The 56833-nt window shown below is 67.9% G+C and carries 52 protein-coding genes, 1 tRNA gene and 1 other RNA gene (1 of these 54 cut by a window edge); 29 read left to right on the top strand and 25 right to left on the bottom strand.

Features of this window, described 5'->3' with window-relative positions; genetic code table 11:
• From HFP89_RS05825 to HFP89_RS05795, 7 genes are all read right to left on the bottom strand, one after another.
• Positions 1 to 132, bottom strand: partial view of a serine/threonine-protein kinase gene (locus tag HFP89_RS05825; protein ID WP_168716705.1) — the beginning only. It extends 2430 nt beyond the left edge of the window; the window shows 132 of its 2562 coding nt (coding positions 1-132); it begins with the start codon at positions 130 to 132; the stop codon falls past the left edge of the window.
• Between the two features lie 104 nt (positions 133 to 236).
• On the bottom strand, positions 237 to 1865 hold the full coding sequence (locus HFP89_RS05820; protein WP_168716704.1) for a mucoidy inhibitor MuiA family protein: 1629 nt from the start codon (positions 1863 to 1865) through the stop codon (positions 237 to 239).
• Between the two features lie 66 nt (positions 1866 to 1931).
• The gene (gene cgtA, locus HFP89_RS05815; protein ID WP_168716703.1) at positions 1932 to 2960 is read right to left on the bottom strand and encodes an Obg family GTPase CgtA; all 1029 of its coding nucleotides are present in this window, start codon (positions 2958 to 2960) and stop codon (positions 1932 to 1934) included.
• A gap of 98 nt (positions 2961 to 3058) precedes the next feature.
• Positions 3059 to 3331 carry a 50S ribosomal protein L27 gene (gene rpmA / locus HFP89_RS05810; RefSeq protein WP_168716702.1) on the bottom strand — a complete coding sequence of 91 codons (273 nt, stop codon included), beginning with the start codon at positions 3329 to 3331 and terminating at the stop codon, positions 3059 to 3061.
• Positions 3332 to 3335: 4 nt separating this feature from the next.
• Positions 3336 to 3647: a 50S ribosomal protein L21 gene (gene rplU, locus HFP89_RS05805; protein WP_168716701.1), complete on the bottom strand. Its 312-nt coding sequence runs from the start codon at positions 3645 to 3647 to the stop codon at positions 3336 to 3338.
• Between the two features lie 98 nt (positions 3648 to 3745).
• Positions 3746 to 4639 carry an endonuclease/exonuclease/phosphatase family protein gene (locus HFP89_RS05800; RefSeq protein ID WP_168716700.1) on the bottom strand — a complete coding sequence of 298 codons (894 nt, stop codon included), beginning with the start codon at positions 4637 to 4639 and terminating at the stop codon, positions 3746 to 3748.
• A complete protein-coding gene (locus tag HFP89_RS05795; protein WP_168716699.1) occupies positions 4636 to 5316 on the bottom strand; it encodes a hypothetical protein in 681 nt (226 codons plus the stop codon). The genes HFP89_RS05800 and HFP89_RS05795 overlap by 4 nt, the downstream gene beginning before the upstream one ends.
• Before the next feature lie 155 nt (positions 5317 to 5471).
• Here HFP89_RS05795 and uvrA point away from each other — a divergent pair, with 155 nt between their 5' ends.
• The 3 genes from uvrA to HFP89_RS05780 all read left to right on the top strand — a co-directional run bounded on the left by uvrA (position 5472) and on the right by HFP89_RS05780 (position 9965).
• Positions 5472 to 8321 (top strand): excinuclease ABC subunit UvrA, encoded by a 2850-nt coding sequence (gene uvrA / locus HFP89_RS05790; protein WP_168716698.1) that lies wholly within the window; start codon positions 5472 to 5474, stop codon positions 8319 to 8321.
• A gap of 88 nt (positions 8322 to 8409) precedes the next feature.
• Complete coding sequence (locus HFP89_RS05785; protein WP_168716697.1) at positions 8410 to 8811, top strand: thioesterase family protein; 402 nt, start codon at positions 8410 to 8412, stop codon at positions 8809 to 8811.
• A 17-nt stretch (positions 8812 to 8828) separates the two neighbouring features.
• On the top strand, positions 8829 to 9965 hold the full coding sequence (locus HFP89_RS05780; protein WP_168716696.1) for a GGDEF domain-containing protein: 1137 nt from the start codon (positions 8829 to 8831) through the stop codon (positions 9963 to 9965).
• Here the strand turns inward: HFP89_RS05780 and HFP89_RS05775 are convergent, their stop codons facing one another.
• Entirely contained in the window at positions 9966 to 12071 is a 2106-nt protein-coding gene (locus HFP89_RS05775; protein WP_168716695.1) for a TonB-dependent receptor, read from the bottom strand.
• 200 nt (positions 12072 to 12271) lie between these two features.
• On the opposite strand from HFP89_RS05775, the gene HFP89_RS05770 reads away from it, so the two are divergent.
• Positions 12272 to 12706 carry a hypothetical protein gene (locus HFP89_RS05770; protein WP_168716694.1) on the top strand — a complete coding sequence of 145 codons (435 nt, stop codon included), beginning with the start codon at positions 12272 to 12274 and terminating at the stop codon, positions 12704 to 12706.
• Between the two features lie 23 nt (positions 12707 to 12729).
• Positions 12730 to 13104, top strand: coding sequence for an RNA-binding S4 domain-containing protein (locus HFP89_RS05765; protein WP_168716693.1), 375 nt, complete (start codon positions 12730 to 12732; stop codon positions 13102 to 13104).
• Positions 13105 to 13218: 114 nt separating this feature from the next.
• Here the strand turns inward: HFP89_RS05765 and HFP89_RS05760 are convergent, their stop codons facing one another.
• Positions 13219 to 13683 carry a peptidylprolyl isomerase gene (locus HFP89_RS05760; RefSeq protein ID WP_168716692.1) on the bottom strand — a complete coding sequence of 155 codons (465 nt, stop codon included), beginning with the start codon at positions 13681 to 13683 and terminating at the stop codon, positions 13219 to 13221.
• Positions 13684 to 13808: 125 nt separating this feature from the next.
• Here HFP89_RS05760 and HFP89_RS05755 point away from each other — a divergent pair, with 125 nt between their 5' ends.
• On the top strand, positions 13809 to 14306 hold the full coding sequence (locus tag HFP89_RS05755; protein ID WP_168716691.1) for a Slp family lipoprotein: 498 nt from the start codon (positions 13809 to 13811) through the stop codon (positions 14304 to 14306).
• A gap of 101 nt (positions 14307 to 14407) precedes the next feature.
• Here HFP89_RS05755 and queG read toward each other — a convergent pair whose 3' ends face one another.
• Positions 14408 to 15511: a tRNA epoxyqueuosine(34) reductase QueG gene (gene queG / locus HFP89_RS05750; RefSeq protein ID WP_168716690.1), complete on the bottom strand. Its 1104-nt coding sequence runs from the start codon at positions 15509 to 15511 to the stop codon at positions 14408 to 14410.
• On the opposite strand from queG, the gene HFP89_RS05745 reads away from it, so the two are divergent.
• Together HFP89_RS05745 and tsaE are read left to right on the top strand one after the other, a co-directional pair.
• Complete coding sequence (locus tag HFP89_RS05745) at positions 15503 to 16981, top strand: NAD(P)H-hydrate dehydratase (RefSeq protein ID WP_168716689.1); 1479 nt, start codon at positions 15503 to 15505, stop codon at positions 16979 to 16981. The genes queG and HFP89_RS05745 overlap by 9 nt on opposite strands.
• Positions 16978 to 17409 carry a tRNA (adenosine(37)-N6)-threonylcarbamoyltransferase complex ATPase subunit type 1 TsaE gene (tsaE, locus tag HFP89_RS05740; RefSeq protein ID WP_346775197.1) on the top strand — a complete coding sequence of 144 codons (432 nt, stop codon included), beginning with the start codon at positions 16978 to 16980 and terminating at the stop codon, positions 17407 to 17409. The genes HFP89_RS05745 and tsaE overlap by 4 nt, the downstream gene beginning before the upstream one ends.
• 3 nt (positions 17410 to 17412) lie before the next feature.
• On the opposite strand, the gene HFP89_RS05735 is transcribed toward tsaE, so the two are convergent.
• Positions 17413 to 18288 (bottom strand): acyl-CoA thioesterase II, encoded by an 876-nt coding sequence (locus HFP89_RS05735; protein WP_168716688.1) that lies wholly within the window; start codon positions 18286 to 18288, stop codon positions 17413 to 17415.
• Positions 18289 to 18388: 100 nt separating this feature from the next.
• Here HFP89_RS05735 and HFP89_RS05730 point away from each other — a divergent pair, with 100 nt between their 5' ends.
• Positions 18389 to 19285 carry a diacylglycerol kinase family protein gene (locus tag HFP89_RS05730; protein WP_168716687.1) on the top strand — a complete coding sequence of 299 codons (897 nt, stop codon included), beginning with the start codon at positions 18389 to 18391 and terminating at the stop codon, positions 19283 to 19285.
• Positions 19282 to 19707: a hypothetical protein gene (locus tag HFP89_RS05725; RefSeq protein ID WP_168716686.1), complete on the top strand. Its 426-nt coding sequence runs from the start codon at positions 19282 to 19284 to the stop codon at positions 19705 to 19707. The genes HFP89_RS05730 and HFP89_RS05725 overlap by 4 nt, the downstream gene beginning before the upstream one ends.
• A 186-nt stretch (positions 19708 to 19893) precedes the next feature.
• Here HFP89_RS05725 and murU read toward each other — a convergent pair whose 3' ends face one another.
• Entirely contained in the window at positions 19894 to 20568 is a 675-nt protein-coding gene (gene murU, locus HFP89_RS05720; protein ID WP_168716685.1) for an N-acetylmuramate alpha-1-phosphate uridylyltransferase MurU, read from the bottom strand.
• Between the two features lie 106 nt (positions 20569 to 20674).
• Here murU and HFP89_RS05715 point away from each other — a divergent pair, with 106 nt between their 5' ends.
• Complete coding sequence (locus tag HFP89_RS05715; RefSeq protein ID WP_168716684.1) at positions 20675 to 21961, top strand: serine protease; 1287 nt, start codon at positions 20675 to 20677, stop codon at positions 21959 to 21961.
• On the top strand, positions 21949 to 23130 hold the full coding sequence (locus HFP89_RS05710; RefSeq protein WP_168716683.1) for an FHA domain-containing protein: 1182 nt from the start codon (positions 21949 to 21951) through the stop codon (positions 23128 to 23130). Before HFP89_RS05715 ends, HFP89_RS05710 begins: the two co-directional genes overlap by 13 nt.
• Here HFP89_RS05710 and HFP89_RS05705 read toward each other — a convergent pair.
• On the bottom strand, positions 23092 to 24105 hold the full coding sequence (locus HFP89_RS05705) for a phosphotransferase (protein ID WP_168716682.1): 1014 nt from the start codon (positions 24103 to 24105) through the stop codon (positions 23092 to 23094). The genes HFP89_RS05710 and HFP89_RS05705 overlap by 39 nt on opposite strands.
• A gap of 152 nt (positions 24106 to 24257) precedes the next feature.
• Here HFP89_RS05705 and HFP89_RS05700 point away from each other — a divergent pair, with 152 nt between their 5' ends.
• The 10 genes from HFP89_RS05700 to HFP89_RS15955 all read left to right on the top strand — a co-directional run bounded on the left by HFP89_RS05700 (position 24258) and on the right by HFP89_RS15955 (position 33154).
• A complete protein-coding gene (locus tag HFP89_RS05700; protein ID WP_168716681.1) occupies positions 24258 to 24707 on the top strand; it encodes an SUF system Fe-S cluster assembly regulator in 450 nt (149 codons plus the stop codon).
• 55 nt (positions 24708 to 24762) lie between these two features.
• Positions 24763 to 26226: a Fe-S cluster assembly protein SufB gene (gene sufB / locus HFP89_RS05695; RefSeq protein WP_168716680.1), complete on the top strand. Its 1464-nt coding sequence runs from the start codon at positions 24763 to 24765 to the stop codon at positions 26224 to 26226.
• Positions 26227 to 26231: 5 nt separating this feature from the next.
• Positions 26232 to 26654 carry a GxxExxY protein gene (locus HFP89_RS05690; protein ID WP_206212242.1) on the top strand — a complete coding sequence of 141 codons (423 nt, stop codon included), beginning with the start codon at positions 26232 to 26234 and terminating at the stop codon, positions 26652 to 26654.
• Between the two features lie 42 nt (positions 26655 to 26696).
• A complete protein-coding gene (gene sufC, locus HFP89_RS05685) occupies positions 26697 to 27461 on the top strand; it encodes a Fe-S cluster assembly ATPase SufC (protein ID WP_168716679.1) in 765 nt (254 codons plus the stop codon).
• A 4-nt stretch (positions 27462 to 27465) separates the two neighbouring features.
• Positions 27466 to 28680, top strand: coding sequence for a SufD family Fe-S cluster assembly protein (locus tag HFP89_RS05680; protein WP_168716678.1), 1215 nt, complete (start codon positions 27466 to 27468; stop codon positions 28678 to 28680).
• Between the two features lie 234 nt (positions 28681 to 28914).
• Complete coding sequence (locus HFP89_RS05675) at positions 28915 to 30165, top strand: cysteine desulfurase (RefSeq protein ID WP_277347479.1); 1251 nt, start codon at positions 28915 to 28917, stop codon at positions 30163 to 30165.
• 242 nt (positions 30166 to 30407) lie between these two features.
• Entirely contained in the window at positions 30408 to 31805 is a 1398-nt protein-coding gene (locus HFP89_RS05670; protein ID WP_206212241.1) for a class II fumarate hydratase, read from the top strand.
• 4 nt (positions 31806 to 31809) lie between these two features.
• Entirely contained in the window at positions 31810 to 32301 is a 492-nt protein-coding gene (locus HFP89_RS05665; protein WP_168716677.1) for a PaaI family thioesterase, read from the top strand.
• Entirely contained in the window at positions 32298 to 32762 is a 465-nt protein-coding gene (locus tag HFP89_RS15780) for a ribonuclease domain-containing protein (RefSeq protein WP_346775196.1), read from the top strand. The genes HFP89_RS05665 and HFP89_RS15780 overlap by 4 nt, the downstream gene beginning before the upstream one ends.
• The gene (locus tag HFP89_RS15955; RefSeq protein ID WP_168716676.1) at positions 32759 to 33154 is read left to right on the top strand and encodes a barstar family protein; all 396 of its coding nucleotides are present in this window, start codon (positions 32759 to 32761) and stop codon (positions 33152 to 33154) included. Before HFP89_RS15780 ends, HFP89_RS15955 begins: the two co-directional genes overlap by 4 nt.
• 652 nt (positions 33155 to 33806) lie before the next feature.
• Here HFP89_RS15955 and HFP89_RS05650 read toward each other — a convergent pair.
• Positions 33807 to 34409: a GNAT family N-acetyltransferase gene (locus HFP89_RS05650; protein ID WP_168716675.1), complete on the bottom strand. Its 603-nt coding sequence runs from the start codon at positions 34407 to 34409 to the stop codon at positions 33807 to 33809.
• Between the two features lie 64 nt (positions 34410 to 34473).
• Here HFP89_RS05650 and HFP89_RS05645 point away from each other — a divergent pair, with 64 nt between their 5' ends.
• Entirely contained in the window at positions 34474 to 34818 is a 345-nt protein-coding gene (locus HFP89_RS05645; RefSeq protein WP_168716674.1) for a TraR/DksA C4-type zinc finger protein, read from the top strand.
• Positions 34819 to 35223: 405 nt separating this feature from the next.
• Here the strand turns inward: HFP89_RS05645 and HFP89_RS05640 are convergent, their stop codons facing one another.
• Genes HFP89_RS05640 through HFP89_RS05620 form a run of 5 tightly spaced genes read right to left on the bottom strand, consistent with a single transcriptional unit; the run spans position 35224 to position 39500 of the window.
• A complete protein-coding gene (locus HFP89_RS05640; RefSeq protein ID WP_168716673.1) occupies positions 35224 to 36069 on the bottom strand; it encodes a peroxiredoxin family protein in 846 nt (281 codons plus the stop codon).
• 41 nt (positions 36070 to 36110) lie between these two features.
• Positions 36111 to 37022: a non-homologous end-joining DNA ligase gene (gene ligD / locus HFP89_RS05635; protein WP_168716672.1), complete on the bottom strand. Its 912-nt coding sequence runs from the start codon at positions 37020 to 37022 to the stop codon at positions 36111 to 36113.
• Positions 37015 to 38019, bottom strand: coding sequence for a non-homologous end-joining DNA ligase (ligD, locus tag HFP89_RS05630; protein WP_168716671.1), 1005 nt, complete (start codon positions 38017 to 38019; stop codon positions 37015 to 37017). Before ligD (HFP89_RS05630) ends, ligD (HFP89_RS05635) begins: the two co-directional genes overlap by 8 nt.
• Positions 38016 to 38609, bottom strand: a complete 594-nt coding sequence (locus tag HFP89_RS05625; protein ID WP_168716670.1) for a DNA polymerase ligase N-terminal domain-containing protein — start codon at positions 38607 to 38609, stop codon at positions 38016 to 38018. The genes ligD (HFP89_RS05630) and HFP89_RS05625 overlap by 4 nt, the downstream gene beginning before the upstream one ends.
• 60 nt (positions 38610 to 38669) lie before the next feature.
• Entirely contained in the window at positions 38670 to 39500 is an 831-nt protein-coding gene (locus tag HFP89_RS05620) for a M90 family metallopeptidase (RefSeq protein ID WP_168716669.1), read from the bottom strand.
• A gap of 195 nt (positions 39501 to 39695) precedes the next feature.
• Here HFP89_RS05620 and HFP89_RS05615 point away from each other — a divergent pair, with 195 nt between their 5' ends.
• Complete coding sequence (locus HFP89_RS05615; RefSeq protein ID WP_168716668.1) at positions 39696 to 40241, top strand: hypothetical protein; 546 nt, start codon at positions 39696 to 39698, stop codon at positions 40239 to 40241.
• Between the two features lie 439 nt (positions 40242 to 40680).
• Here HFP89_RS05615 and HFP89_RS05610 read toward each other — a convergent pair whose 3' ends face one another.
• The 4 genes from HFP89_RS05610 to ffs all read right to left on the bottom strand — a co-directional run bounded on the left by HFP89_RS05610 (position 40681) and on the right by ffs (position 43734).
• Positions 40681 to 42123 carry a DNA polymerase Y family protein gene (locus HFP89_RS05610; protein ID WP_168716667.1) on the bottom strand — a complete coding sequence of 481 codons (1443 nt, stop codon included), beginning with the start codon at positions 42121 to 42123 and terminating at the stop codon, positions 40681 to 40683.
• 13 nt (positions 42124 to 42136) lie between these two features.
• A complete protein-coding gene (gene imuA, locus HFP89_RS05605; protein ID WP_168716666.1) occupies positions 42137 to 42823 on the bottom strand; it encodes a translesion DNA synthesis-associated protein ImuA in 687 nt (228 codons plus the stop codon).
• 238 nt (positions 42824 to 43061) lie between these two features.
• Complete coding sequence (locus HFP89_RS05600) at positions 43062 to 43352, bottom strand: ComEA family DNA-binding protein (RefSeq protein WP_168716665.1); 291 nt, start codon at positions 43350 to 43352, stop codon at positions 43062 to 43064.
• A 285-nt stretch (positions 43353 to 43637) separates the two neighbouring features.
• An RNA gene (gene ffs / locus HFP89_RS05595) (signal recognition particle sRNA small type) lies at positions 43638 to 43734 on the bottom strand.
• A gap of 200 nt (positions 43735 to 43934) precedes the next feature.
• Between ffs and HFP89_RS05590 the strand changes: the two genes are divergently transcribed.
• From HFP89_RS05590 to HFP89_RS05580, 3 genes are all read left to right on the top strand, one after another.
• Positions 43935 to 44027: transfer RNA gene (locus HFP89_RS05590), tRNA-Ser, on the top strand.
• A 482-nt stretch (positions 44028 to 44509) separates the two neighbouring features.
• Positions 44510 to 46072: an RHS repeat-associated core domain-containing protein gene (locus HFP89_RS05585; protein WP_168716664.1), complete on the top strand. Its 1563-nt coding sequence runs from the start codon at positions 44510 to 44512 to the stop codon at positions 46070 to 46072.
• Entirely contained in the window at positions 46069 to 46512 is a 444-nt protein-coding gene (locus HFP89_RS05580; protein WP_168716663.1) for a hypothetical protein, read from the top strand. The genes HFP89_RS05585 and HFP89_RS05580 overlap by 4 nt, the downstream gene beginning before the upstream one ends.
• A 745-nt stretch (positions 46513 to 47257) precedes the next feature.
• Here HFP89_RS05580 and HFP89_RS05575 read toward each other — a convergent pair.
• The gene (locus HFP89_RS05575; protein ID WP_168716662.1) at positions 47258 to 47512 is read right to left on the bottom strand and encodes a hypothetical protein; all 255 of its coding nucleotides are present in this window, start codon (positions 47510 to 47512) and stop codon (positions 47258 to 47260) included.
• 357 nt (positions 47513 to 47869) lie between these two features.
• Between HFP89_RS05575 and HFP89_RS05570 the strand changes: the two genes are divergently transcribed.
• Complete coding sequence (locus HFP89_RS05570; RefSeq protein ID WP_206212240.1) at positions 47870 to 49867, top strand: TonB-dependent receptor; 1998 nt, start codon at positions 47870 to 47872, stop codon at positions 49865 to 49867.
• 320 nt (positions 49868 to 50187) lie between these two features.
• Positions 50188 to 54390 (top strand): PKD domain-containing protein, encoded by a 4203-nt coding sequence (locus HFP89_RS05565; protein ID WP_168716660.1) that lies wholly within the window; start codon positions 50188 to 50190, stop codon positions 54388 to 54390.
• Between the two features lie 393 nt (positions 54391 to 54783).
• Here HFP89_RS05565 and HFP89_RS05560 read toward each other — a convergent pair whose 3' ends face one another.
• Positions 54784 to 56298, bottom strand: a complete 1515-nt coding sequence (locus HFP89_RS05560) for a BCCT family transporter (RefSeq protein ID WP_206212239.1) — start codon at positions 56296 to 56298, stop codon at positions 54784 to 54786.
• Positions 56299 to 56833 lie beyond the last annotated feature (535 nt).

Below are 56833 nucleotides of genomic sequence, written 5' to 3'. Positions count from 1 at the left end.
ACAACGTTCGGCCAATGCGGCCAGTTCGCGGTCGCAGGTCGGACCATCGAGGTCCAGCAGGTGGTCGAGCAGCGCATCGATGCGCTGGCGGCGGGCCGGCGTAAGCCGTCCCGGTCGCGTGGTTCGCGGCATGTGGTCGGGTCCGGTTCGGGTCGCCGACGGCCCCGTCGGGCCGTTGCGCCGGAGTATAGCAGCGGCGCTCGCGTGGCCGCTGCGGTCCGCCGACTCCCCGTCGACTACCAGCCGGTCACGCCGTCCAGGTCCTCGGGCCAGGCCACGGACAGGCCGAACACGATCTCGCGCGTCTGGCCGGGTGCCAGTTCGAGGTCCCAGGCCACCAGGCCGGGGCGGTCGTCGACCTCGGTCCGATCGGGCGGCGTGCTGCGATCGGTCCACTCGATTTCGATGCGCTCGTCGCGGGCGACGGGGCGCTGGCCGAGCACGCTTACCCGGATCGGTCGCTGGTGACGGTTGCTCACCGTCCAGCGGTGCTCGCGGACCTCGCGCACGGTCTTGTTCAGCAGTCCCTCGGTCCGGCGATCCTGGCGGACCAGCTCGACGTCGATTTCGATCCGGTCGTCGATGCCGAAGCTGGCTTCGATCCGTCCACCCGGCGCGACCCCGGCGAAGTTCGCACGACCCATCGCGGCGCCGTCCTGGATCAGCTGCACCGGTCCCGGCGGCAGCGCCGCCTCGCCGGTCCATTCGGCAGCGACGAAGGTCCAGGCCGCGTCGCGCCGCTGCGGAACGGTGCGCGCGGTCAGCGCGGCCTCGAGGCGATGTTCATCGAGCCGGAAGCGTCGCGGGCGGTTGTCCGACGGCACGTCGATCCGACCGGGCAGGGCATAGCGCTGGGTCAGTCCGGTAGCCCGCAGTTCCGCGCCGATCATCTCGGCCTGCCCGGCCCGGCTGCCGACGACGTCCATTGTCTCCAGCGCCTGCGGTGCCTCGGCGAACTGCCTGGTTGTGATCTGCGGCTTCTCGGCGATCACGTCGATCCACCAGGGCTGCAGCTGCGGCAGCTGGCCCCCGCTCGACGGCCGGGCCAGCGAGACCGCGATCGCGGCGTTGCCCCAGTCCTCGCCGGTGGCCTGGCGGAGTTCGGCCGACTGGACCAGGCGCAGTTCCGCCTCGACGGTATCCAGCCGCCACTCGTAGACCGGCCGCCAGGACGCATTGCCGACGGTGTACTCGATCGTGAACCGCCCGCGGCCTCCGTTGGGGGCCTCGACGGCGACGGACACGCTCAGGGTGTCGCGCTGCTGGCTGCCGAGGTCGGCCAGCTCGCGCTCCAGCCGGGCCAGCGTCTCGTTGAGTTCGGCCTGTTGCGCCAGCAGCTCGCGGCGCTCGGCGTAGACCCGGTCGGCCAGCTCGCCGAGCCGCTCCAGCTCGGCCAGCAGTTCGCCCGGCGCCGGCAGCGTCTCGCCGGTCGGTGCGGCGACGCGCTGCAGCAGGCTCAACTGGAGGTCGCGCCCCGCGATCCGGTCGGCCACCCCGCTGCGTTCGGCGTTCAGGTCTTCGATCCGCTCGGCCAGGGCCCGCGCTTCCGGGACGACCCGCTCGTCGCCGCGGACGATTTCGAAATCCAGGGCGCCGACCCGCAGCCCGGCCGGACCCTCGGCCCGGACCCGGAGGCTGTCGCGATCGAGCCCGACCGGCAGGCCGGTGACCCGGATGCGGTCGACCTCGGGGCCGACCTCGTGGTCAGCGACCCGGGTGACGGTGGCGCGATCGGGGTAGACGGTGACGTCAGTGACGCGGGCCCAGCCCGGCACTGCGCTCAGCAGCAGGGCGAGCAGGGTCGATACGGTCGGGATGCGGACGGCCGGGCGGGGCCGGAGAGAACTCGGTGTACGGTGCGGCATCGGCGGCTCCAGTTGCGAATCCGGGCCCGTTGGGGCGGCGGTTGCGGCTTGGAGTCCGTGCTCGGCTCAAGGTTCCCCGTCGTCGTCGGGCCCGTCGAGCAGGTAGCGCGCCATCGCGGTGGTCAGGGCGTCCAGCCCGACTCCGCTCAGCGACGAGATGCCGAAGGCCGGTCCGGTCCAGCCCAGCCGATCGACCAGGTCGGCGACCGCGGCCTCCTGCTCCTCGCTCGGGCGCTGATCGAGCTTGGTGACGACCAGCCAGCGCGGCTTGTGCATCAGTCCGGGATCGAAGCGGCCGAGCTCGGCTTCCAGGGCGCGGACCTGGTCGAGCGGGTCGCTGCCGTCCAGCGGCTCGATCTCGACGAGGTGCAGCAGAAGCCCGGTTCGCTGCAGGTGCTTCAGGAAGCGGTGGCCGAGCCCGGCGCCCTCGGCGGCGCCCTCGATCAGGCCCGGAATGTCGGCGATGACGAAGCTGCGGCCCGGTTCCAGCGAGACCACGCCGAGATTCGGGTGCAGCGTGGTGAACGGATAATCGGCCACCTTGGGCCGGGCCTTGGAGACCGCACGGATCAGCGTCGACTTGCCGGCGTTCGGGAAGCCGAGCAGGCCGACATCGGCCAGGACCTTGAGCTCGAGCTTCAGTTCGCGTTCCTCGCCCGGCGTGCCCTCGGTGAACTGCCGCGGCGTGCGATTGACCGAGGACTTGAAGTGGACATTGCCCTTGCCGCCGATTCCGCCGCGCGCCACGCACAGCCGTTGACCGGGTTCGGTGAGGTCGCCGATCCGCTCGCCGGTTTCCACGGCGATCACCTGGGTGCCCAGCGGCACCCGGATGACGATGTCTTCGGCCGACTTGCCGGTCTTCTGCTGGCCGCCGCCGGGCTGGCCGTTGCGGGCCTTGAACAGCCGGGCATGGCGAAAATCGACCAGCGTGTTCAGGCCGGTGTCGGTTTCCAGCCAGATGCTGCCGCCGTTGCCGCCGTCGCCGCCGTCGGGGCCGCCTTTCGGGATGTACTTTTCGCGCCGGAAGCTCACGCTGCCGTGTCCGCCGCGGCCGGCGCGGACTTCGATGTTGGCTTCGTCGACGAATTTCATGGTGGTTCCGACCGGCTCAGGGCAATGGGGACGGCACGAAAAAGCCGGCACGCGGCCGGCTCCTTCGGGCTCGATGATCGGACGGGAATCCCGTCAGATCACTCGGCCGCCTCGCTGGCCGCGACCACCGAGACGAACTTGCGCGCCGGCTTGCCGCGCTCGCGGAACACGACCTTGCCGTCGACCAGCGCGAACAGCGTGTGGTCGCGTCCGACGCCGACGCCGTCGCCGGCATGGAAGCGCGTGCCGCGCTGTCGAACCAGGATGTTGCCTGCGTCCACGCGTTCGCCGCCGTAGCGCTTCACGCCGAGGTACTTCGGATTCGAGTCGCGGCCGTTGCGTGTCGAGCCGCCTGCCTTTTTATGTGCCATGGGTTCAGCCCTCGATGCCGGTGATCTTGAGTTCGGTGTAGTACTGGCGGTGGCCCATCTGCTTCATGTGGTGCTTGCGGCGGCGGAACTTGATGATCCGCACCTTGTCGCCGCGACCGTGCGCGACCACTTCGGCCTTGACCTTGCCACCTTCCAGGGTCGGAGCGCCGACGCGGATGTCGTCGCCGTCGGCGACCATCAGGACTTCATCGATCTCGATCGAGGCCCCCTTGTCGGCCGGCAGTTTCTCGACCCGGACGATGTCGCCGGCCGATGCCTTGTACTGTTTGCCACCGGTCTTGAATACCGCGTACATGGTGTTCGCTCCAGAAAATGCATGACTAAAGAGCGGGAATGTTAGCGGAAAGCGGGGCGCGGGTCAATACAGACCGCCGGTTCTCGCGCGGCCCGGGATCACCCGGCGGGAGCGCCTTCGGTCGATCCATCCCGGTCGCCGGTCAGCCGGAATTCGGCCAGCACCAGGCGATGATCGGACAGCGGTGCGCCGGCCGGGTCGACGGCCTCGGTGATGGTGACGCGGGAAACGGCGGGCGCGGCTGTGGCGTGCACGAAGACATGATCGATCCGCTGCGGCGGCGAACTGGAGTGCGGGCCGGACTGCGTGAGGCTGTTTTCCGGCGTCCAGGTCGTGCGCAGCGGGCTGCCGTGATGCTCGGCCCGATCGAAGGCGTCGACGAAGCCGGCGGCGGCGAAGCGGCGGTAGTTGTCGATCGATGCCTCGGGGCCGGCGTTGAAGTCCCCGGTCAGCACCACCCGGGGGGCACGCGGGCCGGCCGCCTCCAGCAGTTGCCGGATCTGGCGATCGCGCATCCGCTCGACGCGCGCGCGCTCCGGGTCGCCGAACGGGCCGGCGGTCAGGTGCGTGTTGAACAGCTCCAGCGGCCGATCGCCCGGCAGCCGGATTCGGGTTCGAAGCAGGCCGAAGGTGGCGAACGGGCGGACCAGCAGGAAGTCGTGGTCGAAGCGTTGGAAGGCCGAGTCCTCGATCGGATGGCGCGACAGCGTCAGCAGGCCGTTGCCGACCCAGCTGGGCGAGTCGGCGAAGGCCGCGTGCGGGAAGGCCGCGCACAGCTCCTCGACCAGCCGGCGCCGAGCGCCGCGGACGAACACTTCCTGCATCGCGAGCACGTCGGCGTCCAGCGCGCCGAGGAACCGCGCGAATCCGGCGATGCGCTCGCTGACCTGCGGGACCGGTTCGAACAGCGTCCAGCGGCCCAGCTGCAGCCGCAGCAGGCCGGTGTTCAAGGTGGCGATCCGGACCGGGCGGCTTCCTTCGGGTCCGCTCACAACAGCTCGGCCAGGATGTCCCAGGCGGCGAGCACGTAGAACACGATGCCGATGAACAGGCTGGCCCCTGCGATGCCGCCCATCACGTAGCTCATCGTGCCCCAGAGCTTCAGGTGCAGCTTGCCGCCGTAGCGCACGAATTCGCTTGCCATGGTGCCGTCCATGTACGGGTCGTCGTCGTGGACGTGCCCTTCCTGCAGCGACTCCGGCAGGTCGCGGGGCAGCGCGCCGCCGTTGTCGATGACGGCCTGCAGCCGCCGCACCGACGGGTGGGCCACCCACGCGGCATGCCGGATCGACATGACCAGCCAGTTGTAGGTGATCACCAGGGTCAGCAGCACCGAGATCATGCTCAGGCCGAGAAAACCGAACGACCAGGTGAAGCGGCCCAGGTTGTGCTCGACGGCCTCGAACCGGATGTTTCCGGCCAGCGCGTCGCCCATCAGGATCGAAACGGTGAAGGTGAGCATCCCGGCGGCGATCGTGCCGATCCAGCGCATCACGTTCTGGAACGACTGGTACCAGAGGTGGATCTGGGCGATCGGGTACTTCAGGTCGAACGAGGTGCCGTGCGCTTCTTCCAGCGCCTCGCGCAGCTCGAGCGCCCTGCGGCGTCGCTCGTCGCAGCGCTTCTGCACTTCGTCCGGCGTGATGTCGCCGTCTTCCTCGATCTGCATGCCGATGCTCCTGGATCGTGGGGTCGATGACCTCGGACCCGAGGCCGGGTCCGGGGGGCTGAATCCGGCGCCGGCGACCGCGAAACGGAATCGTCCTTGCCCGGGTTTCACCGCAAACCTTATACTATCCGGTTCGCTCCAATGCTGGATTCGTCTTGGACAAGATCACCCTTCGCGGCGCACGCACCCACAATCTCGCCAACGTCGACCTGGAGCTTCCTCGCGACCGGCTGATCGTGTTCACCGGCCTGTCGGGTTCCGGCAAGTCGTCGCTTGCGTTCGACACGATCTATGCCGAGGGCCAGCGGCGATACGTCGAGTCGCTGTCGGCCTACGCCCGCCAGTTCCTGTCGATGATGCAGAAGCCGGACCTCGACCACATCGAGGGCCTGAGTCCGGCGATCTCGATCGAGCAGAAAGCGGCCAGCCACAACCCGCGTTCGACCGTGGGCACGGTCACCGAGATCCACGACTACCTGCGCCTGATGTTCGCTCGGGTCGGCACGCCGCGCTGTCCGGAGCACGGTGAGACGCTGGACGCGCAGACCGTCAGCCAGATGGTCGACACGGTGCTGAACCTGCCGGAAGGCACGAAGATGATGCTGCTGGCCCCGGTGGTCCGCAACCGCAAGGGCGAGCACGCCAACCTGCTGCATGAACTGCGCGCGCAGGGCTTCATCCGCGCGCGGGTCGACGGCCGGGTGGTGGATCTCGACGACGGTGTGCCCGCGCTGGAGTTGCGCAAGAAGCACACCATCGAAGCCGTGGTCGACCGGTTCAAGGTGCGGGACGACCTGGCCCAGCGGCTGGCCGAGAGCATGGAAACCGCGCTGGCGCTGGCCGACGGCATTGCCGTGGCCGCGCCGATGGACGCCGACAGCGAGCTCGGCGAGCTGCTGTTCTCGGCCCGCTTCGCCTGCCCGGTCTGCGACTACAGCCTGCCGGAGCTGGAGCCGCGGATGTTCTCGTTCAACAATCCCAACGGCGCCTGTCCGGCCTGCGACGGACTCGGCCACCGCCAGTTCTTCGACCCCGGGCGCGTGGTCGGCAACCCGGAGCTGAGCCTGGCCGGCGGTGCGGTGCGCGGCTGGGACCGGCGCAACGCGTATTACTTCCAGATGATCCAGTCGCTGGGCCGGCACTACGACTTCGACCCCGAGACCCCGTTCGGTGAGCTTCCGGCCGCCGTTCAGGACGTGATCCTGCACGGCAGCGGCGAGGACAGGATCAGTTTCCGCTATTTCGCCGACGGCGGCAGCCAGACCCGCAAGCACCCGTTCGTCGGCATCATCCCGAACCTCGAGCGGCGGTACCGCGAGACCGACTCGCGCGTCGTCCGTGAAGAGCTGTCGCGCTACATCTCCGAGCAGCCGTGTCCGGAATGCGGTGGCCAGCGCCTGAACGCCGCGGCGCGCAACGTGTTCATCGCCGATCGTTCGCTGCCCGACGTGGCTGCCTGGTCGATCGAGCAGTGCCTGGCGTTCTTCGATCAACTGAAGCTGGACGGCTGGCGCGGCGAGATCGCCGGGCGGATCCTGAAGGAAGTGCGCGAGCGCCTGCTGTTCCTGGTCAACGTCGGGCTGGACTACCTGACCCTGGATCGCCAGGCCGACACGCTGTCCGGTGGCGAAGCCCAGCGGATCCGGCTGGCCAGCCAGATCGGCGCCGGCCTGGTCGGCGTGATGTACGTCCTCGACGAGCCCTCGATCGGCCTCCACCAGCGCGACAACACGCGCCTGCTCGAGACGCTGACCCGGCTGCGCGACCTCGGCAACACCGTGATCGTCGTCGAGCACGACGAGGACGCGATCCGCTCGGCCGACCACATCGTCGACATCGGTCCCGGACCGGGCGTGCACGGCGGTCGGATCGTCTATTCCGGCCCGCCGGACGGGATCGAGGCCTGCGAGGCGTCGCTGACCGGCGACTACCTGAGCGGCCGCAAGCGTATCGAGGTGCCGAACAAGCGCAGCAAGCCGAACCGCAAGCGCATGTTCCGGCTCGAAGGCGCGACCGGCAACAACCTCAAGGGCGTCGACCTCGAACTGCCGGCCGGGCTGCTGGTCTGCGTCACCGGGGTGTCCGGCTCGGGCAAGTCCACCTTGATCAACGACACGCTGTACAAGCTGATGGCCCGCGAACTCAACGGTGCCTCGGAAAACCCGGCGCCGTTCGAACGATTCTCCGGACTCGACCTGTTCGACAAGGTCGTCGACATCGACCAGAGCCCGATCGGCCGCACGCCGCGCTCGAATCCGGCCACCTACACCGGCCTGTTCACGCCGATCCGCGAGCTGTTCGCCGGCACCTCCGAGGCGCGCTCGCGCGGCTACAAGCCCGGGCGCTTCTCGTTCAACGTCAAGGGCGGTCGCTGCGAGGCCTGCCAGGGCGACGGTGTGGTCCGCGTCGAGATGCACTTCCTGCCCGACATCTTCGTGCCCTGCGACGTCTGTCACGGCAAGCGCTACAACCGCGAGACGCTGACGGTCACCTACAAGGGCAGGAACATCCACGAGGTGCTGGAGATGACGGTCGAGGACGCGCTGCCGTTCTTCGAGCCGGTGCCGGCCGTGGCGCGCAAGCTGCAGACGCTGATGGACGTCGGCCTGTCCTACATCACGCTGGGCCAGTCGGCGGTCACGCTGTCCGGCGGCGAGGCCCAGCGGATCAAGCTGGCGCGCGAGCTGTCCAAGCGCGATACGGGCAATACCCTCTACATCCTCGACGAGCCGACCACCGGGCTGCATTTCCACGACATCCAGCAGTTGCTGAACGTGCTGCATCGGCTGCGCGACGAAGGCAACACCGTGGTCGTCATCGAGCACAACCTCGACGTGGTCAAGACCGCCGACTGGATCATCGACCTCGGCCCGGAGGGCGGGGTGCGCGGCGGGCAGATCATCGCCAACGGCACGCCGGAACAGATCGCCGCCGACGAGGATTCCTGGACCGGCCGCTACCTGGCCGAGATGCCGGGCATCAAGCGACGACGGAAGTCGGCCTGACGAACAACAGGCCGGAGTACACTGGTCAGGCCGTGAGGGGCACGGGGCCGCGGCACGGCAAGCGATGCAGCGAGGGGAACACCACAGGATGGCGGAATTCAGCATCGAACTCGACGTGCGCTGGGGCGACCTCGACGGCTTCGGCCACGTCAACAACGCGGTCTACCTGGCTTACCTCGAGCAGTGTCGCTCGGCCTGGATGAGTTCGGTGCCGAGCCACTGGCAGGACGGCGAGGCCGGTCCGGTCGTGGCCAACATCAACATCAACTACCGTCGTCCGGCCCACTGGCCCGCGCGCTTGGTCGTGACCCTGAAGCCGGAGTCCCCGGGGCGGTCCAGCATCAAGCTGCACTCCGAAATCCGCTCGAAGACCGACGACAAGGACGTGCAGCCGGTTCGCTATGCCGACGCGACGGTCACGCTGGTCTGGATCGACAGGAAATCCGGCGAATCGGTCCCGTTGCCGGCCGCCATCCGCGAACTGGCCTGAGTCGCGGGGCCTCGAACGTGCCCGGACGGCTCCGTGGCCTGCTGCAGGCGCCCGACGACCTGATGCTCGAAGCCGGCGCGGTCGGCGAGGTGCTGGTTGCCCGGATCCGCCTGGTTGCCGTGCTGCTGATCGTGCCGATGCCGCTGATCGCGCGGGTCACCGGCGCCCCGGACGAAGAGGTGCGCACCGGCGCGCTGGTTGCACTGATCGCGCTGGTGTTCAGCATCGCCCTGTTGCGCCGGGTCCGTCGTCGCGGCGCAGACGTGCGCTGGCGTTTCGTGTCCGCCGCGTTCGACATCACCGCCATTTCGGTGGTGCTGGGCCTGTTCCTGCTTCAGCAGCTGCCGCACATCGCGATCAACAGCCGGGTGGTCTGGGAGCTGTACCTGATCTCGATCGCCGCCACTGCACTGCGCGGCGATGCGCGGGTGTGCCTGTTCGCCGGCCTGCTGGCGCTGCTCCAGTACGCCGCGATCCTGGCCGCGGCGACCACCCTGTTCGGCGATCTGTCGGATCCGAAATGGGCGCCGTTCCTCTACGGCCACCTGAGCTGGGGCGATCAGATTTCCCGTCTGATCCTGATCGTGGTGGCCACCCTGCTGGCGCTGGCCGCGGTCTACCAGACCCGCAAGCTGCTGGTCCTGTCCAGTCAGGACAAGCTGACCGGCATCCGCAATCGAGCCTGGCTCGACAGCCGCCTGGAGCGCGAGTTGACCGAGGCCCGGCTGCGCCGCCGGCCGCTGTGCCTGGCGATGGTCGACGTCGACGGCTTCAAGCCCTTCAACGATCGGTACGGCCACCTGTGCGGCGATGCTGCGCTGCGCGCGATCGGCCAGCGGCTGGCCGCCCGGGTCGGCGAGGGCGGCTTTGTCGCGCGCTACGGCGGCGAGGAGTTCACGGTGGTGCTGCCGGGCGTCGTGCTCGACGACGCGCATGCCCACTGCGATCGGATCCGGGCGCAGTTCGGGGCCGATCTCATCGAGCGACCGGGCAACGCCGGCACGGTGGCCTCGCCGACCCTGAGTTTCGGCCTGGCGCAGTGGCAGGCCGGTGAATCGGACGAAGCCTTGATCGACCGCGCCGATCGGGCCCTGATCCGGGCCAAGCAGGCCGGCCGCGACCGGGTGGTGCGCGCCGAACCGGCGGTGCTGTGATCAGAAGGTGCCGCTGACCGAAAGCAGGATCGAACGGTCGCGGCGCAGCTCGCGCTGTTCGCGCACCGTCGGCGACGCACCGGGCGCGCGGTTGCCGTCGAACAGCAGTCGTTCGCGTTCGAACGGACGGTCGATCAGGTTCTGGGCCATCAGCCGGACCTTGACCCCGGCAAAGCGGGTGGTTTCGATGAAGGCCTCGACGTCGAGGCCGTCCTGGTGGCGGTTGATTTCGTCGGCACCGAAGCTGCGGGCCTGGTCGGCATAGTCGGTTTCGATGCCCCAGGCCCAGCCGTCCTCGACCAGGTCCTGGCGCAGTTCGGTCCGGACCGCGTAGCGGCGCTGCCACGAGAACGGCCGGTCGATTCCGGTGACCGGATCGGTGATCGAGGAGTCTTCCCAGCGCGCCGTCATGTCGACCCGCCCGGCCTGCAGCCCGACGCGGTCCAGCGGCAGCGTGGTCTGCAGCCGCAGTCCCCAGCGCTGGCCGTCGCCGATGTTGCCCGCCACGTCCAGCCCGCCACCGATCGGCAGCCGGTCCTGGAGGTCCTCGACCCAGTGGTGATAGGCGGTCAGCGTGGCCACGGCAATCTCGCCGAAGCGGCGTTCGTGCTCCAGTTCGGCGATCCAGGTCTGCTGCGGGCCGAGGCTCGGGTTGCCGAAGTCGACCTCGTCGTCATCGAAGTCGGCGGCGCTGACGAAGTCGCCGAAGTCCAGCTGGGCCACGCTGCGTTCGAGCCGCAGCCGGCTGCGAGCGGTCGCCGACGGCGCGTGGATCAGCGACAGCGCCGGCTTCAGGAAGGTGAACGTCTGGTCGCGCCCGGTCTCGCCGGACTGGCGGATCCGGGAGAATTCCGCGCCCAGCGCCGGCTCGACGATCAGTCCGGCCAGGTCGAAGCGATCGCTGAGCCGGCCGTCCAGCCGCCACTCCTCGACCCGGGTGTCGCTGCCCGGCAGCGGCACGGCAACCAGCTGCCCGGACTCGGGATCGGCGGCCTGCAGCACCAGCTCGCTGTCCAGCGCGTTCCAGGCGCTTTCCAGGTCGAACTGCATCCGGTGACCGGCCCAGCCGGTCCAGACCCACTCGCTGCGCAGGATCGATTCGGTGGCCACCGCGTCGGTGTCGGAACGCCGGACCGGCGCGAGCGTGTCGTCGTCGGCTGTCTCCAGCGGGCCGAGGTCCAGGCCGTCGAAATCCAGCGTCTCGTTGCGGCGGGTCAGGCCGATCAGGCGGGCCTGCCAGTGCTCGCCGAGCGCCCGTCCGAAGGTCGCGCTCAGCTCGTGGCGGGTCCGCCGGGTGTCGCCGGCCAGCACGCGCAGGAGCGCGTCCTCGGCGTTCGGTCCGGCCGGTCGGCGGCGCGAGCGCAGCCGATCGTCGGCGTCCGAACGCTGGAATTCGGCGCTGGTGCGCAGCGTGGCGCCGTTGTCGAGCGAGGTCACGGTATTGAGGTTGATCCGGGCCCAGCGGTTGTCGAAGCGTTCGGACTCCAGGCGATCCTCGAGCGGCCCGTCGACGCCGACGATGCGCTCTCCGGCCCGGTTGCCGACATGGGAGGTGCCAGCGGTGATCCCGGCGCGCAGCTCGGTTGCGCCGAAGCGATCGATCATCGACAGCCGCGCCGACGGCGTCGGGCCGCCGCTGTCGGTGTCCTGTTCGATCGTCGCCGACCAGGTCCAGGCGCGGGCGCTGCCGGGTTTCAGCCGGACGTCCAGCAGCGTGCGTCGGCCGTCGACTTCGGTGCCGGCGGCGGTCGTGCCGGGCTGCAGCAGCACCAGCCGCTCGACCCGGCTGGCCGGGATGCGCTGCAGCTGGGCCGACACGCTGTCCTGTTTCGCGCCCGGTCGACGGCCGTCGATCAGCACGTTGCCCTGGGCGCCGCCCAGGCCGCGACCGCCGCCGCCGTTGTCGATCCGGAAGCCCGGCACCAGCCGGACCATGTCCAGCGCGGTCTGCGGTCGATACTCGTCGAAGAACCCGGCCGCATAGACCGTGGCCGGCCCGTCGACCGCCGGCCGCGCATCGACCGTGGCCAAGGCCGGGGCAACGGCAAGCACGAACAGCAGCGTCAGCAGGGCCGGGCCGACGCGGGGACAGACGGGAGAGGTCAACGGTGGCATCGATCGGGTCGGGCGCAGGAGACAGCCGAACACACTAGCGGGCTCGCGGCGGGAGCGCACGGGTCGATGGTCATGGGCGCGTCATCGGTCGTGCCGATCGCATCGCCGGACGGGTCGAAGAATGCGCGCTGTGTCACGCTTGCCGAATCAGGGGAGAATGACACCGGCAAATCACACCGGGAGGATCTTCAATGAGCCGATCCATTGCGCGTGCGCCGACCCACCTCCGGGCGGTCGGCAGCGTCTCGCTGCTGTGGAATGCGGTGGGTGCGTTCGGCTACCTGGCCACCCGGCTGGGTCTAGAGTCCTGGATGGACAAGTACAGCGACGCGCAGCAGGCCTTCTTCGATGGCTATCCGGCCTGGGCGGTCTCGTGCTGGGCGCTGGGCGTCTGGGGTGCGGCGTTCGGCTCGATCGCGCTGCTGCTGCGCAGCCGCCTGGCGGTGGTGCTGTTCGCGGTTTCGCTGATCGGGCTGATCGGCAGCAGCGTCCATTCGTTCCTGCTCAGCGACGGTGTGGCGCTGATGGGGTCGAGTGGCGCGGTGTTCTCGGCGGTGATCGTCATCGTCGCCGTGGGGCTGCTGGTCTACGCGCGCCGGATGAGCGCCGCGGGCGTGTTGCGCTGAGCGCGCGGCGCTACCCTTCGATCATGGATTCGGTTCGGATCGACAAGTGGCTGTGGGCCGCACGCTTCTTCAAGACCCGCTCGCTGGCCCAGGCCGCGCTGCGCGGCGGCCACGTGTCGATCAACGGCCAGGGCTGCAAGCCGGCCCGCAGCGTCGCGGTCGGCGACCGGCTCAGGATCACCCGCGGCGAGGTCCAGTTCGAGGTCGTGGTCGACGGCCTGAGCGATCGCCGCGGTCCGGCGCCGGCGGCGCAGGCGCTGTACACCGAGACCGAAAACAGTCGCGAACAGCGCGAACAGCGCGCCGAACTGCGCCGCATGGGCGCGCAGGTCGGGCCGGGTCGGCGTCCCGACAAGCGCAACCGCCGGCGTATCCGGCGCTTCAGCGGCAAGGACTGACGCCCGGAGCCGAACGCCCGGATGCGAAAACGCCGGGCGGGGCCCGGCGTGGTGGATTCCTGCGAGGTCGAACGAGCCCGGCGTCGCGCCGGGATCGACCGGCGCGACCGATCGTCAGTCGGCGACCTGGCCGGATTCCTTCTCCGCGTCGCTGGCTTCGCGAATATCGCGAATCGTGACGTCGAAGTTCAGTTCCTTGCCGGCCAGATCGTGGTTGGCGTCGATCGTGACCTGCTCGCCTTCGATCCTGGTGACCGTCACCACCAGCGGACCCTGCGCCGACTCGGCGTTGAACTTCATGCCCGGCTCGACCTTGTCCATGCCCGCGAAGGCTTCCATCGAAACCTGCTGGACCAACTCCTGGCGATGCGGACCATACCCTTCCTCGGGCTGGACCTTGACCTGCAGCTCGTCGCCTTCGGCCTTGCCCTCGAGGGCTTTCTCGAGCCCGGGAATGATGTTGCCATGGCCGTGCAGGTAGGCCAGCGGTTCGCGTCCTTCCGATGTGTCGATGACCTGACCGTCGTTGTCGGTCAGGGTGTAGTCGATCGAAACCACGGTATCGGCGGTTGCTTGCATGAAAAAACCTGTCTGTTGAGAATGACCGTACAGGATAACACCCCTCGCTCGAACGGCTTTTCCACCCGGCACCGCTGATCTGGCACGATGGGCGTTCCAGTCTTCTTTCCGACCCGGACGGCCGCATGACGATGTCGATTTCCATCAGAAGTCTCCGCGCCGCCATGCTGCTTGCGGCATGGCTCCTGGCCGGCTGTGCCAGCAGCCCGTTTTCCGACGCCGGTTACGTGCCTGCGCTCGGCCCGGCCGATGCCCTGCGCGGCGACGTCGCGCTGGGTCAACGCATGCTGTGGGGCGGCCGGATCGTCGGCATCGCCAACAGCGCCGAGGCCACCGAGATCGAGGTCCTGGCGCTGCCGCTGGATCGGTCCGACCGGCCGCGGGCCTCGGCCGAAGGCGGGGTCCGCTTCGTGGTCCGCCGGGCCGGTTTCCTCGAGCCGGTCAATTACGCACCGGGTCGCCTGGTGACGGTGCTGGGCCGCTTCGACGGCATCGTCGAGCGACCGGTCGGTGAGTTCCTGATCGACCAGCCGGTGCTCGACGCCCGCCGGATCGAGCTGTGGCCGGTCAACGACAACCGCCCGCGCACATCGGTCGGCATCGGGATCGGGGTCAGGCTCTGAAAAGCAGGGACCAGGGGAGAGGGGAACGGGGCGAGTCCATTCGGACCCGGGCGCATCGACCTGTCCACTAGCCCGCGTTATCCATGAATGAATAATGCCGGCTAGTCCCTGGCCGGGCCCCGGGTCCCGTGCCGGGCCAGCGCCCAGGCCACGTGCTCGCGGACCAGCGCCGACGGGTGATCGGCCCGGGCCTGCAGCGCGCCGATGACGTCATCGGAGGTCGGCGCGTTGCCGAGCCCGACGGCCAGGTTGCGCAGCCAGCGTTCGTGGCCGATGCGCCGGATCGCGCTGCCGGCGGTGCGCTCGAGGAAGGTCGCCTCGTCCCAGCCGAACAACTCGACCAGGCTCGGTGCGTCCAGTCCGTTGCGCGGGCGGAAGTCGTCCTCGGCCGAGAACTGCGCGTAGCGGTTCCACGGGCACACGGCCTGGCAGTCGTCGCAGCCGTAGACGCGGTTGCCCAGGGCCTCGCGGAACTCCACCGGGATGGCGCCTTTCAGTTCGATCGTCAGGTAGGAAATGCAGCGTCGCGCGTCGAGCTGGTAGGGCGCGGTGATCGCCCGGGTCGGGCAGACATCGATGCAGCGCGTGCAGGACCCGCAGTGATCGGTCACCGGCGCGTCCGGCGGCAGCGCGAGGTCGACGTAGATCTCGCCGAGAAAGAACCAGCTGCCGGCGTGCCGGTTCAACAGGTTGGTGTGCTTGCCGATCCAGCCCAGGCCGGATCTGGCCGCCAGCGGTTTTTCCAGCACCGGCGCCGAATCGGTGAACACCCGGTAGCCGAACGGCCCGATCTCGTCCTCGATGCGCCGGGCCAGCCGCTTCAGTCGCGACCGCAGCACCTTGTGGTAGTCGCGGCCCAGCGCGTAGCGCGAGATGCAGGCCCGGTCGCGGCGCCGGGCAAGTTCGAGCGGATCGGTCGCCGACGCCGGCAGATAGTCCATCCGCACGGTGATCACCGTGCGCGTGCCGGGCACCAGTTCGGCCGGTCGGCTGCGCTTGCGGCCATGGCGGGCCATCCATTCCATTTCGCCGTGGCGGCCTTCGTCCAGCCACCGATCGAGGTCGGCTTCGGCCGCGTCGAGACGGGTGTCGGCCACGCCGACCTGCTGGAAGCCCAGCTCGGCGCCCCAGGTGCGGATCTTCGCCTTCAGCGCGTGGCCGTCGAGCGGGGTGTCCGCGTTGGTATGATCCGCCTCATGCGACATGCACACGGAGTATATCGGGCCGAGCAGAGCCGGGCGATCGACGCTCGCGCCATCGACGATCTCGGCATTCCCGGCATCGAGCTGATGCGGCGGGCCGGACGGGCGGCCTTCGCGGTGCTTCGCGAACGCTTTCCGGAGGCCCGGCGGCTGCTCGTGGTCTGCGGCGGCGGCAACAACGGCGGCGACGGCTATGTGGTTGCCTGGGAAGCGCGCGCCGCCGGCCTGGCGGTCGAACTGGTCGCGCTGTCCGACCCCGACGGCCTGAGCGGCGAGGCGGCCGAGGCCTGTGCGGCCTGGGTCCGATCCGGCGCTGCGATCCACGACGATGAAGGCTTCGAGGCGCGTCTTGCCGAGGCCGACCTGGTCGTCGATGCAGTCCTCGGCACCGGCCTGGACCAGGACGTTCGCGAGGACATCGCGCAGCGGCTCGATGCGATCAACGCCGGCCCGGCCCCGGTGCTGGCGCTGGACGTGCCGTCGGGCCTGAATGCCGACACCGGCCAGCCGATGGGCTGCGCGGTTCGGGCCGACGCCACCGTCACCTTCATCGTGATGAAGCGCGGCTTGCTGACCGGAACGGCCGGCGACTGGACCGGCCCGGTCGTGCTGGCCGATCTCGACCTGCCCGACGCGGCCTTCGACGATGTCGAGGCGGATGCCGAGCAGCTGTCGTCCGACTGCGTATCGCGGTGGTTGCCGACCCGCCGCCCGAGCACTCACAAGGGCGATCTGGGGCATCTGCTGGTCGTCGGCGGCGATCACGGCATGCCGGGCGCGCCGCTGCTGGCCGCGCGGGCCGCGCTGGAGACCGGCAGCGGGCTGGTCTCGGTGGCCACGCGCCGCGAGCACGCCCGATCGATGGCCGTCGGGCTGCCCGAAGTGATGTGGCAGGACGGCGAGGACGGCGAGCGACTGGCGGCGCTGGAGGGCCGGGCCGACGTGGTGGCGCTCGGGCCGGGCCTCGGCCGCTCGGACTGGTCCAACGCGGTCTGGGACCGGCTGATTCGCGGCGAGCGGCCGCTGGTGCTCGACGCCGACGGCCTGAACCGGCTCGCCGACGCCCGGCTGGAACGGGACGACTGGATCCTGACGCCGCATCCGGGCGAAGCGGCGCGCCTGCTCGGCGTATCCCCGGCGGAAATCCAGCGCGATCGCTTCGCCGCCGTGCGCGAGCTGGCCGGACGCTATCGGGCGGTGGTCGTGCTGAAGGGATTCGGCACGCTGGTCGGTGCGCCCGACGGCCGGATCGCGGTCTGTCCGTTCGGCACCCCGGCGATGGCCACGGCCGGCATGGGCGATGCGCTGACCGGCATCGTCGCCAGCCTGCGCGGCCAGGGCCTTGCGCCGTTCGATGCCGCGCGCGCCGCGGTCGTGCTGCACGCGCGGGCCGCCGAAGCCGCCGCCGAGGGTCGCCGCCAGGTGCTGGCCGGTCGCGTGATCGACCACCTGCACGTCGTCCTGCCGCAGTGAACGACCGGGTCGAGGTCCATCGGCCGGTCGGCGAGCCGGCCATGCTGGCGCTGGGTGCGGACCTGGCGCGCGATCTGCGCGGCGGTCAGCTGGTCGCACTGTCGGGCGACCTCGGCGCCGGCAAGACCACGCTGGTTCGCGGCATGCTGCGCGGGCTCGGGTTCGAGGGACGCGTCAAGAGCCCGAGCTACGGCCTGGTCGAAAGCTACGAACTGGCCGATCTGACCGTTCATCACCTCGATCTCTACCGGCTCGGTGATCCGGGCGAACTGGACTTTCTCGGCCTCGGCGACCTGCTGGCCGACGACAGCGTGGTGCTGGTGGAGTGGCCGGAGCGCGCCGGCGGACGGCTGCCGGCGGTCAGCCGCCGCATCGAGATCGAACACGCCGACGAGGCGCGGACGCTCCGCGTGGTCGACCTCGGCTGATGTTCAGTCGCGTCGCTGGGTGGGATCCCAGACCCGGATCACGCCTTCCTGTGCGGTGCTGGCCACCAGGGTGCCGTCGGCGGTGAACACCTGGCCGCGCGAGAAGCCCCGGCCGCCGGTGGCGATCGGGCTGTCCAGCGCGTAGAGCAGCCACTGGTCGACGCGGGCGTCGCGGTGGAACCACATGGCGTGGTCCAGGCTGGCCATCATCAGCGGCTTGCGCTCGAAGTCCAGCGCGTGCGGCAGCGTGGCCGCGCCCAGCAGTTCGTAGTCCGAGACATAGGCCAGCAGGTTGCGATGCAGCTCGGGGTCGTCCGGAAGTTTGCCCCAGGCGCGCATCCAGAGGTGCTTGCGGGGCGGGCGCGCGGCCGGATCGATGACCTTGGGCGGTTCCACGGGACGGAACTCGAACGGCGGCTCGTGGGCCAGGAACCGCCGCATCTTCTCCGGCACCCGGTCGAGCATCGAGGCATTGATCTCGACCAGGCCGGCCAGGCCGTCGGGGCCGGGGACGTCGGGCAGGTCGACCTGGTGGTCGAGGCCGGCTTCGGGCGCCTTGAACGAGGCGGCCAGGTTCAGGATCGGCCGGCCGTGCTGGATGGCGACCACGCGGCGGTTGGAGTAGCTGCCGCCGTCGCGCGAGACTTCCACCTGGTAGACCACCGGTCGGTTGAAGTCGCCGGGGCGCAGGAAATAGGCGTGCAGCGAGTGCGGCGCGCGACCCTCGACCGTGCGGTGGGCCGCCGACAGGGCCTGGCCGAGGATCTGGCCGCCGAACACCTGCGGCGAGCCGATGTCGTGGCTCTGGCCGCGGAACAGGTTGTCTTCCAGCCGCTCGAGTTCGAGCAGTTCGACGACGCGGGCCAGCACGGGGTTCATGGGCGGACATCCTGTTCGACCGGTGGGGCGCACAGGGTACCCCGAGTGGCCGTCGCTTCGGGTAGTGTGGGGGTTCATCCCGAGCATTCGCGAGGGCACGATGACGACCTGGCTGATCGGCAATCCCGACGCCGGCGACGATGGACGGGGCACGTCGTTCTGGCGCGAGGCCCTGGCAGCGGTGGACGTGACCGTCGATCGCGTGCTCGAGCCGGCCGATCTCGACGAGACGTCCTTTGCGGCCGGCGATCGCGTGCTGGCCGCCGGCGGCGACGGCACGGTCCAGCGCGCGGCGATCGTGTCTGCCGATGCCGGCGCGGTGCTGGCGGTGCTCCCGTCGGGTACCGCCAACGACTTCGCGCGCAGCCTGGGCCTCGACGACGACCCTGCAACGGCCTGTCGCGCAGTGGCCGACGACCGCCGGGTGGCGGTGGACCTGGCCCGGGTCGGCGAGCGAGCCTTCATCAACGTGGCCCATGCCGGTCTCGGTGCCGAGGCCAGCCGCGCGGTCGATGACGCCGACAAGCAGTGGCTCGGCCAGTTCAGCTACGCCGGGCGCCTGTTCGATCGCTGGCGGGCCGCCCGCGGCGTCCGCGGCGTGCTGGTCTGTGACGACCGGGAATACCGCGGCCGGTGGCTGGAAATCGGGCTGGCCAACGGGGCCTTCTACGGCGGCGGTCACCGGATTCCGGAGGCCGCGCCGGACGACGGCCGGCTGGAGGTCTATGCCGTTCGTGCCGCCCATCCGGCCCGACTGGCCTGGATCTTCGCCCGCGTCCGGCTGTTCGGGCCCGCGTCGATCGACGCCCCGGAGCTGGTGCATCGCCGCTGCCGAAGGCTCCGGCTGGACACCGCCGTGCCGATGCCGGTGACCGCCGACGGCGAGGACTTCGGCGAAACGCCGCTGGACATCGAGCTCGACGCCGGCGCGCTCCAGGTCGTGCGCGGGCCCGGCCCGGGCGCGCTGTCCGTTCCCGAACCCGAGGAAGCCGCATGAGCCTGATCCGAGACGACGACGAAGCCTGCCTGGTCGAACTGCACGCCCAGGGCAGCGAACTGCTGGAGCGCTATCGAGAGCTGCTGGACGACGAGGCGGCACCGCCGGCCCTGGCCGGACCGCTGCGCGATGTGGCCGAGGCGCGCGGGCCGCAGCTCGCCGCGCTGGCCGAGCGGCTCCGCGCGCGCGACGTGTTGCCGAGCGCCGGCGACCCGGACCGGGCCTTCGTCCAGGTGCTCGGCGACCTGGTCGGTGCCGAGGCCGGCACGCTGGCCGACCGCCTCGTCGAGGCCGAATCGCGCTGGGCCGACACGCTGGCCGACGCGCGCGCCATCGACTGGAGCGCCGATGACCGGGCCGCGCTCGAAGCGCTGGCCCGGCACATCGAGTCGAGCCGGCAGCGCTTCGCCGACGCCCGCTAGCCCGCATTGTTCATGAACGAGCTCGCGCCCTTGCCTGGTCCTTGTCCGCACAGCGAATCTTCCTCGCTCGGAAATACAGCATGGTATTCCGCTCGGTCGGAAAATCCCCTGTGCGAACAATTCCCGGCGCAATCATCGCGGCGATTCATGAACAATGCGGGCTAGTGGACCCCACGGAAGATCGGCTCAGGCTCCGTCGGCGCGGAGCGCCGCGTCCAGCGCTGCCAGGCGGTCCGGCGAGCCGATGTCCATCCACCGCCCGCCGTGGTGCTCACCGCTGACCGCCCCGGCCTCGATCGCCGCTTCGAGCACCGGTCGCAGCGGCCGTTCGCCGTCGGCCAGCGGCTCGAACATCGCCGGCCGGAACACGCCGATGCCGCTGTAGGTGAAGCGCGGACGGGCCTGGCGGTCCAGCCGACCGTCGATCAGGCCGAAATCGCCGCTGGCATGGTGCGGCGGGTTGTCGACCAGCACCAGGTGGGCATGGCCTTCCGGGTCGAGACCGCGGAGGCGGGCCAGGTCGTAGTCGCACCACAGGTCCGCGTTGACGACCAGGAACGGATCGGAGCCCAGCAGCGGCAGCGCGCGACGAATGCCGCCGGCGGTTTCCAGCGCCGGCCAGCCTTCGTCGGAGTAGCGGACCGTGACCCCCAGCCGCTCGCCGTTGCCCAGCGCCTCGCGCAGCCGTTTGCCGTGCCAGCCGGTGTTGACGACCAGGTCGTGGAAGCCGGCCTCGGCCAGCCGCTGGATCTGCCACTCGATCAGCGGCTTGCCGCCGGCCTGCAGCAGCGGCTTGGGGCGGTCCTCGGTCAGCTCGCGCATCCGCGCGCCGCGACCGGCGGCCAGGATCATCGCGCGCATCTTGGAACTCGGCGGCAGGGCATGCCGGGATTCTAGCGCTGCCCGGTCCACCGGGGTCACGCCCGGTCGGGTAGGCTTCGGGTTCCTTCACCTGACTCGGGCGTTCATGTCGATATCGATTGCACGAGGACTGACCGCGCTGGTGGCGTGGATCGTCCTGACCCTGCCGGCCGCCGCGCAGAACGGCGAATACAGCGCGCTGTTCGAGGTCCTCGAGCCGGGGCTGTTCACGGTCGAAGTCGTCGATCGGGTCAGCAACAACAAGAACGCCATCGGCAGCGCGTTCGCCGTCGACGGCGCCGGGCGGCTCGCGACCAACTACCACGTCGTGTCGGAATACCTGCTCGATCCCGACCGCTACACCCTGCGCTATCGCGACGTCGTCGGCGAGACCGGGCCGCTCGAGTTGCTCGACGTCGACGTGCTGCACGACCTGGCCCTGGTGCGGATCGACGACCCGGCGGTGCGCCCGGGCGCCGTCTTCGAACTGGCGAAGACCGCACCGTCCGACGGGTCGACGCTGCTGGCGCTCGGCAACCCTTACGACATCGGCATCAGCATCGTGCCGGGCACCTACAACGGCCTGTTGCAGAACCAGTACCGCAAGAACATCCATTTCACCGGCGCGCTGAACCCCGGCATGTCGGGCGGTCCGGCGGTCAACCTGGCCGGCGAAGTCGTCGGCATCAACGTGGCCGGGGCCGGCAACTCGGTCAGTTTCCTGGTGCCGGTGGACAACCTGCGCCGGCTGATCGAGCGCGCGCCGTCGGCGGCGCCGCCGCTGGACGAACTGCGAGAACGCATCCCGGCCCGGATCCTCGCCCACCAGGACGCGATGCTCGACGACCTGCTGGCCGGCGACTGGACGCCGGAGCCGTTCGGGCCGCTGGACATCCCGCGCGAAATCCGGCCCTGGATCTCGTGCACCGGCGGCAGCCGCGACGCCGATCCGGACCAGCCCTGGCAGCAGAGCACGTCGAACTGCACGCTCAACGACCGGATCTACCTGTCCCGCTCGCTGGATACCGGCCCGCTGGAGATCCTGTTCGGCTGGTTCCGCAGCGATTCGCTGAACGGCTTCCAGCTGGCCCGGGCGTTCAGCCAGAACACCTTCCTGGCCTTCAACCGCGCCGGCGAGGACGACGTCACCGCGTTCGAGTGCAGCGAGGACTGGACCGCGCCTCCCTCGCTGGCGCCGGTGGCGTTCAAGACGAGCTACTGCGTCCGCGCCTACGCCGACTATCCCGGCCTCTACGACGTGCTGTTCGTCGCCCGCGCCCAGCGCGACGGACCGGAGGCGGTGTTCATCCACTACACCCTGGCCGGGGTCGGCCTGGAGCAGGCCCGGCGCTTCCACGAACGACTTCTGGAGGCCGTGTCATGGACGTCGTGATCGAGCAGCTCGGGACCACCAACAACGTGCTCGAGCGCCAGAAGTTCGATGCCCACCAGGTCTGGATCGGGCGCGGTTACGACAACGACGTGATCCTGACCGACGAGCATGTCGACGCCCGGCACGCCCGACTGGTGTTCGACGACGAGGGCCGGCTGTGGATCGAGGACCGCGGCAGCGTCAACGGCATCCGCCGGCCGCGCCATCGTTCGCACCTGAAGCGCGAGCAGGTCCGAAGCGGCGACGTGTTCCTGATCGGACGTTCGCGAGTGCGCATCCTGCTCGGCGACCATCCGGTGCCGGCGGCGGTGAAGATCCGGTTTTCCGAAGTCCTGCTGCTGTGGCTGGGCAAGCCGCTGGTGCTGGTCGCGCTGGTGCTGGCCTACCTGGGCGCAAAGGTCGGCGGTACGGCGCTGACGACCATCGGTGAGTTCCGCTGGGCAAGCGTGGTCAAGGACAACCTCTGGGAGGTCATCGGCTTCGTCACGCTGGCCGTGGTGGTCTATTTCCTGTCGGTGCTGTTCCGGCGCGGCGGCAACTTCGTGGCTCACCTGAGCCTGCTGGTGGTGCTGTTCTTCGTGGCCGGCAGCCTCGATTTCCTGATCGACCTGGCGGTCTTCAACGCGTCCGACGACAGCTATCCCTGGTGGATGGCGCTGTCGGAGGCGCGCGGCTACCTGGTGCTGTTCCTGTACCTCTGGAGCATCCTGTACCTGGCCTTCCATCTGTCCCTGTGGCGGCGCAGTGCGATCGCGCTGGTCGCGGTGGCCGTCTCGCTGGCGCTGGAGCATCTGCCCGACGACCCGACCTTTGCCTTCCTCGACAACGAGACCATCCCGCTCCAGCCGATCTTCCTGCCGCCGGTGCTGCAGCTGGCCGAGCCGAAGGCCGCCGAGGCGGCCGACGCCGCGCAGCGCGAGGTGTTCGAGGCCGCCGACGCGGCGCGGCAGCGGCTGCTGGACGAGCGTGAGGCCGACGAGGCTGCGCAGGAGAAGGCGCGTGAGGCCAATGGCGGTGACGCCGACGTCGAGCCGCCGGGCGACGACAGCACCCGGCCGCCGCCGATCGATCCCGGTCCGTCGGAGCCCGAGGAGCCGTCGGAGCCCGACGAGCCGCCGGGCGACGAGGGTTCAGGCGACGACGGCGCGGGCCCGCCAGGCCTGGAGTAGGCGGTCGAGCACGGCCAGCTCCGGGTTTCGCGCGATGGCGTGGGCCAGGTAGCCGAAGAAGCGCGGCGCGTCGTCGAGGTAGTGCGGCTTGCCGTCGCGGTAGCGGATCCGGGCGAAGATGCCGAGCACCTTCAGGTGGCGCTGCACGCCCATCAGGTCGCAGGTCCGGCGCCACAATTCGGCATCGGCCGGCACCGGCAGCCCGGCGTCCGCGGCGTCGCGCCGGTACTGCTCCAGCCAGCCGAGCACGCGCTGTTCGGGCCAGCTCAGGAAGGCGTCGCGGAACAGGCAGACCGGGTCGTAGCTGATCGGTCCGACCACGGCGTCCTGGAAATCGAGAATGCCGGGGTTGTCGCCCGGCGGGTCGACGACCATCAGGTTGCGCGGCATGAAATCGCGGTGGCAGAAGACCTGCGGCTGATCCAGCGCCCAGCGGATCAGGGTCATGCAGACCAGCTCCCAGTCGTCGAGCTCGGCGTCGCTCGCCTCGACCTGCCAGTGGCGGGCCAGGAACCAGTCCGGGAACAGGGCGAGCTCGCGCAGCAGCAGCGCGGCGTCGTACTCCGGCAGGCCGTCGATGGCCGCCCGGCACTGCATCCGGATCAGCGCGTTCAGCGCGTCGGCGAACAGCGCGTCGGCGTTGTCGGCGTCGAGTCGGTGGTGATAGGGCAGGCGGCCGAGATCGCCCAGCAGCAGGTAGCCGTGCTCGCGGTCCTGGGCCTCGATGGCCGGCACCTCGAGGCCGGCAGCGGCCAGTCGAGCGGCGATGTCGACGAATGGCGCCAGTGCCTCGCGCTCGGGGGGCGCGTCCATCACGACGAAGCTGTGGCCGTCGGCGATGATGCGGAAATAGCGCCGGAAGCTGGCATCGGCCGAGGCCGGCGCCCAGCTCGCGGCGGGGCGGCCGAGCGCGGCCTCCGCGAAGGCGCGCGCGGCGCGCTCGCGGGCGTCGGGGTCAGTGGGTTGCTTGGTCATCGGTGCATTCTGCCTTGCCCGCCGCGATCCGGTGCGTCGGCCTGCGGTGTCTCGCGGGTTCGCCACCGTTCATCGGCTTCGGTTAAAATAATACCAATCTGGTCTTGTTTCACCGGGATCCGGTCACCAGGTCCCTGACAGCGGAGCCGCCGATGTTGAGAATCAGCAAATTGACCGACTACGCCACCGTGGTGCTGGCCGAAATGGCCGCAGCGCCCGGCGAGTGCCGGTCGGCGGCTCAGCTGGCCGAAGCCACGCGCCTGGAGCCGCCGACCGTGGCCAAGGTCCTCAAGACCCTGGCCCGGGCCGGCCTGATCGAATCGGTGCGCGGCGTCAACGGCGGCTATCGCCTGGTGACCGCGCCGGCCGAGGTGTCGGTGGCGGCCATCATCCGGGCCATGGAAGGGCCCATCGCGCTGACCGAGTGCGGACTGGAGCCGGGCCTGTGTGCGCGCGAGCACGACTGCAGCCTGCGCGGCAACTGGCGCCGGATCGGCGAGACCGTCGAGCGGGCGCTCGACGCGATGAGCCTGGCCGACCTGGCCGCGCCGCGGGCGCCGGCCATCGAACTGGTCGCCCGCGTCGAGAGGGCGTCGTCGTGATTCGACGAACGCCGAGCGAACGAACCCACAACGCAGCAGCCATCAGGAATCGGGCATGAATCAACCGCAGACACAGACCCAGACCCAGCAACAGGTCGATCAACTGATCCAGAGCCGGTACAAGGCCGGGTTCTATACCGACATCGAGTCGGAAACGGTCGGTGCGGGCCTGAACGAAGAGATCATCGCGATGATTTCGGCCAAGAAGAACGAGCCGGAGTGGATGCTGGAGTGGCGGCTGGAAGCCTTCCACCACTGGCAGACCATGGTCGGTCCGGACTGGGCGAAGCTCAACCTGCCGGCGATCGACTTCCAGAAGATCCACTACTATGCCGCGCCGAAGCAGAAGGACCGGCCGAAGAGTCTCGATGACGTCGATCCGAAGCTGCTCGAGACCTTCGACAAGCTCGGCGTGCCGCTGCACGAGCGCGCGCGCCTGGCCGGCGTGGCCGTCGATGCCGTGTTCGACTCGGTGTCGGTCGGGACCACCTTCCAGAAGGAGCTGAAGGAGGCCGGGGTGATCTTCTGCTCGTTCTCCGAGGCGGTGCAGGAGTACCCGGACCTGGTCCGCGAATACCTGGGCTCGGTGGTGCCGTATCGCGACAACTACTTCGCCTGCCTGAACTCGGCGGTGTTTTCCGACGGCTCGTTCGTCTACATCCCGAAGGACACGAAGTGCCCGATGGAGCTGTCGACGTACTTCCGGATCAACGCCCGCGACACCGGCCAGTTCGAGCGCACGCTGATCATCGCCGAGCCGGGTTCGGAGGTCAGCTACCTCGAGGGCTGCACCGCACCGATGCGCGACGAGAACCAGCTGCACGCGGCGGTCGTCGAGCTGGTGGCGCAGGAAAAAGCGAAGATCAAGTACTCGACCGTCCAGAACTGGTACCCGGGCGACGAGAACGGAAAGGGCGGCATCTACAATTTCGTGACCAAGCGCGGCGACTGCCGCGGCGACGACTCGCGGATCAGCTGGACCCAGGTCGAGACCGGCTCGGCGATCACGTGGAAGTATCCGTCCTGCGTGCTCAGAGGCGATCGGTCGGCCGGCGAGTTCTACTCCGTGGCGCTGACCCACAACCACCAGCAGGCCGACACCGGCACCAAGATGATCCACCTCGGCAAGAACACCACGAGCAAGATCATCTCCAAGGGCATCTCGGCCGGCAAGAGCTCCAACAGCTACCGCGGCCTGGTCCGCGTGGCGAAGAAGGCCGAGGGCGCGCGCAATTACACCCAGTGCGATTCCCTGCTGATCGGCAAGACCTGCGGCGCGCACACGTTCCCGTACATCGAGTCGGCCAACCCGACGGCCAGGATCGAACACGAGGCCACCACCTCGCGGATCGGCGAGGACCAGCTGTTCTACTGCCAGTCGCGCGGTCTGGACGAAGAAGAGGCCGTCGCCCTGATCGTCGACGGCTTCTGCAAGGAGGTCTTCAAGGAACTGCCGATGGAATTCGCCGTCGAGGCCAAGGCCTTGCTCGAAATCTCCCTCGAGGGAGCGGTCGGGTAAACGACATGGAACCGCAGATTTCGCAGATTCGCGCAGATTATGACGTCGGAAAGGGAGATCCCCAGACCTTTTCGATCATCGGCGCGGCGATGGAAGTGCACAAGGAATTGGGTCCGGGCTTTCTTGAAGCGGTCTATCAGGACGCACTGGCTTTGGAGTTCGATGCCCGGGGGATTCCTTACCGACGAGAGCAAGCCCTGTATGTTCGATACAAGGGCGAGGTTCTTCCTTCGTCGTATCGAGTCGATTTCGTCTGCTTTGGCGACGTGATCGTAGAACTGAAAGCGGTGCGTGAGATCGGTCCGGTCGATCGCGCGCAAATCCTGAACTATCTGCGGGTGTCCGAAAGCAGTCGTGGCCTGCTGCTCAACTTTGCGGGGCGTTCACTCGAGCACAAGCGCTTCGTTTCGAATTTCAAATCTGCGTGAATCCGCGAAATCTGCGGTTCCGATTTTTTTGTGAGTGAGTCAATGTTGAAGATTGAAAATCTGCACGTCGAAGTCGACGGCAAGGAAATCCTCAAAGGCCTGGACCTCGAGATCGGGGCCGGGGAGATGCACGCCATCATGGGTCCGAACGGGTCCGGCAAGTCGACGCTGGGCTACACGCTGGCCGGGCGCGACGGCTACGAGATCACCGAGGGCCGGATCCTGTTCGAAGGGCAGGACCTGGCCGCGCTGGCACCCGAGGAGCGGGCCGCCGCCGGGTTGTTTCTCGCGCTGCAGTACCCGGTCGAGATTCCCGGCGTGAACAACGCCTACTTCCTGCGCGCAGCGCTCAACGCGCAGCGCAAGGCACGCGGCGAGGAGGAAGTCGATTCGATGGCCTTCCTGAAGGCCGTGCGCGAGCAGCTCAAGGCCCTGAAGATGGACGAAGCGCTGCTCAAGCGCGCCGTCAACGAAGGCTTTTCCGGCGGCGAGAAGAAGCGCAACGAGATCGTCCAGATGGCCGTGCTGCAGCCGAAGCTGGCGGTGCTCGACGAGACCGACTCCGGCCTCGACATCGACGCGCTGAAGCTGGTTGCCGAAGGCGTCAACCGGCTTCGCGACGAGCAGCGATCGTTCGTCGTCATCACCCACTACCAGCGCCTGCTCGGCTACCTCGAGCCGGACCACGTCCACGTGCTGTCCGACGGTCGGATCGTCGAAAGCGGCGATCGCTCGCTGGCCGAGCGGCTGGAACGCGAAGGCTATGCGTTCCTCGACGACGAACCCGCCGAAGCGGCCGGAGCCTGACACGATGAGCGCCCTGCTCGAACGCCTGGCCCCGGCCGCCGAACTGCCTCGCGACGGCTTCACCGAACTGCGCAGCCAGGCACAGAAGGTGCTGATGCAGCACGGGTTTCCGCACCGCAAGACCGAGAACTGGAAGTACACGCCGCTGACCCTGATCGAGCAGCGCGCCTTCGCCGGCTCGCTCGATGTCGGCACGCCGCCGGCACCGCCGGCGCTGCCGTTCGACTGCGCGGTCGTCCACATGCACAACGGCGAGATCGATCCGTCGGCAACCCGGCTGCCGCGCGGCGCGTCGCTGACCGGGCTGGTCGCCGACGACGTCGATGTCGATGCGCTGGTCGCCGACGGCCCGAACGACGCGTTCGCCTGGCTGAACCTGGCCCGGCTGGGGCAGGGCTGGAAACTGGTCGTCGACGAGGCGGTCAAGCGACCGATCGTCGTCGTCTCCACGGTCGATGCCGACTTCGAAGGCGCGGTCCATCCGCGGCTGCACGTCGAACTGGCGCCCGACAGCGCACTGACCCTGGTCGCAGTGCAGACCGGCGGCGGTGCCGGGCTGCACAACGCGGTGCTGGACATCCGGATGAGCGAGCGCTCCACGCTGCTGCACGCGATCGACCGCAGCGGCGGCGACACGGCCTGGATCGAACACGCCACCGTGCGGGTCGCGGCCGGCGCGGACTACCGTGCGTTCATCTCCGATGCCGGCGGTGCGCTGACCCGACAGGACCTGCGCGTGTCGCTCGACGCGCCGAACGCCCGCGGCGCCATCCACGGCGTCGCCACGCTCGAGGGTCGCGCACTGGTCGACTACCACACGGCCATCGAGCACCACGTCGGCCCGAGCGAAAGCAAGGAGCGCTTCCGCATCCTGGCCGACGACCGGGCCACCGGCGTGTTCAACGGCCGCATCCTGATCGTGCCCGGCGCCGACGACAGCCACTCCGAGATGAACACCGGCAACCTGTTGTTGAGCGAGAACGCGCGGATCAACACCAAGCCCGAGCTGGAGATCCACGCCGAGGAGGTCACCGCCAGCCACGGCGCGACGATCGGCCAGCTCGACGACGACGCCCGCTTCTACCTGCGCTCCCGCGGCCTGAGCGAACGCGAAGCCACCGCGCTGCTCAAATACGGCTTCGCCGCCGCCGTCTTCGACGACCTCGAACCCGGCCCGCTGGCCGACTGGCTGCTGGAACGGTTGAAGTCGCGGGCCTGATGCTCGAGAAGAACCTGAAAAGCCGGAACCGCAGATTTCGCGGATTGCGCAGAACAGACAGAACCGACACCAGGAATTCCGCGTTCGATGAGCCCCTTCGGGTAGCGGACCGTTCTGCTGGACAGCACGCGCCGAGTGACCGCCGCGGACGTGCAGCGTCTCATCGATCTGCGGAATCCGCGGAATCTGTGGTTTCCATCGTTTGCTGACGTTGAGCTCAGAGAAGGAACGACCATGGCACGAGCCGAACACGACATGACGACGCCCCCGCTGGACATCGACGCGCTGCGCGCGGAGTTTCCGGTGCTGGCGCGGACGGTGCACGACAAGCCGCTGGTCTACCTGGATTCGGCGGCCACCGCGCAGCGGCCGCAGTGCGTGATCGATGCCACCACGCGGTTCTATTCCGAGTACAACGCCAACGTCCATCGCGGCGTGCATCAGCTCAGCGTCGAGGCCTCCGAGGCCTTCGAAGCCGCGCGCGAGAAGGTGCGCGCGGGCCTGAACGCGAAGTCCGAGCGTGAAATCGTGTTCACCCGGGGCGCCACCGAGGCGATCAACCTGGTCGCCCAGGCCTGGGCCCGTCCGCGGCTGGAGCCCGGCGACGAGATCATCGTCTCGACGATGGAGCATCACTCCAACATCGTGCCGTGGCAGCTGGTCTGCGAGCAGACCGGCGCGGTGCTGAAGCCGGCGCCGATCAACGAACGCGGCGAGCTGCTGCTCGACGAGCTCGAAGCGCTGATCACCGAGCGCACCAGGCTGATCGGCCTGGTCCACGTCTCCAATGCGCTGGGTACCATCAACCCGGTCGAGCGCGTCTGCGCGATGGCCCGCGAGCGCGGCATCGTGACCGTGATCGACGGCTGCCAGGCGCTGCCGCACGTGCACGTCGACGTGCAGACGCTCGGCTGCGACTTCTACGCCTTCTCGGCCCACAAGATGTACGGGCCCACCGGCATCGGCGCGCTGTACGGGCGTGAGCCGCTGCTCGAGGCCATGCCGCCGTGGCAGGGCGGCGGCGAGATGATCCTGCGGGTCTCGTTCGAAGAGACCACCTACAACGAGCTGCCGCACAAGTTCGAGGCCGGCACCCCGAACATCGCCGGCGCGATCGGCATGGGCGCGGCCTTCGATTTCCTCGACCGCATCGGTATCGATCCGATCGCCGCCCACGAGCAGGACCTGCTGACCTACGCCACGGACCGCATGCAGGCCATCGACGGCCTGCGCATCCTCGGCACGGCGGCGAACAAGGGGCCGGTGATCTCGTTCATCGTCGATGGCGCCCACGCCAACGACATCGGCACCATCGTCGATCACTTCGGCGTGGCGCTGCGCACGGGCCACCACTGCGCCATGCCGGTCATGCAGTTCTTCGGCGTCCCGGCCACCGCCCGCGTCTCCTTCGGCTGCTACACCACCCGCGGCGAGATCGACACCTTCCTCGACGCCCTCGAACGGGCCCGCACCATGCTGGCGTGACGTCGTCGGGGCTCGCCGAAACGCCTTGAACCGCAGATTGCGCAGATTCCGCTGATCGAAGAACGGCTGCTTTCGGCAAAGGGTCGCGGTGTCCACCGGAACGGGGCCGCTCGTCGCTTCTTTTTTCAAACATCCGCGTAATCTGCGGTCCCGGAGTCTTTCCCGATTTCCAGAGCCAGGGTCGGCAGGTCGCCGCTCTATAATGACGAGCTGAATTCCACGCATTCCGGACCCGATTCACGATGAGCCATTCCCCAGTGACCGAAACCCGTATCGAATCCGACAGCATGGGCGAGCTGCAGGTGCCCGCCGATGCGCTCTGGGGCGCGCAGACGCAGCGTGCCGTGAACAACTTCCCGATCTCCGGCCAGCCGATGCCGAAGGCCTTCATCCAGTCCCTGGGCCGGGTCAAGCGGGCCTGTGCCCGGGCCAACCAGGCGCTGGGGTTGATGGAGGCCGCCGACGCCGACGCCATTGCCGCAGCGGCCGAACAGGTGATTGCCGGCGAGGTCATCGAGCATTTCCCGATCGACGTCTACCAGACCGGGTCCGGCACCAGCTCGAACATGAACGCCAACGAGGTCATCGCCCACCTGTGCGCGAAGGCCGGCCACGACGGCATCCACCCGAACGACCACGTCAACATGTCGCAGAGCTCCAACGACGTGATCCCGACCACGATCCAGGTCTCGGCCTGCCTGGCCGCGCACGACGAATTGCTGCCGGCGCTGGATCATCTCGAATCCACCATCCGCGCCAAGGCCGACGAGCTGGCCGAGACCGTCAAGACCGGCCGCACGCACCTGATGGACGCCATGCCGGTGACCTTCGGCCAGGAACTGGGCGCCTGGGCCAGCCAGATCGCCTCTTGCCGCGCGCGGATCGAGTCGGCGCTGACCCGCCTGAAGCGCCTGCCGCAGGGCGGCACGGCGGTCGGCACCGGCATCAATGCGCCGGCCGAGTTCGGCGACGAGGTGGCCAAGGAACTCAGGGCCATGACCGGCTTCGCTTTCGAATCCGCCGCCGACAAGTTCGAGGGCATCGCCGCGCAGGACGGCGCGGTCGAACTGTCGGGCCAGCTCAAGACCCTGGCGGCGGTGCTGATGAAGATCGCCAACGACCTGCGCTGGATGAACTCCGGCCCGCTGGCCGGCCTCGGCGAGATCGAGCTCGAGGCGCTGCAGCCGGGCAGCTCGATCATGCCGGGCAAGGTCAACCCGGTGATTCCGGAGGCCACTTGCATGGTCGCCGCCCGGGTCATCGGTAACGACGCCACGATCACCCTCGGCGGCCAGTCCGGCAACTTCCAGCTCAACGTGATGCTGCCGGTGATCGGTGCCACGCTGCTGGAAAGCCTGACGCTGTTGACCAACGTCAGCGGCCTGCTGGCCGACAAGGCGATCAGGACCTTCAACGTCCGCGAGGACAACATCAGGAAGGCGCTGGACCGCAACCCGATCCTGGTCACGGCGCTGAACCGCGTGATCGGCTACGAGAAGGGCGCGGCAACGGCCAAACAGGCCTACAAGGAAGGCCGGCCGATCATCGACGTGGCGATGGAGACCACCGGCATGAGCCGCGAAGAGCTCGAGAAGTTGCTCGACCCGCTGAAGCTGGCCCACGGCGGCGTCGCGGAATAAGCCGATGGCCGCCGTCATTCCCGAGGGCGCCGGCCTGCAGGAGACCTTCGCGCCGCACAACGCCTGCTTCGGCTGCGGCCCGGCCAACGACAAGGGCCTGCAGATCAAGTCCGTGCCCGTGTCCGATGCCGACGACGGCCGCGTCGTCTGCCGCTGGACGCCCGAGTCGCACCATGAAGCCTTTCCGGGCGTGCTCAACGGCGGCATCATCGGTGCCATCCTCGACTGCCACTGCAACTGGACCGCGGTCTGGCACCTGATGCGGCTGCGTGAACTGGACCGCCCGCCTTGCTGCGTCACGGCGGAGTTCAAGGTCCAGCTGCGCCGCCCGACGCCGTCGGACCGTGAGCTGACCCTGACCGCGTGGCCGACGAAGGTCGACGGCGACATGGTCACCGTCGAATCGGAGCTGACCGTCGACGGCACGGTCTACGATCGCTGCACCGGTCTGTTCGTCGCGGTCCAGCCCGGGCATCCGGCCTACCACCGCTGGTGAAGAAGGCAAAGGCCATTCCGACGCTGCTGGTCCTCGCGCTGCTGGCGTGGATCGCCGTCGAAAACCCGTCGCTGCTGGAGCAGGCCCCGGATGCCGGCGGGCCGCAGGTTGCGCAGCCAGACAACGCCGATGCGGCGGCCCCGGTCATCCGCGACGTCGTCGTCCGTGACCTCGACGGCCGGGTCGCCTGGCGCGGCGACATGGACCTCGGCCCGGCGATCGCGCGGATCGAGCGCGGCGAGCCCGACCGACACCGCAACGATGGTTCGACCTTCCAGAACCGCGAGGGCCGGCTGCCGTCGAAGCCGCGCGGCTACTACCGCGAGTTCGTCGTCCGCACGCCCGGCATGCGCGGCGTCGGCCCGCAGCGCCTGGTCGTCGGCCGCGACGGCGACGCCTGGTATACCTCCGACCACTACCGCAGCTTCGTGCGCCTGAACATCGAGGTCCGCCCGCCGTGAGCGCCTTCGACCTCGACATGCAGGGCGGCGTGGTCCGGGTCGAACGCCCGATGGACGCCGACCGCGCCGTCGATCGCCTGAACGCCTCCGGCTTCCACGCCGTGCGCGTCGACCGGGCGCCGGTGTTCGACAAGGACACGCTGATGCACGCCCTCTACCAGGCCCTCGAACTCCCGGCCTGGTTCGGCTTCAACCTCGATGCCCTGGCCGACGCGCTGAATGCGCTCGAACCGAAACAGGGCCAGCGCCGGGTGCTGGTCTTCCAGGACTTCACCACCCTGGAAGATGCCGACCCGGAACTGGCGGAGACCTTCTGCGAACTCATCGACGACGCCTGCCTCCTCCCCGAAGCCGGTCTCGTCGCGGCGATCCTGATGCAGGGGCGGGGCTGAGATCCGGCGCTGATGGCCACGGCCTTCAGCTGATGAGCGCAAAGAGGGAAAGGGGCGAAGGGCGCGAGAAAATTCCACCTGATTACGCATGAACCTCAGCCACGGTCGGGTAGCGTCCCGACATCGGAGCGTCGCGGCAGGCAATACAGGCGAGCCATTGGATCATCCGATCGGATTCGAAGGACGGGTTTCCATCCCGAGCGAGATTCCAGCCCGACGCCGGACTGGCAGTAAGACCGCCTGGTGGAGGGCGCTTGCGCGCGAACGACTTCGGAAGCGGCCACCCTTCGCGCGCAAGCGCCCTCCAACAGTCGAAGCCGGGCAAAAAAGCGCTTTCGAAGGGTCCTTGCTTGCTGTTCTCGAGTTTCCTGCAAGCCTCCGGAGGGCTGTACTACCGGCTGAGAAACGAGCGTAATCAGGAAATTCCATGCGACCGGATTGAAACCTCAATGGGAGGGTTCATTGCGGTTGGTGATGACACAGATCGAGCTGCGATTCTCGACCTGTGAGACTCTGGACATGCGATCGATTCCGGTCGCACTCGAACGTGGTTGCCGGATTTTCGATTTTTCTCGGACAGCAGCTCTTGGCGTCCCTTTGCATCGTCTCCTCTTTGCGTTGGTCCACGAATGGATGGACCTCGGCAGCCCGGTCAAGACGAGAAGCCACCCCGGAGCCAGAAGGTCAGGGTGTGCGGGGTTTCTTCGGCCTGGCCGAGGTCCTTCCAGTCGAACACGGCCTGCAGGTCGGGGCGCTTGACGTAGCCTCGGCCGGTCCAGAAGGGGTCGAGGGAGCGGTAGTCGGTGGGTCGCTTCGGGTGGTCGGCGGGGCGGTCGACGGCGCAGAAGGTGGTGATCGGCAGGCCGAGCTTCGCGGCGTGGTCTTCGCGCAGGTCGAAGAAGCCGTGGCCGATGCCGCGACCGCGGTACTCGGGCAGCAGCACCGATTCGCCGAAATAGAACACCGCGGCCGGGTCGATGCCGGCGGCTTCGAACGGCTGCCGGAACGCGGGATCGGCCGCGACCAGCGGCAGGCCGGTCGAGGCGCCGACCACGGTCTCGTCGTCGCCGTCCTCGTCGACGACCAGCAGCACGATCGCTTCGGGGCAGTCCCGGTAAGTCTGCAGGTAGTCCCGCTCGTAGGCCGCGTTGCCGTCGTACAGGTACGGATATTCGCGGAAGACGGTGGTGCGCAGCGAGGCGACCCTGCCGAGCCAGGGGTCGAGGCCGGGTCCGGTGACGGTCTTGATGTCCATGGCGTCGCCTCGACGGTCGTGCGTTCGAACTGGAATCGTAGCGCGCCTGCTGTAGTCTGGGGCGATGAGCGATGATGATTGGAAGGTGCTGATCGAGGGCCGGATCGCCGACCTGAAGGCGGCCAGCGACGCCTCGCGCGAAGACCGCGACCCGGTCGAGCTGGACCAGACCCGACAGGGCCGACTCTCGCGGATGGACGCGATGCAGGGCCAGGCCATGGCGCAGGCGTCAGAGGCCCGTCGCACGCAGCAGATCGCTAGGCTGAAGGCGGCGCTGGCGCGGCTCGAACGCGGCGAGTTCGGCGAATGCCTGGCCTGCGGCGAAGCGATCGCGAGCGCGCGCCTGCGCAATGACCCGTCGGCGACGCTGTGCATCGACTGCGCAGGGGCCCGGGAAGACCGCGGTTGAAATTCCCGGCCGGTTGCGGTGAAGTGGCCCGAACTCCTCACGGGACAGGCCGATGCCCGCACCGCTGGTCTTCTTCGACATCGCCGGCCCGGACGACGACGTGCTCCGGACCTTCTACAGCGAGATTTTCGGCTGGTCCTTCGACGACGCCGGCCAGGTGGCGGTGAACGTCGCTTCGCCGATCGACGCGGCCGTGCGCAAGGACCCGAACGAGAAGCGCCTGTACCCTGGGGGTCGGCGACGTCGCCGCGACGCTGGCGGCGATCGAACGGGCCGGCGGCCGCACCGACGTGCCGCGCTTCGAAGTGCCCGGCATGGTCGTGCTCGGTCTGTTCCGCGACCCGGCGGGCAACCCGATGGGCCTGGTCGAGATGGACGGCGACCGGCCGAAGGTGCCCCTGAGTCTCAGTCGCCGGCAGAGACCGGGCGGAGGTAGGGCAGGTAGACCTGCGGGTCGGGCCGCAGCCGGTAGTTGTCGGCCACTTCGATGAAGCGCACGATGCCTTCGGCGTCGATCACGATCACGGTCGGGACGGCGGCGTCGGCGGGGAAGCCCAGCAGTTCGAGGCCGGCCGGCGTGGCGCCGGGCGCGTGCAGGCCCAGCGTTTTCGTTGCCGCACCGTCGGGGTCGCGCAGGAAGGCCCCGGGCAGGTCGAAGCGACGAGCCAGCGCGCGGGTCTGGGCCAGGCCCTGGTTGCTGATGAACCACAGCGTCGCATCGCGGCCGACCTCGCGCCAGGCCGCGGCCAGTTCCTTGATCTGGGCGGTGCACAGCGGGCACCACGATCCGCGATAGAGCACCAGCACCGCCGGCCGACCGGCCAGCGCGCTCGACTCGATCGTCTCGCCGTCCGACGTTTCCAGCGAAAACGCCGGAAGCGGCTGGCCGGGCACCGGGGCGTCGGGCGTTTCGCGCTGCACCGAGTACCAGCGCACGTAGACCATCCAGCCGACCAGCACGGCGATGCCGGCGGCCAGATAGGGATTCCAGGCCTCGCCGTACCGGTATACCGCCGCTGCGCTCAGCACCGCGCCGAGGCCGGCAATCGATGAGACCAGGATCGGGTGGCGGTCGGTGCGGGGCGAGCCGGCGGCGAACAGCCAGCCGAAGAAGCCCAGCGGAGCGGCGGCAGCCACGAGCAGGCCCAGCGGCGCCAGCAGCGGGACGGCCGGGCGCGCGAGCATCAGGGCGGCGAACACGAAGGCCGCGGCCAGCGCGGCGGCGTAGAGCGTGATGAACCAGCGTTTCATGGTCCGGATCCCGTGGAAGCGGTCGATCGACCCATTGTGCGTCAGTCGGCGGTCGGCCAGTGGTCGCGATCGGGCAGGGCCACGGCATGGTCGTCGATGTCCGCCCAAGGATCGTCGGTCTGCGCCAGGCGGCGGAACAGGTTGTCGATCCGGTATTTCTGCGGATCCAGGTCGCCGTCGCCGGCCTCGCGCCAGTGCAGCGGCGTGGCGACCGGCGCGCCGGGTTTCGCACGCACGGCGTACGGGCCGACCGAGGTCTGGCCGTAGGCGTTGCGCAGGTCGTCGAGGAACACCCGGTCGCCGCGCTTGTTCTTGCGCTGCTCGACGGTCATCAGCTTCGGATGCCCGTCGGCCAGCTGCCGGCACAGCGCGTGGGTGAATTCCCGCACGGTGTCGAACTCGGCCGACCGGTCCAGCGGAACGACGACGTGCAGTCCGCGCGAACCGGTGGTCTGGACGAACGAGGGCAGGTCCAGCTCGTCGAGGGCGCGGTGCAGGTGGTGCGCGGTGTCCTGCACCTTGCCGAAGTCGTCGTCGGACGGGTCGAGGTCGAAGATCATCCGGTCCGGGTGCTTCGGCCGGTCGGTGCGCGCCAGCGCCAGGTGCGGCGTGATGCAGCCCTGGTCGGCCAGGTAGACCAGCGTGGCCGGCGAGTTCGCGACCACGTAGGTCACCTTGCCGCCGGACTTCGGCAGCGTGGCGCGGTCGATCCAGTCCGGGAAGTGGCCGCCGATGGCCTTCTGGAAGAAGCCGTCCTCGCCGATGCCGTCGGGAAAACGGTGCATGGTCAGCGCGCGGTCGCGGTAGTGATCGATCGCGATGTCGCCGATGCGCTGGTAATACTCGGCCAGGTCGAGCTTGGTGATGCCCGCGTCCGGGAACAGCAGCTTGTCGGCGTGGCCGATCTCGATGGCGTGGCTGTCGATGTCGAGGGTCTTCGTCGATTCAGCCATCGGGCGCCTCCCGGACCACGTCGGTCGGGTTCTTGTCGCGTCGCAGGCCCAGGAAGCGCGGGTGCCGGAGCTTGCCGTCGTCGGTCCACTCGGTGAAACCGAACTCGCCGACGTACTTCGGTTCGACCCAGGTCGCGCCCGATTCCGACGGCGTCTCGGCGAACGGGCAATCGTCGGTGGCGAGCTCGTCCAGCCGCTCGCGGAAGTCGGCCAGGAAGTCATCGTCGTAGCCGGTGCCGACCTTGCCGGCGTAGCGCAGTTCGTCGTCCTCGTAGACACCGACCAGCAGCGCACCGAAGCCGACCCGTTCGCCCTGCGGTTCTGTGAACCCGCCGATCACCAGTTCCTGGCCGTGCCCGCACTTGAACTTCAGCCAGTCGCGCGAGCGCGAGTGGCGGTAGGCGGAATCTGCGCGCTTGGCGATGACGCCTTCCCAGCCCTTTTCGCAGGCCTGCTCGAAGTATCCTTCGCCGTCCTCGTTGCGGTGCGGCGTGAAGCGGAACGTGTCGTCGAAGTCGAACAGCGTCTTCAACAAGGTCTTGCGCGTGCGCAGCGGTAGTTTGTCGAGCGAGTGACCCTCGAGATGGGGCAGGTCGAAGACGTAGAAGTACACGGCCACATCGCTGTCGCGGGCCTTCTGCGCATCATCGACCTGCATGCGCTGCTGCAGCCGCGAGAAGCTGCTGACCTTGCCGTCGAAGGCCACCGCCTCGCCGTCGATCACGAAATCGTCGACCGGCTGGCGTTCCAGCGCTTCGATCAGTTCGGGGTAGGTGGCGGCGGCGTTCTTGCGGTTGCGGGTCAGCAACTTCACGTCGGAGCCGTTGCGGAACGCCAGCAAGCGCTCGCCGTCGAGCTTGCGCTCGTAGATCCAGCCGGGATCCGAGAATCGCTTGTCGGTCAGCGTGGCCAGCATCGGCGCGATCCACTCCGGCGGATCGGCCGGCTCGAGACGCTCGCGCTCGTCGTCGCTCAGCTCGTCGCGCCAGTCGCTCATTCGTCGTCCTCGCTCTCGTCGTCGGCAATCTCGTCGATCGAGCGCCCGCTGAGCACGGAGTCGGGCTCGGTCGAGACGGGGTTGCGCCGCGCGTCGGCCTCGTCGTCGTCCATCTTGATCAGAAGCCAGTTGGCGTCGTCGCCCGAACCGGTGCGCTGCAGCGCGTAGCCGCCGGAAATCTTCTCGCCGTGCAGTTCGACCAGCAGATGGCCGTTCTTCCAGGCCTCGTCGAGCGGCTGGAGTTCGCCGTCCTTTTCGGTGATGTTGTCGAACGTGCCGCGGTCCCAGACCAGCACCGTGCCGCCGCCGTACTGGTCCTCGGGAATCACGCCCTCGAAGTCGGCGTAGTCCAGCGGGTGGTCCTCGGTCGGGATCGCCAGGCGCTTTTCGGATGGGTCCGTCGACGGCCCCTTCGGCACGGCCCAGGACTTCAGCGCGCCGTCGATCTCCAGCCGCAGGTCATAGTGCAGCGACGAGGCGTCGTGCTTCTGGATGACGAAGACCGGATCCTCCCCGGAGGTCCCGGTCCCGCCGCGCGGTTCCGGGGTGTGCTCGAAGTCGCGCCGGGCTTCGTAGTCGTCGCCGGCCATGGGGGCTCCGTTCGGTGTGAACCAACGTCCACCCTAACAAATACAGCGCGCCGGCCCCGATCAGCCGTGCAGGGCCGGATCGTGCCAGTCGATCGGATCGACCCCGAAGCAGCGCCGCATTTCCGCGTACAGCTCGGGATGGTGCTTGTCGAGCTGGCGCGGTTTTTCGTAGAAGGTCTCGACCAGCACGGCGAAGAACTCGGCCGGGTTGGTCGCGCCGTAGTGGTCCATCACGGTCTTGACGTGCTGCGCGGCATTGCGCTGCAGTTCGTCGAAGGCCGGCTGCATGGTCCGCGCCCAGCTGACGTACTGGCTGCGCTGTTCCAGCACCGGCGCGCCGTCCATCACGCCGTCGGCCTCGTCGAGCTTGTGGGCGAACTCGTGCAGGATCACGTTGTGGCCGTCCTTGATGTCGCCGGCGCCGTGGCGGGCCGAGTCCCAGGCCAGCACCATCGGACCGCGCTTCCAGGATTCACCCAGCCGGGCCGGACGGCCGACGTGCTCGACCAGCCCGTCGTGATTCCGCTGCTCGGAGACGAAGGTGCTGGGGTAGATCAGGATCGTCGTGAACCCGGCGAATTCCAGGTCGTCGCGGCCCAGCAGCAGGATGCAGGCCGTGCCGGCCACGGTCAGCCGGATCTCGTCGTCGATCTCCACACCCTGCAGGCCGTGGAAGCGCTTGTCGAACAGGAACGTCTGCACCTGACCTTCGAGCTTCGCCTTCAGCGCGTCCGGCAGGCGCCGGTACAGCGGGACGTTGTCGTGCAGGATCGTTCGCTGTGCGTCGGTCAGCGGAGTCGCCGCGGCCCGCTTGCGCTGGCGATGGCGCAGCAGGCGATGTGTGCCCCAGGTCAGGGCAGAAATTGCGAGGATGACAAGCACTTGGTTCATCAGAGATCGCCGCGCTGCTTGTGTTTTATTGATAGCATTTTCATGTGCCTCTTCTTTTCAAAAACTTTTGAAAAAAAACGGGGGGGTGGCAACTTGAAATGGCGTTGGTTGTGGTGTACGGAAACTGAAAGGGGCTGTTCTGTTGCCATAAAGCGCATTGTGTTCTCGATTCACTTGAACTTGAGGAGAGTCATCATGACGTCTTTCGATACTGAAAATGTCGTTCGAAGAAGTGTCTGCGCGGCAGTCGTCGGCAGTCTTTTCTTGATCTCAAGCGCGACCATGGCGGAAGAGTACTCCGCTTCCGTGGTCGAGATGCGTGATAGCTCGGTCACTGTTGTGCTGGATGCAAAGTCCACGGTGGACGTTCTGTCCGAGCGCTCCACGGTCATTTACAGAGAAGCAGACCTGGAGAAAACGGACATACAGCCTGCGCTGCTGAATTTCCAGGGTGATGTGGTGCTTCGCGGCGAGTCGGGCGTAGTCGTTCAAACCGACTGGCTGTCGTTCGATCCCTCGACGAAATGGTTCAGTGCCGTGGAAGTTCATGTAGCGACTTCGGGCAAGGCCGGTGGTATTTCCCTGCATTGTTCGAGTGGTCAGCTTTTCGTCAATGGTGAAGGGACGGGCACCTATCCCACACAGCAGAACCCGCGAACGGATATCCTTCCCAGTGGAAGTGTGTACTGCAACGGTAATACCGTGCATTTCCGGATGACCTTCCCCTTGCAAGAGCCTTGATGGCCGTTGACGCCGCAAGGTTCCGAACGCCCCGGGTTCAACCGGGGCGTTTTCTTTGTAGCTCACACGGTCCGTCCGCCACTAGTGGGCCATGCGACAAATCAGGAAATCAGGTAACGCTCAAAGCCACTGTGCCGGCGCGAATCAAGGGGCGTTTCGCAGGGAGTGGCCGCTTCCTTGCCAAGAAACGCAACGCCGAGTCGTGCCGGCACAGTGACTCCCGAAGGGCCGTCGCACCCGCACCGTATGCTGCGTTCCGCTCGCTTGACGGCCCGGCAAGGACGCCTCCACTCGCGCGACTTGCATACGACGCGGGTGCGACGGCTGAGTGTCACCTGATTTGCCGCATGGCCCACGAGTGAGGGCAGGGGCGGGTCGGGCGCAGAGGGGTCGGCTCGCCTTTACTCGTCCCTTCCCCCTCTCCCCTTTCCCCTGTTTTTTACCCAAACACCCCGTGCACGAACCACCCGTCGCGCGGTTTGTATTCGCGGAAGACCCAGAGCCTGTGGCCGCGTTCGTCGTGGGCCACCCAGTAGTCGCGGCGGCAGTCCTGGCCGTCCCACCAGCCGGTCTCGATGCGCTCGGGGCCGTCGATCAGGCGGAGTGCGTCGATGCGGCAGGGGCGCGGCTCGGGCAGCAGCCAGGCCGGGCGTTCCGGCGTGTCTTCGGCCACGGCGGTGGTGCCCGGCTTCGTCCAGGCCCAGGCCTTCTCGGGGCGGTGGTCGGACTTCGGCGCCACGCCGCACAGGCCATCCTCGCCGATCCGGGCGCCGAGCCGGTCGAGCAGGGCGGGCCAGGCGTCGTTGATGTTGGTGCCGGACCAGAGATCGGCCTGCGGCGGGCGCTGGCCGCTCACGCTGTCGGCCTCGACCTTCAGCCGCTCGATGTCGGCGGTGATCCGGACCGGCTCGAGCTTGAGCCGGAGAATCTCCAGCAATCTATCGCGCTGGAAGCCCGGCTGGCCGAGTCCGGCGGAGAAGGCGATCTTCGGCCCCTGGTCCTCGGGAAACAGCGTCACGTGCAGCGCGGTCAGCCGTTCGTCTCGGACCCGCAGCCAGTGCTCCAGCCCGTCGAGCACGCGGTTCAGGACGAAGACCAGGGCTTCCGTGCGGCGCACCGGCACCGGCAGCTCGACGAGGCGGGAGAAGGTCTCCGGCGGCTGCCAGTAGACCAGCGGGGTGTCCAGCCGGCCGCGCAGCTGATCGAGGTAGCGGCCCACGCCCTGGCCGAGCCGGCGGTCGAGCTCGAAGCGCGGTAGCGCGACCAGGTCGCGGACCCTCTTCAGCCCCAGCCCGGCCAGCTTGCGGCGCTCGGCCGGGGCCAGCTCCAGCCGCTCGATCGGCCAGTCGGCCAGCCGGCGCTCCAGTTCGTCCGGGGTCTCGGCGCGCGCGCCGGCCCGCGCCATCAGCCCGGCCGCCGCGGCCACCGGCGCCACGCCCAGCACGGTCGTCATGCCCAGCGGCGCCAGGGCCTCCTCGAGCGAGGCCAGCAGCGTGTCCAGCGGCCCGTGCAGCCGGCGGCTGCCGCCGACCTCCAGCACCACGCCGTCGCCGGTCAGCGCCACCTGGTGGCTGAAGCCGTAGGCGACCAGCGCCAGGTCTTCCAGCCACGCGGCTTCGGCCCGCCGGTCGCGCGGCTGGCTGTCCAGCGTTGGCGCAATGGCCAGCGCGTCGGTCAAGGCCTGCCCGGTGCGCACCCCCATCCGTGCCGCGACCTCGTCGACCGCGACCAGCCGGAGCTGGCCGCCGATCGTGTCGTGCGCCGCGCGCGGCCGCTCGGCCGCATCATTGCCGGGCGCGCGCATCCGGCCGGCGCCTTCCAGCGCCAGCCGGGGACAGACGACGCCGGTCCAGAGCGCGGCGTTATGGACGGTTCTGCGCACTCCATCGACCCGCTCAGGCGCGGGCTTCGAGCGCGCGGCGGCGCGCGGCCAGCGGCACCACGTTGTCCGGCGCCAGCCGGATCGGCCCCGCGCCCGGCCCCTGGGCGCTGCGCAGCACCTCGAGCTCGCCGCCGGCGTGCACCGCCAGCCGCAGCGCGGCCAGCGACGGCGGCGCCGGGCAGCCGGGCGGGTAGCAGACGAACAGCGGCGCCTCGCCGTTCTCGGCGGCCAGCTGCAGTCGACGCATGGCGCGCTCGTTGACCTGGGCACGCTGCGGCCAGGCCACCACCGCGCCGCACAACCCGCTCTTCAGGCACTGCTCGGCGGCCCACAGCGCGTGGTCGGGCGCGCGCACCACCAGCACCCGGGCCAGGTCCACGCCGGCCCGGTGCAGCCGCTGCGGGCAGGGCACCAGCGGCGGTGAGGCGAACACCACCGAGCGGCCCTCGCGGGTGCACTCGGCCAGGCAGGGCAGCAGCAGGTCCAGCTCGCCGCCGCCGGCCCGGTCGGGCACCAGCTCGGTCAGCTTGCCGCGTGCCCAGCCGCCGGTCGGCAGCTGGGCGTCCAGCGCGGCGTGGCCGGTCGAGCGGGCCGGGGCCGGCCGGCGCCGGCGGCCGCGCCACAGGTCGTCGCGGTCGGCCAGCAGGTGGTCCAGCGAAATCGGGCGGGTGCTGGCGTAGACGGTCGAAGTCGGGGGCATGGCGGTTCTCCTGCAGGGGTCTGGAGAGACTGTATGGATGTACAGTTTCTCAGATTCCGAGAACCGCGCGGTGAAAAAATTCCGCCCGACGCGAAGCCGGGCGGAATTCCGAGTCCGATCAGGCACCTGGGGAAGGAAGGTGTCCGACCGCTCAAGACCCCGAGCCCCTCGGCCCGGGCTGGAGAGTGGGGCGCGCCGTCGGCAGAAGCGGCGCGCCCCGACGCCGGAGGAAGCGGCGTCAACCGTTGCCGTCGTCGCCCATCCCCAGGCGGATGCGCTCGCGGTTGTTGTCGACCGTGGCCATGCCGATGCCGCGGACGTTGATCAGCTCGTCGATGTGGCGGAACGGGCCGTTGGCCTCGCGATAGGCCACGATCGCCTCGGCCTTGGACTCGCCGACGCCGACCAGCGTCTCGGCCAGCTGCTCGGCGGTGGCGGTGTTGACGTCGACCTGCGCGTTCTCGTCGGCCAGCGCCGTCGCGTTCAGCGAAAGGGCCAGGACCAGGGCCAGCATGAGGTTCTTGAACATGATGATTCTCCTTCGGATGTCGATGATCGATGGATCGGTTCGGTTTCGAATCGGGCGCCGGCCTCGTGCCGGTCACCTCGCGAACCAGTCTGTCGATCCGGCCGGCCCGCGACCATCGGAAACCGCCGCGCCGTGCTGTCGGAAATCGCCGCATCCGGACCCCGCCGGACAGCGGGGGGTTGTAGGAAAGATCAGTAGGCCGTCCCGCAGGACGGCCCACGCCGCAACGACCGCGGGCCGGCAGAGAACCGGCCCGCGATCGAGCGAAGAAGAAGGAGAGGTGACCCCCAACCGCCCGATCCCGTCACCCACATCACCCGCTGCCGCTGCTCCCTTCCGGGCCTGACGGGGTTCACGGGGTCGTGGTGCGGGGAGACCGAAGAGGGCCACCAGTCGATATTGTCGCAAATTCCGGCGCGCGCGTCAGGGAATCGTGCCCCAGACCGGTCGCATTCCCGGTTCTTCGCCGTTATAATTAGAAGTCCGCTCGGATGGCTGCCTTCGCGCCGTGCCGACGACCGTTTCCAAGGCCTCTACGCGAGGCGCCGCCGGAACGGCTAGACTGACAATTCAACGGTTCACGGAGAGATGGCCGAGTGGCTGAAGGCGCTCCCCTGCTAAGGGAGTATAGGGTTTATAGCCCTATCGAGGGTTCGAATCCCTCTCTCTCCGCCAACTAGGTTGCAGAATCAGGGGCTTAGGGCCGGTTTGGGTTTCGTCCCACCATCCGGCCCGCCATCCCTGAAATGCACCAACCAAGAGCCCGGTCACTGTGCCGGGCTTTTTTTTGGTTCCCGCGCGCGTGCTTGTGCAACAAACCATCGCCCCTAACGTGCGCAAAAATTGTTCAAATGGGCCGCACGCGTCAACGCCTCCAGAAACCCAGCTGTTCCCCTTTTTTACGGCTCCCAAAAACTCGGCCGTCGGGGCCTTTTTTCTGGCTTCCGAAAACTCGATCCTCTCGCCCGCGTGGACCGGTCCGGAAACTCGCGCGTAAACGTGTCTGAAAACCCACCGCCTTGGACCTTCTTTCTCGGGTCAGAAAATCCCCCGCGCGTACTGCGTAGATTTCCTAAGGGCAGCCGGGTCGATTTCCTACTGACATCGGGCGGCGGTGCTGGCAGGCTGGGGCCGTCGCGAAGTCAGGGTGCAGCCGATTGTTCGGTACCGACAGGGCCAACGACGCTGAATGGACCGAGGCCCGGCGACCGGTCGCCGGGGTCGGCCTTGAGCGTCTGGAGCGGCTGGGAACCGCGATGTGGTCGGGCATGCTGTTCCAGCATACGGACCACCAGGGCTCGATCGTCGCCTACACCGACGCGAACGGCGCGGTCGTGGCCAGGATGGCGTTCGACCCCTGGGGCCGGCGGTCCGACCCGTTGACAGGGCCGAGTGCGAGCTGGAACGCCTGGGCGAGCCTCGCGCCCCCGGACTGGATCGCCCAGATGACGTCGTTAACCCCGCGCGGGTTCACCGGTCACGAGCACCACGACGACCACGGCATCATCAACATGAACGGCCGCATTTACGACCCGATGCTCGGCCGCTTCCTCCAGGCCGACCCGTTCCTGGAGAGCACGACGACGCTCAACCGCTACACCTACGTCCACAACAACCCGCTGCGATACACGGACCCGAGCGGCTATTTCAGTCTCGGGGATTTCGTGAATATTGGAATGAGCGTGATGATCGCGACGGCGACTGGAGGAGCCGCAGGATCATTGCTCGTAAAGTATGGCGCTATACAGGCCGCCGCGTATGTGGCTGTTGGCGGCGCGGTATCCGGTGCGGTAACCTCTGGAACCTGGAAAGGGGCGAAGACCGGTGCGTTTACGTCGGTCGCCTCATTCGGGATCGGGCGAGGCTTGGCGAATTTCGACTGGGCGCAGGGAAACTTTGTTGGCAAGCTATCGAAGGCCGGTTACGCGGCCAAGATTGTGGCCCACGGCACCGTGGGTGGAATCACGGCGGATATGCAGGGCGGGAAGTTTGGGCATGGGTTTGTCTCTTCAGCTGCCAGCTCGTCCGCCGCTCCATTTATTGGCGCTAATTTTGGTGTTGCTGATGGGGCCGTAGTGAGTGCGCTGATTGGTGGCACGGTTTCCGAGATCAGTGGTGGAGACTTTGCAAATGGCGCTATTACATCCGCGATGCAGTTCATCCTTAATCAGTGTTCAGGCGGCTCTTGCGGCAACTCGGATTCAGATACGTTGACAGAGCATTCAGGGTTCGGCATTCGAAGCAACGTATATTTCATGATGGATAAGGCGATTTCTGCTTTGGGAATCGACGCCGTTTGGTTCCGCGTTGCGGCTGATTTGAACCGAGCGTTTGGAAGTGCACCTGATATCGCGGTGGCGGACTATCTGAATGGGTTGGGCCAAGACTTGTTGTTGCATAATGTCAGAACGTTTGCTCAAGTAATCTCAGGAGGCTGGGCCGGTCAGGGTGCACAGGGGCAAGCTTTGGACTTCGCTCTAGTTGACCGAGAGCAGACTCTAGTGCAGAACTATCTCGATACAAATGAACCCGGATTCTTTGAGCAAGGCCACATCAACGCCTCTTTTTCGTCACCGTTGCGTCTGTCTATGTTTGCGACTAATCCAAGGCTTGGTGCAGCGCTCACTGCTGCTGATGGGGGCGCCGGAATGAATTTCTTTAACCAGGAAAGCAGAGTGAGGCTCGGTCAGTCAATGATGATTTTTGAGAGAAATCGATGATCAAAGACGTGTGCAACAGTTTGAAATATGGCGTCGCGAGACTGTTTGGGTATTCGGTAATCGAAATTTTTCTCTTTACGTTGATTTTCGTCCTTGTCCACTCCATTCGCTTCGGCGAAGGGTTTAATTTTGCCTTTTCTGTGGCAATTTCAAACGTCATATGGAGAGTCATATCATTTCAGTTGCCGGCGCAGTATGTGTTGCTCTTCCTAGCGTTTTCAGCCAAGAAAGAGAGCATTGTTATCTTTGCTGTTTCTGTATTGCTTTCTTTGGGATTATCTGCGTTTCTTTTTGCAGACCATTACGTTAGTTCAATGAGCCTGTATGCTTCGTTTTTTGGATTTCCCAGCGCTGGCTCAGGTATAGGCTGGATTCTGTTGGTTGCTTCTGCACTTAGCTACGTTGTAATGAAGCGCATCTTCCGAAAACCGGATGGTTAAGGAATCTAGCTCTTCAGAAGTTCATATGCTGTGGGGATGGATAGCAGATTAAATTACGTTTGAGGCAGTGCAGGGCATCGCCCCAGATTGCATTTCCACGGTAAGTCCAGCACCGCTCGCGGCAGGTTGGGATTGCGTCCTGTGTGGGCCGCATCTACGCCTCGGTAGTCCGCAACACAAGGGCCTCGACAAGCATCAAAATAGGGTCGATAACTACTCGCAATGCATGGGATCGGCGCCCGGAATTGATCTAGGTTGACGAGACTCCCCTGCGTTTGGTGCGCTAGACGCATGTTTGCCAAAAGCGCAGACACCCATCGACAGGGAACAAAAACCCGGACACCCATGCATTGAGAGGCGAAGATCATTCGCTAAGAAGCGCGGACACCCATCGAAAGGGAAGGCGCATCTGAGTCTGATCACGAGCGCCTTTCCAACAAATGGTTAGCCATCGACCGGCCCGGGGCGCGGGATCGGTCGCCCGGCCTCCCGGGTCAGGCACCAGGGGCAGGCCCGGTGGGAATTTTCCATACACACCCAGGAGGAGGACGGAGCGGGATATGTTTTTCACCACATGATCTGCGGACTGCTAGTGGGGAAAATTCGGGCACCCCTGCATTGAGAGACGACGATCGTTCGACCGGCAGCCAGGAATGCCGCCGTCAAGCAATCAAAATCGATGAAACAACCTCGCTTTGAGCCTGTACGGGTGATTTCGGGTCGCGGAACAGCGGTTCCGCCGATCTCAGGGCACGACAAAACGCTCGGCGAAGCGGGCAGGGGCGTTTTGGAGGGGGCCGGTCTGCCCGAACAGCAATGCAGCCGTGGCGCGGCCTTTCAGGAATTTTCGTCCGAATTCCTGCGAGCGTTCCTTCAGCGCTTGCACCGGTCCCATCACGTTCGGTGCGCGCCGCCGCTGCGGCCTGGACAGGAACTCCACCACGCCTTCGGGACGAGCCTTCAGCCGCTCGAGAATCGGCGGCAGGCGGTCGTCGATCACGCCCTTCTTGCCGTGGAGGATCGCCCGGCCTGTCCGATCGACCCGTTTCAGGGACGGGCAGGACGCGGTCTTGCTGCGGGCGGCGGAATCGACGGCAATGGTCCTGTTTGCTGTGTCTAGCGCAATCGGACACTCGCGTCTGGAGAATTTTCTTCCGAAACGCCAAAACGCGAATGAGAATGATTATAATCGCGCTTCATCAAAAACAGCCCGTGACCCGTACTGACTATGCCAAGAATCAATCCCCTGACCGCCAGCATCGCCCTGGCCCTTGCCGTTTCTTTCTCTCCGCTCCTGGCCGAGGAGCCCAGCGACAATCTTGAGCTTGACGATATCCAGATTCGCGGCGAATCGCAGATGGATCCGCTGCTGCCGCAGAACATGAAGTCGGTCGATGCAGGCCGGGTGTTCTCCGGCAAGAAAACGACCACGGTGGATCTCGACGAGCAGCCGACCTTCGTCGAGCCGAACCTGCGCCAGATGTTCTCGCGCCTGCCGGGCCTGTTCGTCTCCGACCAGAAGATCCCGAGCATCTACAACGTCAACTACCGCGGTCTCGGCGACCCGCACGAGTCGGAGTTCGTGGCGTTCTTCCAGGACGGCATTCCGCTGGCCTCCGACCTGTTCGGGTACGCGACGATCTACTACTTGCCGCCGGCCCAGCGGGTCGAGCGCATCGAGTTCGTACGCGGTGGGTCGGGGCTTCTGTACGGTCCGCAGATCGGCCCGACGCTGAACTTCGTCACCCGTGACGCTGATGCCGATGCCGCGTTCGGCGCGCGCACCGAGCACAGCATCGGGTCCGACGGGTTCTACAGCACCTACAACGAGGCCCGCTGGGGCAACGGGGACTGGGGTCTGATGGCCAGTTACGATCATCGCGAGGCCGACGGCCCGCGCGACAACGAGGACTACGAGGTCGACTCGGGCTACTTCGGCGTGGAGTACGCCGGACTCGAGGGCATCCGCATCGGCTTCGACCTGACGATGTACCAGTCCGATTCCGGCGAAGCCGGCCGGCTCAGCTCGGCCGAGTTCGCGGCCGATCGCGATCAGACGCTGACGCCGTTCAACCGCGTCAAGATCGATCGGACGATCGCTGCGTTGACCTGGGACCAGCAGATCAGTGACGAGGCCACGCTGAACGCGCGCCTGTGGCATTCCTACCAGGATCGCTTCAGCCGCCGTTCGGGCCAGTTCGTCGACCCGGCCGACGAGCCGGCAACGACCAACATCGACCAGCAGGAGTTCACGACGACCGGCCTCGACGCGCGCTTGGCACAGGCCTGGGGCGACGGCCATGCGCTGACCATCGGCACCACGCTGTACCGCACCGACAGCCCGCGCACCCGTTTTGTCAGCGACGATATCCGCTCGGATCGCCAGAATCCGGACGATCTGGTGTTCGACCAGGACCGCGAGATGACCTACAGCGCGGTGTTCGTCGAGAACCTGTTCCGCTTCGGCAACTTCAGTCTGACCCCGGCACTGCGCTACGAGAACGTCAACTACGACCTGTTCGAGAACCTCAAGCGTGCCGATCTCGACCGCGACCCGGTCGATGTCGACAAGGACAGCTCCGAGCTGTTGTTCGGCCTCGGCGGCATGGTGCAGGTCGGCCGTTCCTCGGAGGCCTACGTGAATATCTCCGAGTCCTACCGCCCGCAGCGTTTCGATGACCTGGCCAACCCGACCGCCGAGCTGGCCGCCGAGAACGGTCCGGACATTTCGAAGGCGATGAACTACGAGATCGGTTTCCGCTCCAGCCCGATCAACGGCCTGCTGTTCGACGTCAGCCTGTTCCGGATCGACTTCGAGGACAAGATCGAGCAGATCCAGGTCAACGTCAGCGATGTGCTGCGCATCAATTCCGGCGATTCGCGCCACGAAGGTCTGGAGTTCAGCGTCGAGTACGATCTGTTCGCCAACCGCAGTACGGCCAGCCGGCTGCTGACCTTCTTCAACGGTTCCCTGCTGGACGCCGAGATCACCGAAAGCGTCAATGCCGGCCGGGTCGGCAACACCCCGGCCTTCGCACCGGAGTACCTGGTGCGCGCGGGCTTCATCTACGACACGCCCGTGTTCAACGCGACACTGACGGCCACCCTCGTCGATGAACAGTTCTGGCAGGACTCGAACAGCCCGCGCGGTTCCGGTGGCGACCTGATCGAGGCCGTGATCCCGGCCTACGAAGTGCTCGACTTCAGCGCCGAGTACCGGCTGGGGGAGAACTGGACCCTGTTCGGCGGCATCAACAATCTGCTCGACGAGGACTACTACAGCCGTGTTCGCAGCGACGGCATCGAGCCGGCCGCCGAGCGGACCGTCTACGGCGGGTTCCGCTTCGAGCTCTGAGCCCGGACCCGATCATGCAGCACGTCTTGAGGCGGCCTCGTGCCGCCTCCTTTCTTGTTGCCGGCGACGTGCTCGATGCGCCGGTCGATTCCGGCACGAAGGCCGGGCAGGAACTGCGACGGCGCGGCTGACCGGACCCTCGCCGGCTCGGTGCCGCTCGTCGATGATCTCCCTCGCCGACACGGTCACGGCTCCGATCAGCCCGAAAATCCCGCCGTTCGTCCGCAACGGCGCACCGTTGCAATGACCTCGGAATGGTTCACTGCTACATTCCGTCAGCGACGAAGGGGCTGAAACGGAACGATCAGGGAGAACAGTCCGTGACTGCAACGGTTCGAACGATCCTCGGCCTGCTGCTGGCCATTGTGGGCCCGGGGCTGGTCCCGCAGGCGGTCGCCCAGGTGCCGCCGGTGGTGCCGGCGTTTCCGAACGACCTGAGCTGCACGCCGGGTCAGCTGCTGCACCGCGAAGTCGGCCTCGGCCGGATCACCAACATCGTCTATCACAACCAGGTCCTGTATTCGAACAACGTCGCGGGCAACGCCCGGCGCGAGTGGCGGTTCACCGACCCCTCGGACCCGACCAGCCTGGCCATGATTTCCGAGGACCAGCTCGGCGTCTTTACCGACCAGGGCAACCATTCGCACGCCAAGTCCGGCGACTGGATCATGAGCCGCTGGGGCGCGCGCATCCGGCGGGCATCGCTGGGCGTGAATATCGAAGAGCAGATGCCGGTCGACGAGCGATTCTGGCAGGTCCAGGAATCACCGGCCGGCGGCAGCCTGCACAACATCTACTGGCCGTGGTCGATGCCGTTCAACTGGCTGCAGTACGGCGCCACGCCGGGCCAGGGCCGGCTGTGGCGGGCCGACGAGCTGCTCGCCGAGTGGGAGCCGCTGGCCGACGACGGCGTGGCCGGCAACGGCATCCTGATCGGCAACCTGCTGATCATGGTCTCCGATGCCTCGATGCTCGGCGTGGTCGCCTACGACATCGGCCCGACCTTCAACGACCCGCCCGAGCCGCCGCGCGTGCTCGACAAGCTCACCGGCCCGTTCGGCGCCTACATCGGCGCGGTCTGGGAGAACTACCTGGTGCTGGCCGGGGGTGATCCGCGCGACCTGGTCTATGTCATCGACTACTCCGACCCGACCGACCTGCGCCTGGTCACGACCATGGACCTGGCCGGCACGCCGGCGCTGAACGCCGGCACCAATGTGCCGTACGTCCAGACCCAGGATCAGTACGTGTTCACCCGCCGGCACAAGATCGACATGGAAACCCTCACGCCGGTGCTCGAGCTCGACGAGGTCGGCGACAACCGGCCGGCCGGCAGCGTGTCCGGGCCGCTGGGCGTCAGCCAGTACACCCTTCCGATCGGCAACCTGCTGATCACCGGGGCCTACAGCGCCTCGGGCCGCGACGGCATCGGCGTGTGGTGCCACGACGCCGCGCCGGACCGCACCGCGCCGTACGTCGGCTACCACATCCCGCAGCCGGGCCAGACCAATTATCCGCTCGGCGCGCCGATCAGCCTGCTGATCCACGAGGAGCTGGAGTCCTACACCATTCTCAATGGCGAGACCGTCATCGTCCGACCGGTCGGCGGCACGGCGATCGATGCGTGGATCTCGTTCGCTCACGACGGCATCCTGACGATCACGCCGAGGCAGTACCTGGCGCCCGACACCGAGTACGAAGTGATCGTGGTCCAGGACGGCATCAAGGACGTCGCCAACAACGGCATCGACGGATATTCATTTACCTTTTCCACCGGCACCGAGGTCAGCGCCGGCAACCGTGCGCCGCTCGTCGACGACATCAGCGCCGGCCCGTCGCCGGCCTCGACCGGCGAGACGGTGACCATCGCGGCCAGCGGCTCCGACCCCGAGAACGACCCGATCGAATACCGCTTCAACTACGGCGACGGCACGCCGTACACGGCCTGGGGCTCGGCCAACCAGTTCCAGCACGTCTACACCGCAGAGGGCCACTACGAGGTCAAGGTCCAGGTCCGCGATCTGAAGCCCGACGGCACCCGCTCGACGGTCACCGAGACGGTTACCGTCACCGTCGCCGATCTGCCGACCGGCCCGCTGCCGACCCAGTCCTCGACGATCGCCCTCGACGAGGCGGGGCGCCGGCTGTGGGTCGTCAATCCGGATCACGGCACCGTCGCGCGGCTGGATGCCGACACCGGCGCGCTGCTGGGTCAGACCGACCTCGACCAGTTCAACGAAGAAGCCAGCCGGCCGGTGTCGGTGGCCGTGGCGCCCGACGGCGAGGCCTGGGTGGCGCTGGCCGGCAGCGATGACGTGGTGGTGGTGAACGCCGCCGGCGGCATCGTCGAGCGCATCGACACCGGCTTCGGATCGTCGCCCCAGGCCGTGGCGGTCCGGCGCGACGGCGGCAAGGTGTTCGTCTCGACCCGGGGCGGTGCCGGCAGCGAGCCGGGCCACGGCCGGCTGCTGCGCTTCGACCGCGCCACCCGCGCGCTCGACGGCGCGGTCGATCTCGGTCCGTCGGCCGGCGCGATCGCGATCACCGGCGACGGCAGTCGGGTGTTCGTCGCCCGGTTCCTGTCGGCCAAGGACTACGGCGAAATCTGGGAGATCGACGGCCACGCGATGAGCCTGACCCGCACGCTGGCCCTGTGGCGCGACCGCGGCCGCTCCGGCATCGATGCCGGCGGCTCCGACGGCCCCGGCGTGCCCAACCATATCGCCGGCCTCACGCTCAGCCCGCAGCAGGACTGGCTCTGGTACACCGGCCTGAAGATGGACACCAACCGCGGGACCTTCTTCGACCAGGGCGTCGGCAACAACCTGCCGCTGGCGCACGATTCCACCGTGCGCGCGGTGCTGGGTCGCTTCGACATGAACGATGCCTCCGGCGAGCCGCGTGAGCCCGGTCGCGCGTCGACCGGCCCAGCGCGGGGCCGGATCGACGTCGACAACAGCGAGTCACCGTCGGCGCTGGTGTTCTCGCCGCGCGGCGACTACGTGTTCACCACGCTGCAGGGCAACAACGCGGTGGCCGCGCTCGACGACCTGCAGATCCGCGCCGGCGGCGGCCGGACCACGCTGTGGCGCGTGACCACCGGCGGCGCACCGCGCGGCCTGGTGTTCGACCCGGTGACCGACTCGGTCTGGGTGCAGAACTTCACCGGCCGCACGGTCAACCGGGTCGAACTCGGCGAGTTCCTGGCCACCGGCGACCGGACCCTGCCGAACACCAGCTTCACCAGCGTGACCGACGAGCCGCTGCCCGGCGACGTACTGGTCGGCAAGCGGCTGTTCTTCTTCGCCGGCAACGACCCGCTGGGCCAGAACCCGATGAGCTTCGAGGGCTACATCTCCTGCGCCAGCTGCCACCAGGACGGCAGCCAGGACGGCCGGGTCTGGGACTTCACCCAGCGCGGCGAGGGCTTCCGCAACACCACCGACCTCAGAGGCCGCGCCGGCATGGTGCACGGTAACGTGCACTGGTCCGGCAACTTCGACGAGATCCAGGACTTCATCATCGACATCGTGTTCGAGTTCGGTGGCCTGGGTTTCCTGGCCCCGGGCCAGACGCCGAACCCGTCGCTGGGCGCGCCGAACGCCGGGCGCAGCGTCACGCTCGACGCCCTGGCCGCCTACGTCGCCTCGCTCGATCGCACGACGATCCCGCGCAGTCCGTATCGCGCGCCGGACGGCAGCTTCACCGCCGAGGCCGTCGCCGGGGCGGGGCATTTCCAGGCGCTGGGCTGCGCCGACTGCCACGACCCGGTCTCCGGCTATACCGACAGCATCGTCGGCCCCGCGCTGCACGACGTCGGCACGATCCGGACCAGCTCCGGCTTCCGGCTGGGCGATCCGCTGACCGGCATCGATACGCCGACCCTGATGGGCATCTGGGAAACCCCGCCGTACTTCCACGACGGATCGGCGGAGACGCTGGCCGACGTGTTCACGGTAGCCGGCGGCACCCAGTACGAGGCCGAAGACGCCCAGCTGGGCAGCGCCGAGGTCGTCAACTTCAGCCACATCAACCAGGACTCGACCTTCCACGGCGACATCGTCCGCTTCAACGGCGACGGCGCGACCGTCACCTTCAACGGCGTCGACGGCGGCAGCGGCGGCGTCGGCGCGGTGGAACTCCGCTACAGCGCCGGCCGGAGCGGCCAGCTGTCGGTGATCGTCAACGGCACGCCGGCCGGCACCGGCGCCATCGTCGACGACCCGACCCGGCTGGAGTGGCTGCGGCTGCGCTTCGAGAATGTTCCGCTGAACGCCGGCACCGCCAACACCGTCGTCGTGCGCCGCGACGAGTACGCTTCGAGCAACGGCCCGTTTCTCGACAACGTCGTGGTGACCACGTCGGATCATCTCGACCGTGCCCAGGTCCACCGCGTCGCGCAGACCTTGAGCGCCGCCGAACAGGACCAGCTGCTGGCCTACCTCCGTTCGATCGACGGCCGTGACCTGAACGGCAACCTGGCCGAACGCGGGCTGATCTTCCGGGACGGGATGGAGAACTGACCCGACCCCGGCGCTGGATCGGGGGTCCGTTGGAGGCCGCTTGCGGGCGAAGGGTGGCGGGATCGGTTCGCGCGCAAGCGCCCTCCAACAGACGGATCAGCGCCGGCGTCAAAACGAAGGCCTGTTGGAGGCCGCTTGCGGGCGAAGGGTGGCCGGATCGGTTCGCGCGCAAGCGCCCTCCAACAGACGGATCAGCGCCGGCGTCAGATCGAAGGTCTGTTGGAGGCCGCTTGCGGGCGAAGGGTGGCCGGATCGGTTCGCGCGCAAGCGCCCTCCAACAGACGGATCAGCGCCGGCGTCAGATCGAAGGCCTGTTGGAGGCCGCTCGCGGGCGAAGGGTGGCCGGATCGGTTCGCGCGCAAGCGCCCTCCAACAGTCGATCAGCGGTTGCCGCTACTCGTCCGGTGCCGCGATGTCCTCGGCCTCCGGCACGCCCTCGACCCGAGCATCCATCCACAGCACCCGCAGCAGGCCGATTGCCGCGGCGATCAACAGCAGGCTCATCGGCAGGGCCATGGCGATGGCCGCCTGCTGGATGGCGGACAGGCCGCCGACCAGTAGCAGCGTGGCGGCGACCGCGCCTTCGGAGAGCGCCCAGAACAGTCGCTGCGCGACCGGAGGGTCGGGGTGGCCGCCGGAGGTGACCATGTCGTCGACCAGCGAGCCGGAGTCCGACGAGGTGATGAAGAAGATGATGATCACCAGCGTGGCGAACACCGTGCTGACGGACGCCCACGGCAGCTGTTCGAGCAGCAGGTGCAGCGCGATCGCGGCATCGTCGATGACCTGCGAGGCCAGCGCCAGCCCCTCGCTCTGCTGCAGGTCCAGTGCCGCGCCGCCGAAGGTGGACATCCAGCCGAAGGTCACCAGCGTCGGCACGATCAGCGCGGCCAGGATGACCTCGCGCACCGTGCGGCCCTTGGAGATGCGGGCGACGAAGATGCCGACGAACGGCGACCAGGAAATCCACCAGCCCCAGTAGAACAGCGTCCAGTTCGTCTCCCACTCGCTCGGCGCGCCGAGGCCGACCTCGAGGCTCATCGTCGGCAGTCGCTGCAGGTAGCTGCCCAGTGATTGGAAGAACGTGGCGATGATCGGCAGCGTCGGGCCGACCGCGAACACGAACACCATCAACACCGCCGCAAGCGCGATGTTCAGGCCCGACAGGCGCCGGATGCCGCGCTGCAGTCCGGACACCACCGAGATCGTCGCCACCAGCGTGATCGCGCCGATGATGGCGACCTGCACGCCGGTGCCCGTCGGTACGTCCAGCGAACGCGACAGGCCGGCGTTGATCTGCATCGCGCCCAGCCCCAGCGAGGTGGCTACGCCGAGCAGGGTGCCGACCGTACACAGGATGTCGGCGGCGTGGCCGACGGGGCCATAGATCCGCTTGCCGAGCAGTGGCCACAGCACCGCGCGCGGCGCCAGCGGCAGGCCCAGGCGGAAGTGCCCGTAGCCGATGCCCAGCGCCAGCACCAGGTAGATCGCCCACGGGTGCAGGCCCCAGTGCAGGAAGGCGTAGGTCATGCCTTCGCGGGCCGCGGCCGCGGATTCCGGGTCGGCACCGGGCGGCTCCAGGTAATGGCTCAGCGGCTCGGCCACGCCCCAGAACACCAGCCCGGTGCCCATGCCGGCAGCGAACAGCATCGCGAACCAGGCCGGGTACGAGAACTCGGGACGGGAATCGGGATCGCCCAGGCGAAGGCGTCCTGCCGGCGTGATCAGCAGGACCAGCGCCATCACCAGCAGCGCCGAGGCCAGCAGCATGTAATAACCGCCGAAGGTCGCCGTGACCCAGCCCTGCACCGACTCGAAGGTGCCGGCCGCCCACTCGGTGAACGCGCCGCCGATGAATACGAACAGCATCACCAGCATCGCCGAGCCAAAGAACACGGTCGGCTGCATGCGCTCGAACGGGCCGAATTGTTCGGAAAGATCCTGCTGCATGGATGCGGCGCAAGCGCCGGTTCCTGCGGCGAGTTCGGGTTCACACTACCAGAGCGCGGTGCTCGGACCGGAAACGTCCCGGGTTACAGCAGATGAAGGCGGATGAACGCCGATTTGCGCGCGAACCGGCCGTGCCACCCTTCGCCCGCAAGCGGCCTCCAACAGCAAGAACCCGCGACCGCCCTTGATCCGTCTGTTGGAGGGAGCTTGCTCGCGAACCGATCCGGCCACCCTTCGCCCGCAAGCGGCCTCCGACAGGAAGAACCCGCGACCGCCCTCGATTCGCCTGTTGGAGGGCGCTTGCGCGCGAACCGGCCGTGCCACCCTTCGCCCGCAAGCGGCCTTCAACAGGAAGAACCCGCGACCGACCTTGATCCGTCTGTTGGAGGGCGCTTGCTCGCGAACCGATCCGGCCACTCTTCGCCCGCAAGCGGCCTCCAACAGGCTTCCGATTCGGCGCCATCGCTGAATCACCTGCTGGAGGGCGCTTGCG

It is taken from the genome of Wenzhouxiangella sp. XN79A, from assembly GCF_012272825.1.
Lineage (GTDB): Bacteria > Pseudomonadota > Gammaproteobacteria > Xanthomonadales > Wenzhouxiangellaceae.
Note: the sequence above shows the minus strand (reverse complement) of the source record. Positions and strands in the feature narration are given on the sequence as shown.

Coding starts and splice junctions, on each gene's coding strand:
- HFP89_RS05820 (WP_168716704.1), bottom strand. CDS start 1,865: ATGCCGCACCGTACACCGAGTTCTCTCCGGCCCCGCCCGGCCGTCCGC.
- cgtA (WP_168716703.1), bottom strand. CDS start 2,960: ATGAAATTCGTCGACGAAGCCAACATCGAAGTCCGCGCCGGCCGCGGC.
- rpmA (WP_168716702.1), bottom strand. CDS start 3,331: ATGGCACATAAAAAGGCAGGCGGCTCGACACGCAACGGCCGCGACTCG.
- rplU (WP_168716701.1), bottom strand. CDS start 3,647: ATGTACGCGGTATTCAAGACCGGTGGCAAACAGTACAAGGCATCGGCC.
- HFP89_RS05795 (WP_168716699.1), bottom strand. CDS start 5,316: ATGCAGATCGAGGAAGACGGCGACATCACGCCGGACGAAGTGCAGAAG.
- HFP89_RS05785 (WP_168716697.1), top strand. CDS start 8,410: ATGGCGGAATTCAGCATCGAACTCGACGTGCGCTGGGGCGACCTCGAC.
- HFP89_RS05770 (WP_168716694.1), top strand. CDS start 12,272: ATGAGCCGATCCATTGCGCGTGCGCCGACCCACCTCCGGGCGGTCGGC.
- HFP89_RS05765 (WP_168716693.1), top strand. CDS start 12,730: ATGGATTCGGTTCGGATCGACAAGTGGCTGTGGGCCGCACGCTTCTTC.
- HFP89_RS05760 (WP_168716692.1), bottom strand. CDS start 13,683: ATGCAAGCAACCGCCGATACCGTGGTTTCGATCGACTACACCCTGACC.
- HFP89_RS05755 (WP_168716691.1), top strand. CDS start 13,809: ATGACGATGTCGATTTCCATCAGAAGTCTCCGCGCCGCCATGCTGCTT.
- HFP89_RS05745 (WP_168716689.1), top strand. CDS start 15,503: ATGCGACATGCACACGGAGTATATCGGGCCGAGCAGAGCCGGGCGATC.
- queG (WP_168716690.1), bottom strand. CDS start 15,511: ATGTCGCATGAGGCGGATCATACCAACGCGGACACCCCGCTCGACGGC.
- HFP89_RS05735 (WP_168716688.1), bottom strand. CDS start 18,288: ATGAACCCCGTGCTGGCCCGCGTCGTCGAACTGCTCGAACTCGAGCGG.
- HFP89_RS05730 (WP_168716687.1), top strand. CDS start 18,389: ATGACGACCTGGCTGATCGGCAATCCCGACGCCGGCGACGATGGACGG.
- HFP89_RS05725 (WP_168716686.1), top strand. CDS start 19,282: ATGAGCCTGATCCGAGACGACGACGAAGCCTGCCTGGTCGAACTGCAC.
- murU (WP_168716685.1), bottom strand. CDS start 20,568: ATGCGCGCGATGATCCTGGCCGCCGGTCGCGGCGCGCGGATGCGCGAG.
- HFP89_RS05715 (WP_168716684.1), top strand. CDS start 20,675: ATGTCGATATCGATTGCACGAGGACTGACCGCGCTGGTGGCGTGGATC.
- HFP89_RS05710 (WP_168716683.1), top strand. CDS start 21,949: ATGGACGTCGTGATCGAGCAGCTCGGGACCACCAACAACGTGCTCGAG.
- HFP89_RS05705 (WP_168716682.1), bottom strand. CDS start 24,105: ATGACCAAGCAACCCACTGACCCCGACGCCCGCGAGCGCGCCGCGCGC.
- HFP89_RS05700 (WP_168716681.1), top strand. CDS start 24,258: ATGTTGAGAATCAGCAAATTGACCGACTACGCCACCGTGGTGCTGGCC.
- sufB (WP_168716680.1), top strand. CDS start 24,763: ATGAATCAACCGCAGACACAGACCCAGACCCAGCAACAGGTCGATCAA.
- HFP89_RS05690 (WP_206212242.1), top strand. CDS start 26,232: ATGGAACCGCAGATTTCGCAGATTCGCGCAGATTATGACGTCGGAAAG.
- sufC (WP_168716679.1), top strand. CDS start 26,697: ATGTTGAAGATTGAAAATCTGCACGTCGAAGTCGACGGCAAGGAAATC.
- HFP89_RS05680 (WP_168716678.1), top strand. CDS start 27,466: ATGAGCGCCCTGCTCGAACGCCTGGCCCCGGCCGCCGAACTGCCTCGC.
- HFP89_RS05675 (WP_277347479.1), top strand. CDS start 28,915: ATGGCACGAGCCGAACACGACATGACGACGCCCCCGCTGGACATCGAC.
- HFP89_RS05670 (WP_206212241.1), top strand. CDS start 30,408: ATGAGCCATTCCCCAGTGACCGAAACCCGTATCGAATCCGACAGCATG.
- HFP89_RS05665 (WP_168716677.1), top strand. CDS start 31,810: ATGGCCGCCGTCATTCCCGAGGGCGCCGGCCTGCAGGAGACCTTCGCG.
- HFP89_RS05650 (WP_168716675.1), bottom strand. CDS start 34,409: ATGGACATCAAGACCGTCACCGGACCCGGCCTCGACCCCTGGCTCGGC.
- HFP89_RS05645 (WP_168716674.1), top strand. CDS start 34,474: ATGAGCGATGATGATTGGAAGGTGCTGATCGAGGGCCGGATCGCCGAC.
- HFP89_RS05640 (WP_168716673.1), bottom strand. CDS start 36,069: ATGAAACGCTGGTTCATCACGCTCTACGCCGCCGCGCTGGCCGCGGCC.
- ligD (WP_168716672.1), bottom strand. CDS start 37,022: ATGGCTGAATCGACGAAGACCCTCGACATCGACAGCCACGCCATCGAG.
- ligD (WP_168716671.1), bottom strand. CDS start 38,019: ATGAGCGACTGGCGCGACGAGCTGAGCGACGACGAGCGCGAGCGTCTC.
- HFP89_RS05625 (WP_168716670.1), bottom strand. CDS start 38,609: ATGGCCGGCGACGACTACGAAGCCCGGCGCGACTTCGAGCACACCCCG.
- HFP89_RS05620 (WP_168716669.1), bottom strand. CDS start 39,500: ATGAACCAAGTGCTTGTCATCCTCGCAATTTCTGCCCTGACCTGGGGC.
- HFP89_RS05615 (WP_168716668.1), top strand. CDS start 39,696: ATGACGTCTTTCGATACTGAAAATGTCGTTCGAAGAAGTGTCTGCGCG.
- imuA (WP_168716666.1), bottom strand. CDS start 42,823: ATGCCCCCGACTTCGACCGTCTACGCCAGCACCCGCCCGATTTCGCTG.
- HFP89_RS05600 (WP_168716665.1), bottom strand. CDS start 43,352: ATGTTCAAGAACCTCATGCTGGCCCTGGTCCTGGCCCTTTCGCTGAAC.
- HFP89_RS05580 (WP_168716663.1), top strand. CDS start 46,069: ATGATCAAAGACGTGTGCAACAGTTTGAAATATGGCGTCGCGAGACTG.
- HFP89_RS05570 (WP_206212240.1), top strand. CDS start 47,870: ATGGATCCGCTGCTGCCGCAGAACATGAAGTCGGTCGATGCAGGCCGG.
- HFP89_RS05560 (WP_206212239.1), bottom strand. CDS start 56,298: ATGCAGCCGACCGTGTTCTTTGGCTCGGCGATGCTGGTGATGCTGTTC.